Source organism: Cryobacterium sp. M23 (assembly GCF_002929655.1).
Taxonomy (GTDB): Bacteria; Actinomycetota; Actinomycetes; order Actinomycetales; family Microbacteriaceae; genus Cryobacterium; species Cryobacterium sandaracinum.
The window spans coordinates 1-57,671 of record NZ_PJJV01000063.1 but is presented as its reverse complement, the minus strand read 5'-3'; the positions used below and the strand labels follow the sequence as shown (position 1 = coordinate 57,671).

48 protein-coding genes (1 of these 48 running past the window's edge) are annotated in these 57,671 nt (G+C 68.3%); 12 read left to right on the top strand and 36 right to left on the bottom strand.

The window, feature by feature from the left end; all coding sequences use genetic code 11:
- From narI to CXY82_RS06330, 9 genes are all read right to left on the bottom strand, one after another.
- A protein-coding gene (gene narI, locus CXY82_RS06370; protein WP_104170171.1) for a respiratory nitrate reductase subunit gamma crosses the window boundary here: on the bottom strand, positions 1-571 show its 5' portion. The gene continues 203 nt to the left of window position 1, outside the view; 571 of the gene's 774 nt are visible here — the first part of the coding sequence; it begins with the start codon at positions 569-571; its stop codon lies off the left edge, out of view.
- Positions 568-1,260 (bottom strand): nitrate reductase molybdenum cofactor assembly chaperone, encoded by a 693-nt coding sequence (gene narJ / locus CXY82_RS06365; RefSeq protein WP_233199231.1) that lies wholly within the window; start codon positions 1,258-1,260, stop codon positions 568-570. The genes narI and narJ overlap by 4 nt, the downstream gene beginning before the upstream one ends.
- Positions 1,257-2,924 carry a nitrate reductase subunit beta gene (narH, locus tag CXY82_RS06360; protein ID WP_104170170.1) on the bottom strand — a complete coding sequence of 556 codons (1,668 nt, stop codon included), beginning with the start codon at positions 2,922-2,924 and terminating at the stop codon, positions 1,257-1,259. Before narH ends, narJ begins: the two co-directional genes overlap by 4 nt.
- Positions 2,925-6,710, bottom strand: coding sequence for a nitrate reductase subunit alpha (locus CXY82_RS06355; protein ID WP_104170185.1), 3,786 nt, complete (start codon positions 6,708-6,710; stop codon positions 2,925-2,927). It lies immediately after the preceding gene.
- 79 nt (positions 6,711-6,789) lie between these two features.
- On the bottom strand, positions 6,790-7,500 hold the full coding sequence (locus CXY82_RS06350; protein ID WP_104170169.1) for a metalloregulator ArsR/SmtB family transcription factor: 711 nt from the start codon (positions 7,498-7,500) through the stop codon (positions 6,790-6,792).
- A complete protein-coding gene (locus CXY82_RS06345) occupies positions 7,497-9,470 on the bottom strand; it encodes a cation-translocating P-type ATPase (RefSeq protein WP_104170168.1) in 1,974 nt (657 codons plus the stop codon). Before CXY82_RS06345 ends, CXY82_RS06350 begins: the two co-directional genes overlap by 4 nt.
- Positions 9,471-9,491: 21 nt before the next feature.
- A complete protein-coding gene (locus CXY82_RS06340; protein WP_104170167.1) occupies positions 9,492-9,761 on the bottom strand; it encodes a heavy-metal-associated domain-containing protein in 270 nt (89 codons plus the stop codon).
- A gap of 45 nt (positions 9,762-9,806) precedes the next feature.
- Complete coding sequence (locus CXY82_RS06335) at positions 9,807-10,487, bottom strand: Crp/Fnr family transcriptional regulator (RefSeq protein WP_104170184.1); 681 nt, start codon at positions 10,485-10,487, stop codon at positions 9,807-9,809.
- 62 nt (positions 10,488-10,549) lie between these two features.
- Positions 10,550-11,320 carry a metalloregulator ArsR/SmtB family transcription factor gene (locus CXY82_RS06330; RefSeq protein ID WP_158252135.1) on the bottom strand — a complete coding sequence of 257 codons (771 nt, stop codon included), beginning with the start codon at positions 11,318-11,320 and terminating at the stop codon, positions 10,550-10,552.
- Positions 11,321-11,394: 74 nt separating this feature from the next.
- Here CXY82_RS06330 and CXY82_RS06325 point away from each other — a divergent pair, with 74 nt between their 5' ends.
- The gene (locus tag CXY82_RS06325) at positions 11,395-12,555 is read left to right on the top strand and encodes a TIGR04053 family radical SAM/SPASM domain-containing protein (protein WP_104170165.1); all 1,161 of its coding nucleotides are present in this window, start codon (positions 11,395-11,397) and stop codon (positions 12,553-12,555) included.
- A gap of 102 nt (positions 12,556-12,657) precedes the next feature.
- On the opposite strand, the gene CXY82_RS06320 is transcribed toward CXY82_RS06325, so the two are convergent.
- From CXY82_RS06320 to CXY82_RS06255, 14 genes are all read right to left on the bottom strand, one after another.
- Complete coding sequence (locus CXY82_RS06320) at positions 12,658-12,906, bottom strand: hypothetical protein (protein WP_104170164.1); 249 nt, start codon at positions 12,904-12,906, stop codon at positions 12,658-12,660.
- Positions 12,906-13,805 (bottom strand): slipin family protein, encoded by a 900-nt coding sequence (locus CXY82_RS06315; RefSeq protein WP_104170163.1) that lies wholly within the window; start codon positions 13,803-13,805, stop codon positions 12,906-12,908. Before CXY82_RS06315 ends, CXY82_RS06320 begins: the two co-directional genes overlap by 1 nt.
- Positions 13,805-14,620, bottom strand: a complete 816-nt coding sequence (locus tag CXY82_RS06310; protein ID WP_174843648.1) for a hypothetical protein — start codon at positions 14,618-14,620, stop codon at positions 13,805-13,807. Before CXY82_RS06310 ends, CXY82_RS06315 begins: the two co-directional genes overlap by 1 nt.
- Positions 14,620-16,983 carry a nitric-oxide reductase large subunit gene (locus CXY82_RS06305; protein WP_104170162.1) on the bottom strand — a complete coding sequence of 788 codons (2,364 nt, stop codon included), beginning with the start codon at positions 16,981-16,983 and terminating at the stop codon, positions 14,620-14,622. Before CXY82_RS06305 ends, CXY82_RS06310 begins: the two co-directional genes overlap by 1 nt.
- Before the next feature lie 341 nt (positions 16,984-17,324).
- Complete coding sequence (locus CXY82_RS06300; protein WP_104170161.1) at positions 17,325-19,940, bottom strand: multicopper oxidase domain-containing protein; 2,616 nt, start codon at positions 19,938-19,940, stop codon at positions 17,325-17,327.
- Positions 19,937-21,043 carry a hypothetical protein gene (locus tag CXY82_RS06295; RefSeq protein ID WP_104170160.1) on the bottom strand — a complete coding sequence of 369 codons (1,107 nt, stop codon included), beginning with the start codon at positions 21,041-21,043 and terminating at the stop codon, positions 19,937-19,939. The genes CXY82_RS06300 and CXY82_RS06295 overlap by 4 nt, the downstream gene beginning before the upstream one ends.
- Before the next feature lie 22 nt (positions 21,044-21,065).
- On the bottom strand, positions 21,066-21,356 hold the full coding sequence (locus CXY82_RS06290) for a DUF2249 domain-containing protein (RefSeq protein WP_104101381.1): 291 nt from the start codon (positions 21,354-21,356) through the stop codon (positions 21,066-21,068).
- A gap of 117 nt (positions 21,357-21,473) precedes the next feature.
- On the bottom strand, positions 21,474-21,923 hold the full coding sequence (locus CXY82_RS06285; RefSeq protein ID WP_104101383.1) for a molybdenum cofactor biosynthesis protein MoaE: 450 nt from the start codon (positions 21,921-21,923) through the stop codon (positions 21,474-21,476).
- Positions 21,924-22,249: 326 nt separating this feature from the next.
- Entirely contained in the window at positions 22,250-23,527 is a 1,278-nt protein-coding gene (locus tag CXY82_RS06280) for a serine hydrolase (protein ID WP_158252134.1), read from the bottom strand.
- Positions 23,528-23,564: 37 nt separating this feature from the next.
- Positions 23,565-24,014, bottom strand: a complete 450-nt coding sequence (locus tag CXY82_RS17900) for a hypothetical protein (RefSeq protein ID WP_233199230.1) — start codon at positions 24,012-24,014, stop codon at positions 23,565-23,567.
- A gap of 318 nt (positions 24,015-24,332) precedes the next feature.
- Entirely contained in the window at positions 24,333-25,022 is a 690-nt protein-coding gene (locus CXY82_RS06270) for a CoA transferase subunit B (RefSeq protein WP_104170158.1), read from the bottom strand.
- A 2-nt stretch (positions 25,023-25,024) separates the two neighbouring features.
- Complete coding sequence (locus CXY82_RS06265; protein WP_104170157.1) at positions 25,025-25,852, bottom strand: CoA transferase subunit A; 828 nt, start codon at positions 25,850-25,852, stop codon at positions 25,025-25,027.
- Between the two features lie 17 nt (positions 25,853-25,869).
- Positions 25,870-26,199, bottom strand: a complete 330-nt coding sequence (locus CXY82_RS06260; RefSeq protein WP_104170156.1) for a carboxymuconolactone decarboxylase family protein — start codon at positions 26,197-26,199, stop codon at positions 25,870-25,872.
- 158 nt (positions 26,200-26,357) lie between these two features.
- A complete protein-coding gene (locus CXY82_RS06255) occupies positions 26,358-26,672 on the bottom strand; it encodes a hypothetical protein (protein WP_104170155.1) in 315 nt (104 codons plus the stop codon).
- A 228-nt stretch (positions 26,673-26,900) separates the two neighbouring features.
- On the opposite strand from CXY82_RS06255, the gene CXY82_RS18535 reads away from it, so the two are divergent.
- Positions 26,901-29,174 carry a 3-hydroxyisobutyryl-CoA hydrolase gene (locus CXY82_RS18535; RefSeq protein WP_370443685.1) on the top strand — a complete coding sequence of 758 codons (2,274 nt, stop codon included), beginning with the start codon at positions 26,901-26,903 and terminating at the stop codon, positions 29,172-29,174.
- Between the two features lie 124 nt (positions 29,175-29,298).
- On the opposite strand, the gene CXY82_RS06245 is transcribed toward CXY82_RS18535, so the two are convergent.
- Entirely contained in the window at positions 29,299-30,447 is a 1,149-nt protein-coding gene (locus tag CXY82_RS06245; protein WP_104170154.1) for an AI-2E family transporter, read from the bottom strand.
- 149 nt (positions 30,448-30,596) lie between these two features.
- On the opposite strand from CXY82_RS06245, the gene CXY82_RS06240 reads away from it, so the two are divergent.
- Positions 30,597-34,001, top strand: a complete 3,405-nt coding sequence (locus CXY82_RS06240) for a DNA polymerase III subunit alpha (protein ID WP_104170153.1) — start codon at positions 30,597-30,599, stop codon at positions 33,999-34,001.
- A 21-nt stretch (positions 34,002-34,022) separates the two neighbouring features.
- Positions 34,023-34,589, top strand: a complete 567-nt coding sequence (locus tag CXY82_RS06235; RefSeq protein WP_104170152.1) for a heme-binding protein — start codon at positions 34,023-34,025, stop codon at positions 34,587-34,589.
- 236 nt (positions 34,590-34,825) lie between these two features.
- Here the strand turns inward: CXY82_RS06235 and CXY82_RS18280 are convergent, their stop codons facing one another.
- The 4 genes from CXY82_RS18280 to pflB form a co-directional block, all read right to left on the bottom strand.
- Positions 34,826-34,954: a hypothetical protein gene (locus CXY82_RS18280; protein ID WP_255408574.1), complete on the bottom strand. Its 129-nt coding sequence runs from the start codon at positions 34,952-34,954 to the stop codon at positions 34,826-34,828.
- Positions 34,955-35,228: 274 nt separating this feature from the next.
- Positions 35,229-36,047, bottom strand: a complete 819-nt coding sequence (locus CXY82_RS06230) for a transglycosylase domain-containing protein (protein ID WP_146069061.1) — start codon at positions 36,045-36,047, stop codon at positions 35,229-35,231.
- 180 nt (positions 36,048-36,227) lie between these two features.
- Positions 36,228-37,085: a pyruvate formate-lyase-activating protein gene (gene pflA, locus CXY82_RS06225; protein WP_104170150.1), complete on the bottom strand. Its 858-nt coding sequence runs from the start codon at positions 37,083-37,085 to the stop codon at positions 36,228-36,230.
- 40 nt (positions 37,086-37,125) lie between these two features.
- Positions 37,126-39,384: a formate C-acetyltransferase gene (gene pflB / locus CXY82_RS06220; protein WP_104170149.1), complete on the bottom strand. Its 2,259-nt coding sequence runs from the start codon at positions 39,382-39,384 to the stop codon at positions 37,126-37,128.
- 226 nt (positions 39,385-39,610) lie between these two features.
- On the opposite strand from pflB, the gene CXY82_RS06215 reads away from it, so the two are divergent.
- From CXY82_RS06215 to CXY82_RS06200, 4 genes are read left to right on the top strand one after another with little or no spacing between them, the layout of a single operon-like run.
- Positions 39,611-40,294, top strand: coding sequence for a GntR family transcriptional regulator (locus CXY82_RS06215; RefSeq protein ID WP_104170148.1), 684 nt, complete (start codon positions 39,611-39,613; stop codon positions 40,292-40,294).
- Positions 40,295-40,335: 41 nt separating this feature from the next.
- Entirely contained in the window at positions 40,336-41,538 is a 1,203-nt protein-coding gene (locus CXY82_RS06210; protein WP_104170147.1) for an MFS transporter, read from the top strand.
- Between the two features lie 25 nt (positions 41,539-41,563).
- Positions 41,564-42,079: a GNAT family N-acetyltransferase gene (locus CXY82_RS06205; protein ID WP_104101418.1), complete on the top strand. Its 516-nt coding sequence runs from the start codon at positions 41,564-41,566 to the stop codon at positions 42,077-42,079.
- 4 nt (positions 42,080-42,083) lie between these two features.
- Entirely contained in the window at positions 42,084-43,511 is a 1,428-nt protein-coding gene (locus CXY82_RS06200) for a phosphotransferase (RefSeq protein ID WP_104170146.1), read from the top strand.
- Between the two features lie 17 nt (positions 43,512-43,528).
- Here CXY82_RS06200 and CXY82_RS06195 read toward each other — a convergent pair whose 3' ends face one another.
- The 4 genes from CXY82_RS06195 to CXY82_RS06180 all read right to left on the bottom strand — a co-directional run bounded on the left by CXY82_RS06195 (position 43,529) and on the right by CXY82_RS06180 (position 48,858).
- On the bottom strand, positions 43,529-45,232 hold the full coding sequence (locus CXY82_RS06195) for an AMP-binding protein (protein WP_104170145.1): 1,704 nt from the start codon (positions 45,230-45,232) through the stop codon (positions 43,529-43,531).
- 139 nt (positions 45,233-45,371) lie between these two features.
- On the bottom strand, positions 45,372-47,519 hold the full coding sequence (malQ, locus tag CXY82_RS06190; RefSeq protein ID WP_104170144.1) for a 4-alpha-glucanotransferase: 2,148 nt from the start codon (positions 47,517-47,519) through the stop codon (positions 45,372-45,374).
- A gap of 53 nt (positions 47,520-47,572) precedes the next feature.
- A complete protein-coding gene (locus CXY82_RS06185) occupies positions 47,573-48,304 on the bottom strand; it encodes a glutamine amidotransferase (protein ID WP_104170143.1) in 732 nt (243 codons plus the stop codon).
- Positions 48,305-48,441: 137 nt separating this feature from the next.
- Positions 48,442-48,858 (bottom strand): VOC family protein, encoded by a 417-nt coding sequence (locus CXY82_RS06180; RefSeq protein ID WP_104170142.1) that lies wholly within the window; start codon positions 48,856-48,858, stop codon positions 48,442-48,444.
- A gap of 96 nt (positions 48,859-48,954) precedes the next feature.
- Here CXY82_RS06180 and CXY82_RS06175 point away from each other — a divergent pair, with 96 nt between their 5' ends.
- From CXY82_RS06175 to CXY82_RS06165, 3 genes are read left to right on the top strand one after another with little or no spacing between them, the layout of a single operon-like run.
- The gene (locus tag CXY82_RS06175) at positions 48,955-49,914 is read left to right on the top strand and encodes a 1-phosphofructokinase family hexose kinase (protein ID WP_199180890.1); all 960 of its coding nucleotides are present in this window, start codon (positions 48,955-48,957) and stop codon (positions 49,912-49,914) included.
- Positions 49,911-50,219, top strand: a complete 309-nt coding sequence (locus tag CXY82_RS06170) for a hypothetical protein (RefSeq protein WP_104170141.1) — start codon at positions 49,911-49,913, stop codon at positions 50,217-50,219. Before CXY82_RS06175 ends, CXY82_RS06170 begins: the two co-directional genes overlap by 4 nt.
- Positions 50,216-50,662, top strand: coding sequence for a hypothetical protein (locus CXY82_RS06165; RefSeq protein ID WP_104170140.1), 447 nt, complete (start codon positions 50,216-50,218; stop codon positions 50,660-50,662). Before CXY82_RS06170 ends, CXY82_RS06165 begins: the two co-directional genes overlap by 4 nt.
- Before the next feature lie 230 nt (positions 50,663-50,892).
- Here the strand turns inward: CXY82_RS06165 and CXY82_RS06160 are convergent, their stop codons facing one another.
- From CXY82_RS06160 to CXY82_RS06145, 4 genes are all read right to left on the bottom strand, one after another.
- On the bottom strand, positions 50,893-51,450 hold the full coding sequence (locus CXY82_RS06160) for a hypothetical protein (protein WP_104170139.1): 558 nt from the start codon (positions 51,448-51,450) through the stop codon (positions 50,893-50,895).
- 72 nt (positions 51,451-51,522) lie between these two features.
- Positions 51,523-54,903, bottom strand: coding sequence for an ATP-binding protein (locus CXY82_RS06155; RefSeq protein ID WP_104170138.1), 3,381 nt, complete (start codon positions 54,901-54,903; stop codon positions 51,523-51,525).
- Positions 54,900-55,601 carry a DUF4194 domain-containing protein gene (locus CXY82_RS06150; RefSeq protein ID WP_104170137.1) on the bottom strand — a complete coding sequence of 234 codons (702 nt, stop codon included), beginning with the start codon at positions 55,599-55,601 and terminating at the stop codon, positions 54,900-54,902. The genes CXY82_RS06155 and CXY82_RS06150 overlap by 4 nt, the downstream gene beginning before the upstream one ends.
- Positions 55,594-57,096, bottom strand: a complete 1,503-nt coding sequence (locus tag CXY82_RS06145; protein WP_104170136.1) for a DUF3375 domain-containing protein — start codon at positions 57,094-57,096, stop codon at positions 55,594-55,596. Before CXY82_RS06145 ends, CXY82_RS06150 begins: the two co-directional genes overlap by 8 nt.
- Before the next feature lie 115 nt (positions 57,097-57,211).
- On the opposite strand from CXY82_RS06145, the gene CXY82_RS06140 reads away from it, so the two are divergent.
- Positions 57,212-57,517, top strand: coding sequence for a hypothetical protein (locus CXY82_RS06140; protein ID WP_104101449.1), 306 nt, complete (start codon positions 57,212-57,214; stop codon positions 57,515-57,517).
- Positions 57,518-57,671: the final 154 nt, after the last annotated feature.

The following is a 57,671-nucleotide window of genomic DNA, read 5'->3' as shown; positions in this document are numbered from 1 at the left end:
AGAGCACGTGCAGTTGGAAGAAGAACGGCACGTCGCTCATCAGCGCCGGGTCCGGCTGAAAGGCGTACAGGCTGCGGATCCACGGCGAGATCGACCCACGGTAGTCGTAGCCGGCGCCGAGCACCTGGTAGAGCACGGTCGCCGTCGTGCCGAAGGCGATGGTGCCGGCGAGGAACAGGTACATGACCTTGTCCATCACGGTCGTGACCAGCTTGACCCGGGCGACCAGGCGGCGACGGATCAGCAGGATGGCGAGGCCGGCGATGGTCAGCACCGCGGCGACGCTGCCCAGCCAGGTGGCCCCGAGGTGGTAGATGTGCTCGGTGACGCCAAAGAACTCGAGCCACGGTTTGGGGATGAAGAGTCCGACAATGTGACCGCCGAAGACCATCAGGATGCCGTAGTGGAACATGGGCGAGCCCCAGCGGAGCCACTTGTTCTCATAGGTCTGGCTCGACCGTGAGGTCCAGCCGAACTGGTCGAACCGGTAGCGCAGAAGGTGACCGACGATGAAGACCCCGGCGGCGGCGTAGGGGAACGCCACCCAAAGCAGAATGTCGAGCGGATTCATACCCGTACTTCCTCGCTGTTCGCGCCGGACGGCGAGAACGGTTTGAGATTGCCCAGGAAGGTCATGCCGACCGTCTCGGTCGGCGGACCCTCGTTCACCAGGTTGAGGTAACGCTGACGCGTCTCCTCGTCGATCTTCGGGAGAGACAGGGAGACCGCCTCCACAATGTGCGCGTAGGGGCTCGGCACGGCCTCGAGTGCCATGCGGAGCACCTCGATCCCGTCGCGGTGCGCGGCGAGCAGTTCCTGGGCGATCGGCGAGTCGCTCCGCGCGGAGAATTCGAGCACCATCGGCAGGTAGTCGGGCAGTTCGTCGGCGGCGACCTCCCAGCCCGCGGCACGGTAGGCCTCGACGAAGCGCACGAGCGCCATGCCGCGGCGACGGGTGTCCCCCGCCGCGTAGTAGCTCAGGTACGGGCAGCACTTGCGCTTGAGGTCGAAAGTGGCCGTGAAGTGGATTTCCAACTCCTGCTGCGTCATCGCATCCGCTTTCGTCAGGAACGCCTCGAAGGCGTGGCGGAGCGGATCCGGCAGCAACGCCACCGACGCGGCGACAGCACCGAAACGGGCCCGTCGCTCCTGGCTGGGGTAATCCAGCAGAATGGATGCCGCCATGTGCGCCATCCGGCCGTCCTCCGCGGACAGAGGCAGCGCCGTGACCTTGCGGGTCGGGAGCTTCGGCAGCCTCACGCGGGACTCCCGGAGGCCTTCGGCGGGAACATGCCCTCCGGCACGCCGCCGCCGGTCCAGTTGAGCAGGTTGACCCGGCCGGGCGTGGTGGGCTTCGTGGGTTCGGAGCCCTTGCCGACCATCTCGTTGTAGTTGTCGACGGTCGCGTTCAGCGGCATCCCGGGGGTCTTGCCATAGGGGCCGGCCGCCGTGGCGACGCTGGGGCCACCCATACCGGGGCCGCCGTCGGTGTCGAGCGAGCAGGCGAGTTCCTCAAGCTCACGCGCCGTCTCGACGTGCGCCTTGGGGATGACGTAGCGATCCTCGTACTTGGCGATGGCCAGCAGGCGGTACATGGCCTCGATCTCGGGACCGGTCATGCCGACCGCTTCCGGGATCGACTCGTCGCGGTCGCGGCCCAGGTTGATGTCGCGCATGTACGACCTCATGGCGGCGAGCTTCCGCAGCGAGGACTCGACGGGAACGACGTCTCCGGCCGAGAACAGTCCGGCGAGGTATTCCACCGGGATGCGGAGCTTGTCGATGGCGGCGAACAGGGTGCGGGCATCCTCACCGTCGTTGTTGGTGGTCGAGATGACGTCGACCACCGGGGACAGCGGGGGGATGTACCAGACCATCGGCATGGTGCGGTACTCCGGATGCAGCGGCAGAGCCACCCTGTACTCGGAGATGAGCTTGTAGATCGGGCTATTCTGGGCCGCGAGGATCCAGTCGTCCTCCATGCCTTCGGCCTTCGCCGCGGCGATGACCTCAGGGTCGAACGGGTCGAGGAAGCAGGCGCGCTGGGCATCCAGCAGGTCGTGCTCGTTCTCGACCGAGGCCTGCGCGAGGACCGCGTCGGCGTCGTAGAGCATCAGGCCGAGGTAGCGCAGCCGGCCGACGCAGGTCTCCGAGCAGATCGTGGGCTTGCCCTGCTCGATCAACGGGTAGCAGAGCGTGCACTTCTCGGCCTTACCCGTCTTGTGGTTGAAGTAGACCTTCTTGTACGGGCAGGCGGAGACGCACATGCGCCAGCCGCGGCATCCGTCTTCGTCGACGAGGACGATACCGTCCTCCTCGCGCTTGTACATGGCGCCCGAGGGGCAGGCCGCGACGCAGGCGGGGTTCAGGCAGTGCTCGCAGATGCGCGGCAGGTAGAACATGAAGGTGTTCTCGAACTCCATCTTCACGTGCTCGCTCATGGTGGCGAGGATGGGGTCGTCTGCCGCCGTCTCCTGCGAGCCGCCGAGGTCGTCGTCCCAGTTGCCGGACCACTTGATGTCCATGTTCTGGCCGGTGAGCAGCGACTTGGGCCGGGCGACGGGGCTTTCCGTGCTCAGCGGAGCCTTGGTCAGCATGTCGTAGTCGTAGGTCCACGGCTCGTAGTAGTCGTCGATGACCGGGAGGTCGGGGTTGTTGAAGATGGTGGCGAGACGCTTGATGCGGCCACCGGAGCGCAGTTTCAGGCGTCCGCGCTTGTTGCGCTGCCAGCCGCCCTTCCACTTGTCCTGGTCTTCGTAGCGGCGCGGGTAGCCGACGCCGGGCTTGGTCTCCACGTTGTTGAACCAGACGTATTCGACGCCGGTGCGGTTGGTCCACACCTGCTTACAGGTGACCGAACAGGTGTGGCACCCGATGCACTTGTCGAGATTCATGATCATCGACATCTGAGCCATTACGCGCATTTAGTACTCAACCTCCTGGCTGCGTCGACGGATCACGGTGACCTCGTCGCGTTGGTTCCCGGTCGGGCCGAGGTAATTGAAGGCGAAGGACAGCTGGGCGTAGCCACCGATCAGGTGACTCGGTTTCAGCAGGATTCGGGTGAGCGAGTTGTTCGTGCCGCCGCGCATGCCACTCGTCTCGGCGATCGGCACGTTGATGGTGCGGTCCTTCGCGTGGTACATGTACACGGTGCCCTCGGGCATCCGGTGCGAGACGACCGCACGGGCCACGACGACGCCGTTGCGGTTGTAGGACTCGATCCATTCGTTGTCACGCACGCCGATCTTATCGGCGTCCTGCGGTGACATCCAGATGGTGGGCCCGCCGCGGGACAGCGACAGCATCATCAGGTTGTCCTGGTACTCGGAGTGAATCGACCACTTGGAGTGCGGGGTGAGGTAGCGCACGGCCACCTCGGCCCGTCCCTTCGAGCCGGTCGCGCCGGTGGACGAGGTCGACCCGACGATGGAATCATCGAACAGGCGGTGCATGTCCAGCGGCGGCCGGAAGATCGGCATGGTCTCCCCCAGCTCGATCATCCAGTCGTGGTCGAGGTAGAAGTGTTGCCTCCCGGTGAGGGTGTGCCAGGGCTTGAGGTGCTCCACGTTGATCGTGAACGCGCTGTAGCGTCGGCCGCCGTGCTCGCTGCCGGACCACTCCGGGGAGGTGAGCACCGGGACCGGGGCACCCTGCACATCCGGGTAGGAGAAGCGACGGCCCTCGTTGTCGCTGGCCAGGTGCGCCAACTTCTGGCCGGTGCGCTCCTCCATCCTGCGGAAGCCTTGCGTACCGAGCCGTCCGTTGGTGGTGCCGGAGAGCGCGAGCACCATTTCGCAGGCCTGGATGGCGGTCTTCAGCTGCGGCCGCCCGGCGGCGGGGCCGCTCTCGACGAGCCCGTTCTTCTTCGCCAGGTAGGCCACCTCGACGTCGGGGTTGAACTTGACGCCCTTGGTCATCATGCCGAGCTTCTCGGTCAGCGGGCCGAGGGCACCGAGCCGGGCGGCGAAGGCCGGGTAGTCGCGTTCGACCACGACCAGTTTGGGCATGGTCACGCCGGGCACCAGCACCTGGTCGTATTCGACGATGCCGTGCGGGGCGCTCATCGCATCCGGGGTGTCGTGCAGCAGCGGAACGGCGACCAGGTCCTTCCGCACCCCGAGGTGCTCCACGGACATCTCAGAGATCTTCTCCGCGAGGATGTGGAAGATGTCGAAGTCGGTCTTCGCCTGCCACGGCGGGGCGATCGCCGGGTTGAACGAGTGGATGAAGGGGTGCATGTCGGTGGTCGACAGGTCGTTCTTCTCGTACCAGGTGGCCGGCGGCAGCACCACGTCGCTGAAGATGGTGGTGCTCGTCATGCGGAAGTCGCTGGTGACCATCAGGTCAAGCTTGCCCTCGGGGGCGGTCTCGTGCCACTTCATGGTCTTCGGGCGCTTCTCGGGCGGCGATTCGGGGGCGCGCACGGCGTTCTTGGTGCCCAGCAGGTGCTTCAGGAAGTACTCGTTGCCCTTGCCGGACGAGCCGATCACGTTGGCCCGCCACACGTCGAGGATGCGCGGGAAGTTCTCCGGCGCATCCGGGTCCTCGATGGCGTACTCGAGGGTGCCGTCGCCGAGGGACTCGACCACGTACTGGGCCGGGTCGACGCCCGCCCGGACCGCGTCGTCGACGAGGTCGAGCGAGTTGCGGTTGAAGGTGGGGTAGCCGGGCATCCAGCCGCGCTTGGTCGACTCGACCAGGCAGTCCGCGGTGGTGCGGCCGGCGAAGGTGCCTGCGCCGAGCGGGCTGGACAGGGTGTCGGCGGCGAGGCCGTCGTAGCGCCACTGGTCGGTGGCGAGGTAGAAGAAGCCCGTGCCGATCATCTGGCGGGGCGGGCGCACCCAGTCCAGGCCGAACGCGTACTGGCCGTAGCCGGTGAGCGGGCGCACCTTCTCCTGGCCGACGTAGTGAGCCCAGCCGCCACCGTTGACGCCCTGGCAGCCGGTCATGGTGGTCAGTGCCAGGAAGGCCCGGTAGATGGTGTCGGAATGGAACCAGTGGTTGGTTCCGGCACCCATCAGGATCATCGAGCGTCCATTGGAGTCTTCGGCGTTCTGCGCGAACTCGCGGCCGATGCGTTCGGCAGCCTGCATCGGCACCGAGGTGATGCCCTCCTGCCAGGCAGGGGTACCGGGTGAGGTGGCGTCGTCGTAGCCGGTGGGCCAGACACCGGGCAGGCCGGGCCGGCCGACGCCGTACTGCGCGAGCAGCAGGTCGAACACGGTGGTGACCAGCTGGCCGGCCACCATCCGCACGGGTACGCCGCGACGGATGATGCCCGCACCGCCCGCGTGCTGCTCTCCGATCTCGTCGGTCTCCGGAGCAACGTCGAACCGGGGCATGTCGATGGCGACGGACGCCTGGTCGTAGTCGGGTGCGTCGGCGATGGACAGGAGCGGGTCGACACCCTCGAGGTCGAGGTTCCATTTGCCGACGTCGGTCTCGGAGAAACGGTGCCCGATCGAACCGTTGGGCACGACGACCTCGCCGTCGTGGCCCAGAAGCACCGGCTTGAACGCGGCGCTGGCGACCGTCGGGGCCAGGCCGGGCAGGGCATCCGCGGTCACGAACTTGCCGGGCACGTACGCGTCGCCGCGCCTGGTGAGGCTGATCAGGTAGGCGGAGTCGCTGTAACGCTTCATGTAGTCGACGAAGCGGGGCGTGCGGCGGTCGACCAGGAATTCCTTGAGCACGACGTGGCCCATGGCCAGCGCGAGCGCGCCGTCGGTGCCGGGGTGCACGGCCAGCCACTCGTCGGCGAACTTGGAGTTGTCGGCGTAGTCGGGCGAGACGGTGATGACCTTCTGGCCCTTGTAGCGGGCCTCGACCATGAAGTGCGCGTCGGGCGTGCGGGTGACCGGCACGTTGGAGCCCCACATGATCAGGTAGGAGGAGTTCCACCAGTCTGCCGATTCCGGCACGTCGGTCTGGTCGCCGAACACCTGCGGGGACGCCACGGGCAGGTCGGCGTACCAGTCGTAGAACGAGAGCATGGTGCCGCCGAGCATGGAGATGAACCGGTTGCCCACCCCCTGCGAGACGATCGACATGGCGGGGATCGGCGAGAAGCCGGCGATGCGGTCGGGGCCGTACTTCTTGATGGTGTGCACGTGGGCGGCGGCGACGATCTCGGACGCCTCGTCCCAGCTGGTGCGCACCAGGCCGCCCTTGCCGCGGGCGCTCTTGTAGGCGCGGGCGCTCTCGGGGTCGCCGGTGACCTCGGCCCAGGCGAGCACCGGGTCGCCGGTGCGGGCCTTCGCCGCACGGAACAGGTCAAGCAGCACGCCGCGCACGTAGGGGTACTTGACCCGGGTCGGCGAGTAGGTGTACCAGCTGAAGGCGGCGCCGCGGGGGCAGCCGCGGGGCTCGTATTCGGGTGAGTCGGGGCCGACGGAGGGATAGTCGGTCTGCTGGGTCTCCCAGGTGATGATGCCGTCCTTGACGTACACCTTCCAGGAGCAGGAGCCGGTGCAGTTCACGCCGTGGGTGGACCGCACCTCTTTGTCGTGGGTCCAGCGGTCGCGGTAGAACGAGTCGGCGTCGCGGCCGCCCGTAAGGAAGACGGATCGCAGGTCGGGTGAGGCCTTGCCTCGGCGCAGGAACCGCCCGAGCTTCAGGATCGTGTCGTCGATGGGGGCGTCGATGCCGGGCTTGGCCGGCCGGGTCTTAGCCGGCTTCGAGAAAGCCGAATTCTTGAGTGTTTTCACAACGTACCCCTTGCACTGCCCGGGGTCACCATGGTCGGCAACCACCCTCAGACTCCAGTCTCAGGGGTGGCGAAATTCGCTACAAGCCGGAAACGCCGTGATAAATGATTGCCGGCTTGGGCTGTTCCTCGGCGGTGGGTTCGGCGCCTGTTTCGACACCTGGGTCGGCGTCGGACCGGTGCAGGTCGAGGGTGCAGGTGTTCAGTTCGACCAGCGGGTGCAGCGCGTCGGCGCTCAGGGGTCCCTCGGTCCTTTCGAGCAGGGTTTTCAGCAGCCCGAAGTGCACCCGGCAGACCTCGGGGTGCGCCTTGACCATCTCGCTGTACGGGCATTCGTGCAGGTGCACTCGGTTGCCGTCGGCACCGTCGATCTCGAGCCGCGCGTCGAAGCCGGACTCGTCGAGGTGGTCGTCGAGGGCGTCCAGTTGCCGCTGCAGCGGCGAGTGGATGACGGCCTCGACCCGCAGCATCCGTCGCACCTGGTCACCGTGGCGACCGGCGGCTTCGGCCTTCGCGGCCCGGATGGAGCCGACGACGTGGTCCGGGCCGGCGGCGGCGCTGTACAACATCCGAGGCCGGCCCTTGGAGTCTTTGTTTTCCGGGTGACAGGTGACGAAACCGTCCCCGATCAGGCGCTGCAGGTGCTCCCGGGCCGTGTTGTGGTGCAGACCGGTGGCCTCGGCCAGGTCGCCCACCGTCATCGTTCCGCGCTGCTGCAGGAAGTACAGAAGCTGAATCCTGCTGAAGGACGCGAGCGTGCGGTAGCTCGACGAGGGGGAGGACGGCGTCACCTCCTAATCATCTCCTTATTTTCTGATTTCTCTGACTTTTCCGGGGACTGGACATGCGATTCGGACGAAATCCGACGCCGTGCTCTGCGTTCCGCGCGCTGCCCGGACCGGCGCAGCAGGCGCATCGCATTCACGATCACGATCAGTACGGATGCCTCATGCACGAGCATGCCGCCGAACATGCTCACGCCGCCGAACAGCACACCGGCCAGCAACAGCGCCACCGTGACCAGCGCGAGGGCCACGTTCTGGTGCATGACGCGCACCGTGCGGCGGGCCAGGTCGATGGCGGCGGGGAGCATCAGCAGGTTGTCACCCATCAGCGCGATGTCGGCGGTCTCGACCGCGACGGCCGAACCGGCCGCCGCCATCGCGATGCCGATGTCCGCCGTGGCCAGGGCCGGGGCGTCGTTGACGCCGTCTCCCACCATCGCCACGACGTGGCCGTCCCGCCGGAGCCCGGTGACGACGTCGAGCTTGTCCTCCGGCAGCAGCGACGACCGGATCTCGTCGATTCCGACGTGGGCACCCACGGCCTGCGCCACGAGCGGCCCGTCGCCGGTGAGCATGACGACCCGAACGATCCCCGCCTTGTGCAGCGCGTCCACCATGTCGGCGGCGTCGGGACGCACCTCGTCGGCCACGGCAAGGACACCGGCGACGACGCCGTCGAGCACGACGATCAGCGGCGTGCGCCCGTGGGCGGCGAGTTTCTCGGCCAGCGTCGTGGCGGCATCCGTGCCCGCTATCCGGTGGGCGCGGAGCAGGGCCGAATTGCCGATCAGCACGGTGCGGCCGGCCACCGCGGCGACGATGCCCTGCCCGGGCACCGACGTGATGTGTTCCGGCAGGCCGGTCACCTGGGCGCCCTGCGCGGCTTCGCGTGCGGCCTCCCGCGCGGCGGCCTGCACGATCGCTCCGGCCAGCGGATGCTCGGAGCCGGCCTCCGCCCGTGAAGCCCAGTCGAGCACCTCGGCACGGGTCAGAGCGGGGTTCAGCACCACGACATCCGTCAGGACCGGACGGCCCCGGGTGAGGGTGCCCGTCTTGTCGACCGCGACGACCGTGATCTTCGCGGCGGTCTCGAGGAACTCGCCGCCCTTGATCAGGATTCCGAGCTGCGCGGCGCGGCCGATCCCGGCAACGATCGCGACCGGGATGGAGATGACCAGGGCGCCGGGACACCCGATCACGAGCAGGGTCAGCGCCAGGAACACGTCGCCGGTCACCACGCCGACGATGATCGCGAGCACCAGGATGCCGGGGGTGTACCAGGCCGAGAACCGGTCCATGAAGACCTGGGTCGGGGCCGTGGCCTCCTGGGCCTCCTCGACCCGGTGCACGATGTGGGCCAGGGTGGTAGCCGCGCCGACCTCGGTGGCCAGCACCTGCAAGAAGCCGCCGGTCGAGACCGTGCCGGCGAAGACGCGGTCGCCGGCGCGCTTCTCGGCCGGGGAGGACTCGCCCGTGATGGAGGCCTCGTCGATCGTGCCCGTGCCCTGCTGCACGGTGCCGTCGACGGGCACCCGCGCGCCGTTCTTGACCAGGACGGTCTCCCCGGTCCGCACGGACCCGGCCAGGACCTCGAGCTGCTCGCCGTTCCGCAGCACGAGGGCGACGTCCGGGGCCAGGGCCACGAGCGCGGTCAGGGCGGAGCGGGTGCGGTTGAGGGTGGCCGTTTCGAGGGCATGCCCGATCGCGAACAGGAAGGTCACGGCGGCGGCCTCCCAGTATTCGCCGAGCACGATGGCGCCGACGGAGGCGACCGTGACAAGCAGGTCGATGCCCACGACCCGGGCGAGCAGTGCGCGCCCGGCGGTCCGCATGATCGGGAACCCGGCCACGACCGCGGCCGCCACCATCGCCGCGTCGGAGACAAGCGGCGGCACCGGCAGGAGGCCGAGCAGCCAGGCGGCGCCGATCAACGCGCCGGAAATGAGGGGAATCAGGTGGCGGCGCACGATGGTCATGTCACTCCCCCTGTCCGCCGGTCAGAACGCGGCCAGGTGGGCGGTGTAGCCGGCCTTGCCGACGGCGGCGATGAGGGCATCCGTGCTGACGACGGCCGGGTCGTGGTCGATCTCGATCCGGGCGGTGGCGAAGAACACGGTCACGGCGCTGACTCCGGCGAGGCGGCCGATCTGCTTCTCGATCTTGGCGACGCAGGACGGGCAGGAAAAGCCGTCGGCCCGCAGGATGGTGTGGACGGTGGCCGGGGTGGATGTCGGGGTGGATGTCGGGGTGGGGATGATTGTCGTCATGACTGCGACGTTACGAACTCGAGACGGCGGCGACCATGACGGCCGTCACTTTGCCGCAATCAGGCCGGAACGGTCGAGCACGGCGGTCCACCGCCGTCCGGAATCGATCAGCCCGTCCCGGCGCAGGCCGCTCATGGCGCGGGACACCGACTCGGCGCTCGTGCCGGTCATGGCGGCCAGGTCGGCGCGGGTCAGAGGCAGCTGGATCAGGGTGGTACCGGCGCCGTCCCCCGGCACGCCGAAGGTGTCGGCGAGGCGCAGCAGGGTCGCTGCCACCCGCGTTGTGACGGTAACGGAGGCCTGCTCGGCCTCCCTCGACCGGGCCCGGTGAAGACGGTCGACGACGACGTCCAGCACGCGCAGCGCCACCGGCGGATGCGCGAGCAACATCTGCCGGAAGGCGCCGGATTCGAGGCGCAGGGCGCAGGTGGTCACGAGGGCAACGGCCGTCTCGGGGTACCGGCCCGCGTCCAGCGCGGTCAGGCTGCCCAGCACTGCTCCCGGGCCGAGGAAGTCGAGGCTCGTGGACTGCCCGGTCGAGGTCGATCGGAACACCTTCGCCTGGCCGGCCGCGAGCACGAACACGTGCTCGGACGGCTCGCCGGCGGTGAACAGCGTGTCTCCGGGACCCCAGGAGAGCGACAGCATCCGTTCGGCCAGGTTGGCGAGCTCGCCGGCCGACAGGTCCTGGAAGATCGGGATCTGACCGAGAATGGTGTTTCGCATGGCGGAGGAGCACGGATGCGGCCGCGCGCAGGTGCTGCGCAGCGGTGTGCGCCGGGCCACGCTCACGGCTTCGTCGCCGGGATCTCGAGGTGGGCGAGGCAGACGCCCGGGCGGGCGAACGGCTCGAGGGTGACGCCGACTCCGGGTGAGTGCAGGCGCTCGAGGGCGCCCTCCATCAGGCCGCGGTGCACCGCGCACACGACGTCGCTGTGGTCCTTGGCCACATCGAGGAACGGGCAGCGGTGCAGCTCGATCACGACGTCGACCGGGGCGGCGGCGGCGCCGCCGAAAGCGAAGTCATCGGCAGCACCGGCAGCACCGGCAGCACCGGCATCCCCGGCAGCACCGAGGCGCGGCTCGAAGCCGACCTCGTCGAGGATCTGAACGATACGCCCGACCGATGCTGGGGGGACCGCCCCCGGCTGCGTGTCGGAGAGTCCGGCATCCGTCTCGGCCATCTCCCTGCCCCAGCGCCGCCCGGCCTCCGCGGCCGCGGCCGCGCCCGAGGGAACGTCCCTGCCCAGGCCGCCGGCCAGGAGACCGGCGAGAAGCCGGTAGGACTCGGCGGGGACCTCGGCGGCGGGTGACGTGGCGCGAAAGAAAAGCCGGGGCCGCCCGGGACGCACGCGCGCCTCGACGGTCTCGGCGACCAGGCCCACCTCGACCAACCGGTCGAGATGGGACCGAACCGTGTTCGCGTGCAGCCCCACCGCTTGGGCGATGGCCGGCACATCCAGCGCCGCGTCGGCATCGCGCAGGAGCTCGAGAATGGCGACCCGACTGATGCCGGAAAGCACGCGGTGGGTGCGGGCGTCAAGGGGTTGGATAGGCACCCGATTAGTTTTCCCTATATCTATGGTAAAAACAACTGAGGGCCGAAATTCGGCGCTGAGCAAGGACTTGCCCCATGACCGACACGCACGTGCGCCCCATCCGGGTGCTGCACCACGACACCGCCGAACGGCCCTTCATCGTCATCTGGGAGGTGACGCGCGCCTGTCAACTAGTCTGCACCCACTGCCGGGCCGACGCCATCCGCACGCGCAACCCGTTCGAGCTGAGCACGGACCAGGGTCGCAAATTGTTGGACGACCTCGCCGCCTTCGGCACACCACGCCCGCTGGTCGTGCTCACCGGCGGGGACCCGTTCGAGCGCCCCGACTTGCCGGAGCTCGTCGCCCACGGCACCAGCCTCGGCCTGAGCATGGCCCTCTCCCCCTCGGTCACCCCGCGCCTCACCCGTGAGGTCCTGGTCGAGCTCCACGACGCCGGGGCCAAGGCGGTCTCACTCTCGCTGGACGGCGCCTCAGCGGCCACCCACGACGCCTTCCGCGGCGTCGACGGCGTCTACGACGACACCATGATCGCCGCCCGAATGGTGCGCGAGGTCGGCTACCGACTGCAGATCAACACGACCGTCACCCGCGACACCGTGCACGAGCTGCCCGGCATCCTGAAGACCGTCCTCGATCTCGGCACCACCCTGTGGAGTGTCTTCTTCCTCGTGCCCACCGGCCGCGGCAAGCTCCTGAACGCCCTGACCGCGGCCGAGGAGGAGGAGGTGCTGCACTGGCTGCACGACGTCTCCGACCTGGTCGCCGTCAAGACCACCGAGGCACCCCACTACCGACGCATCGCGCTTCAGCGGGCCGGCGTGGACGACGGGGTCGACCTCGACACCGCGTTCCCAGTCGGCCCGCTGAGAGCCTCGCTGCGGGAGGCCACGGAGCGGTTGCTCACCGGTGACGAGCCGAGGCGGCGGCGTCCGCGGGCCCCCCTCGACGTCAATTCCGGGCGCGGGTTCGCCTTCGTCGACCATGTCGGTCTCGTTTATCCCAGCGGGTTCCTGCCCGTGTCCGTGGGGTCGGTGCACAAGCAGTCCTTCTCCAAGATCTACCGGGAGGCGCAGCTACTCCAGGAGCTGCGCACCCCGGATCTCTTCGGCGGCCGGTGTGGTCACTGCGAATTTCGCACGGTCTGCGGCGGCTCCCGCTCGCACGCCTACGCGGTGACCGGGGACCCGCTCGCCGAGGACCCCAGCTGCGGATACCAGCCCACTACCGACTGAGCAGCCCACAGCGCTGAGCGGTTTACAGCATCTCACCGCACGCAGAAGCGCCCGGCCGATTACTCGGCCGGGCGCTTCTGCGTGCGGGTGGTGCGCGGCAGGTCAGTCCAGGTGGTGCCCGCCCTTGACCCAGCGCAGGGCGCCGAGGATCCCGATGGCCACGCCGAACATCCCGACGATCATGCCCACGAAGAGCCAGACGAAGAGCGGCTCCAGGGCGCCGACCGTCTGGTCGACTCCGACGATCGTGCCGCCGAGGAACCCGGCGATGGGTGCGAAGATGCCGGCGAAGACTCCGATCAGCATCAGACGGATGCTGAGGGCGCGGTCGCGTGAATCGGTGTCGGCCATTAGGAAGAAACCTCCGTTGTCTGTGCTGCGGCAGCCGCGACGGCGGTCGCAACGGCGGCGGCGAAGGCCGCGGCGGCCCCCGCCGGGTCCGGCAGGGGAACCGTGTCCGCACCGGGGGGTGCGGCGCTCGGCTGGGCCACCTGCTGGGTGACCTTGCCGTTGAGGAACGGACCGAGAATGTCCATCGGAAGCGGGAAGACCACGGTCGATTTCTGGTCGGCGCCCAGCTCGAGCAGGGTCTGCAGGTAGCGCAGCTGAAGCGACGCGGGATTGCGGCTCAGGATTTCCGCCGCCTGGCCCAGCTCCTCCGACGCCTGCAGTTCACCGTGGGCGTTGATGATCTTCGCCCGGCGATCCCGCTCGGCTTCGGCTTCACGGGCCATGGCACGCTGCATCGCCTGCGGAATCTCGACATCCTTGATTTCGACGACCTTCACCTGCACGCCCCAGGGTTCGGTTTGCGCGTTGATGTTGCGGGCGAGGTCTTCGTTCAGGTCGGCCCGGTGGGCGAGCAGGGTGTCGAGGTCGGCGCGGCCCACGACCGAGCGCAGCGTTGTTTGCGACATCTGGGAGGTGGCGATGGCGTGGTTCTCGACCGCCATCACCGACCGGACCGGGTCGGTGACCTGGAATAGGACGACGGCGTTGACCCGGGCCGGAACGTTGTCCTTGGTGATGACGTCCTGCGGCGGGATCGTGAGGGTCACGATCCGGAGGTCGACCCGCACCATCTTGTCCAGTCCGGGGAACACCATCTGCACACCCGGGTCCCGCACCGGGCCCAGCCGGCCGAATCGGAACACCACGCCCCGCTCGTATTCCTGCAGCACCTTGAAGGAAGCTGCCAGCCAGACGAGCAGCAGCGCCACCACGATCAGGGCCGCGATCTGCCAGGCCATCACGAGTTGCCCCTCCGGTTCCAGCCCACGGCGGGGCCGGAACGACCCGGGTCGGCCTCCGTCTCCAGTTCAGCCCAACGGGCTGAGAATGAGGCGCTCACTGTGTTTCCTTTCATCGTTTCCGGATCGGCGTCGGTTTGCTCCGACGCCCGGGCGCTCGCGTACGGTTCGATTTGAACCGGCCGCGGGCCCGTTTTTCTGATGCTGCCGTAGCCGCTGCGCCGCTGCGCCTCGACCGCCGCCGTGGCGGCGCGGGCCGCGACGCTTTCGTCGAGCCCTACGACCTTGAGATGCTCGGGAAAGCGAGCGGGCGTGCGACGCAGGTGCGACCACAACGGCCAACTGCCGGCGGCGATGACGGCCGAGGCCGACCCAAGGATCAGCAATTCCACGCCCGTGCGGTTCTGGAACATGGACGCAAGCGGCCAGATGAGCCCGAGCACGACGACGGAGCAGGCGATCCCGCGATGGAACCGTTCTGCCTCCGAACTGGGCCAGGGGTCGATGTTTCGCGCGAGCTGCCGGCCCGCATCCGAGGTGGTGCAGGTGTCCTTGACCGGGCAGGGGTTGCAGACCGTGGGGCTGGCCTGGTATCGCGTCACCCGGTTATCCGGATCGAAGGAGATCGGCCAGAGCCATTGGTCCTCCGAACACTTCCAGGCATCGTGGTCTTCGTGGTAGTCGAACCCGCCGGACCGCATGGCGGTGGATTTCGTCGCGGTGCGTCTCGCCAGGAGGTCCAGCACGTGTGCCACGGCCAGCAGGAAGCCGCCGTAGACAAGCGCGAACCAGACCTCCGGATTGATGGACGCCATCACACGCCGCCGCCCGGGCGGTCCCCACCGATCTCCCCGGTGCCGGTGGAGCGGTAGTCCGAGGAATATCCGGATGTCGGCTCCGCGCCGCCGGTGACCGTCGCGCCGGTGGGGACCGCCTCGACGAACAAAGCCTCCATCGGCACGTCGTGGGTGGTTGCCTTGATGCGGTAGCGAACCCCGAGCCAGGTGATCCAGACGAACGGCATCACGCCTCCGACGATGAAGACGATGTCACCGGGCATCCGCAGCCATTCGAGAACGGCGTTGCCGGGCTCGTTGATGAAGTTGAGGCTGCGGGCTTCGAAGTAGCCGTCGTTGATGGAGTGCCAGAGCTGAATGACGCCGAGCGGCAGCAGCGTTGCGAACGTCATCCAGGCCAGACCGATGTTGAGGCACCAGAACGAGATCTTGGCGAGCTTGTCCGGCCAGCGCTCGGCCGGGATCAGGTAGCGCAGGGCGAAGAGCGACAGACCGACGCCCATCATTCCGTACACGCCCATCATCGCCGCGTGGGCGTGGTTGGCCGTCAGCGCGGTACCGATCTCGTAGTACGAGACGATCGGCAGGTTGATCAGGAATCCGAAGACGCCGGCACCCAGGAAGTTCCAGAAGCCGACCGCGACAAGGAACATCACGGCCCAGCGGTGCGGGAACGGAGCCGAACTGCGCGACTCCTGCCGGGCACCGAGTTGGAGGAAGCTCCAGGCCTCGATCGTCAGGAAGGTCAACGGGATGACTTCCAGGGCGGAGAAGAAGGCTCCCAGCGCCATGTGCTCGACGGGGGTTCCGGAGAAGTACAGGTGGTGCATGGTGCCGAGGATGCCACCGGCGGAATACAGGATGACGTCGAGCAGGATGATCTGCATCGCGATCTTGCGGTGCACGACCCCGAGCATGACGAAGATGTAGGCCACCATCACGGTCGTGAACAGTTCCAGGAAGTCCTCAACCCAGAGGTGCACCACCCAGAAGCGCCAGAACTCGGCGACGCTCAGGTGAACCTCGGTGCCGGCGAGCATTCCGACGGCGTAGAACGCGGGGATCGCGAGACCGGCGTAGAAGAAGAGCCACGGCAGGTTGAAGCGGTGCTCAGACTTCAGACGCGCCCGGATGCCGCGGTAGATGATCGCGATCCACAGGAAGAGTCCGACGACGAGCATGCCCTGCCACACCCTGGGCAGGTCGATGTACTCCCACTGCATGTCCCAGAACGGCGAGCCCTTCGCGGCCTCGACGCCGAAGATGCTCAAGGCTTCACCCACGAACGATCCGACGATGACCAGGGCGAGGGCGCCGAGCAAGCCGTAGGCCAACCAGTGCTGACGTTTGGGTTCACGCCCGGAGATATACGGGGCGAGGAAGATGCCTGCGGCCAGGAACGAGGTGGCCGTCCACAACAGCGAGAGCTGCACATGCCAGGTTCGGGCGAGGTTGAACGGCAGCAGCTGAGCCAGGTCGACTCCGAAGAAGCTCGACAGGTCGACCCGGTAGTGCTCGATGGCGGCACCCAGGAAGGCCTGGGCCAGGAACATCAAAGCCACCACGAAGAAGAACCAGGCCGTGGCGGTCTGGGCGGGTGTCACCGCCACCTCCCCCGGCTGTCGGAAGGACAGTGCCGGGGTTTCTTCCCCGTGCTGCCAGCCCATCCTCTTGCTCCACCGGCCGTAGAGGCCGAAGAGGGCGCCGAGGGCAACCATCAGGGCCACGAGCGAGAGACCGCTCCACACGATGATGTCGGCGGTCGGAACGTTGTCCACGAGCGGCTCGGCCGGCCAGTTGTTCGTGTACGAGTAGTTGTGACCGGGCCGCTCAGCAGAGGCTGCCCAGGACGTCCAGGCGAAGAAGGCGGTCAGGTCGTGGATGTCCGCCGAGTCCGTGATGGCATTCGGGATCAGGCCGTATTGGGTGGTCGGGGAACCGAAGAAATCGGCGTAGTGCTGCTTGAGCGTGTCGAAGGCCTCGATCTGCAGATCGGTGAATTCGAGGTCGCCGGTGGCCTTGTCGTAGCGGTTGGTCCGCATCATCTCGACGAGGGCACCCTGTGGGTCCTGCACACCGGACGCGGTCAGGGCCTCGAGCACCTCGGTCGAGGAGCGCCGCAGGTAGTCGGCCGTGTAGTCCGGTCCGAGGTAGCCGCCGTGACCCAGGATCGAGCCATACTGCTGCAGGCCGCGCCGCACGAAGGTCTGCTGGCCCGCGGTGATGTCGGCCGTCGTGAAGACAACCTCACCCTGCGAGTCGACGACCTGCTTGGGCTGGGGCATCGAGTCCGTATAGGTCCTCAAGGCCAGGAAGCCCATCACGGCGAACCCGAAGACCATTACCAGGGCTACGCCCTGCAACCATCCTTTGGAAACCATCAACTCCGATCGCAGTTTTCCTGCACCGGCTCTCAATCGGACCACGGTGGGCCCCTTTCCATGTTGCGTGATTCAAGGGCGCGGAAGCAGGTGCTGCCAGCTGTCACGGTTCCTCCCCCGGATAGGTCACGCGGGGTGGTTGAAAGCTACCACAGGATTAAAAGTATGAGTGACATTTCTAATCGCTTTACCGGACTCGCAGTCACGATATTCCACAATAAAAACCCTGTCCAACGGTGTAATACCCTCACACAGCAGACTGAGGCGACGGGCCGCCCATTTCTTCCACCCGACCGGCGACACGCCGCACACAATCATTTTTGGGGAAACTCGGACAAAGATCACGGACTGACCAGGACGACGCCGCGGGCGCCTTTCTCGGCATCAGACATGATGTGGCTGACGAAGGGGTAGCTGCCGGCCTCCGGGAAGGTCAACTCGACGAAGCCACCCTGGGCCACGGCCAGGTCGAGCACCTGGGAGCCGCCCGTGCCGGTGCTGCCGCCATCACGCAGCAGGTAGTCGCCCTCCGTGAAAACGGTGTCGAACTGGCCGCCCACGACGTGGAAGGAGCTGCCCACGTTGGGGCCGGCGTCCAGCACCCAGATGCGCACCTTCTCGCCGACCTTCGCCGTCAGCGGGCGGGCACCGTACTGGTTGGCGATGCCGTTGAAGACCACCAGGTCGGGGAACTGCGCCGCCACCTTGTCGGCGTCGGCCTCCCCGCCCTGCGCACCGAGGTAGAGCTCGGACTGCACCAGGACGTATTCCCGATCGACCGCTGAAAGCCCGGGTGGATCAATGATCACGGCGCCGAACATGCCGTTCGCCATATGCACCGACATGGGCATCGTGCCGCAGTGATAGAGCCAGATCCCCGAGCGGGTCGCGGTGAAACGATAGGTCAGGCTCTCCCCCGGATTGATGCTGCGCATGGGCCGATCGGGCGCGAGGGCACCCGCGTGGAAGTCGATGGAGTGCTCGATCGACCCGTCGTTGACGAAGGTGATGTCGAAGACGTCGCCGACCTTGCCGTGCAGGGTCGGACCGGGGGCTGTGCCGTTGAACGTCCACAGGGTCTGGGTGACGCCGGGAGACACCTCGGTCTCCACGTCTTCCACCCGCATGGTCAACGTGTGCACGGTCTCCGCCTCCGCCGCCCCCAGCGCCGGGTCGCGGGCGACGAAATCGGCGTCGGGCTCACGCATCAAATCGAGATCGTCTGCCGCGCTGGACGCGCCGCCGGCGGACGCAGAGCCGTGGTCCATCGCTGGGGAGTCGTCGCCGGACTGAGGCTCGGCTCCGACGGCCACGACCGTGAGCACCATGCCCAGGACCTTGTGGCCGGCGATGGAGCACCAGCCCTCAACGTCGGCGCCCACGATGCCGGCGTCGACCTGCCGGCTGGTGCCCGGGGCGACGGAACCGGAGACCACGCCGGTGGCGAGCACGAGGTTGTGCACCATCTCGTCGTCGTTGGTCAGGTTGATCACCAGGGTGTCGCCGACGGGCACCTCGATTGTGTCCGGGCTGAAGCGCGTGTTCTTCATGACGACGTCGACCGTGGTCGTGTGGCCGGTCGACACCCTGTCGACGGATGCCCCGCCGCTGGCGATTCCGGCGGCGGCCGGGTCCATGGCGATCCCCAGGGTCACGGCCAGGAGCAGGACGCCGACGGCCGTGACGGTCGCGCCGGTGCGGCTGGGCTGCGCCGCGGCGACCGGTGGAGCCGGCCGGGCCGGCGGAGCCGTCGCATCCGTCGCCCGGCGCAGCCGGCGGTTCTGCCGCAGCGCCCGCGGCATCAGGACCAGAAAGGAGGCGAGCGTGCCGACGACGAGCAGCGAGACCGTGACCTTCACCAGGCTGGGCACCGGCAGCAGATAGAGGACCAGGCCGACGTTGACGACGATGACCCGGAACAGGGCGCCACGATCGAGCAGGGCGGCCGTGGCCTTCGAGACCGAGGGTCCGCCGCCGAGCACGACCGGCACCAGGTAGCTGAGGGCTCCGAGCAGGATCTGCGCGGCGAAACCGACCGCGAACACGGGCACGAGCTGCCCGAGCCGGTCGGTCGCGGCTACCCAGCTCGGTGCGAACGTCACGATCAGGCCGAACCCGAGCACGCAGGCGAAGAACCAGGTGAGGGCGGCACCGATGCTCCAACCGGCGAAGGTGACGGCCGGGGACTGCCTGGCCAGGCGCACGGCCTCAACCAGCACCAGGCCGAGGCCGACCAGGTAGAGCAGAACACCCGCGGCGGCGACCAGGCGCTGGTCGATCAGCAGGCCGATCCCGAGCACAGCGAGACCGGCCAGGAACAGAGGCAGGGTTCCGCGGGCGGAGGCGCGCGTCGTCTGCACCCGGGCGTGCAGCACAGTCGGCCAGAGCAGGGCCACCGTGCTAATCACGGTCAGGCCGACCCAGCCGAGCAGGTTGAACCCGACATGGGCGATGTACATCCGCTCCGCGGACTCACCATCGATATCGGTTCGGGCCATCAGCACGCCCAGGGTCACACCGATGGCCAGGGCGATTCCGGCCGCAATGTAGTAGCGCACGAGCGGTGCGAACCGTCCCGGCAGCGCTCCCCGCGACTGCCGGAACAGCAGCAGGGCGTGGGCGAGGGCATTCGTGCCGACCAGGATGCCGCCGGCAAGCACGACCGGCCACCAGCCGCCGACGATGCCGGTGATCACGAGCACCGCTCCGAGGGTGTGCGCGCCGAGCCTCGCCCCGAGCGAGACGCGGCCGCCGGGGGCCGGATGCCGGAGCAGGGTGTCGGCGAAGTGCTGGCTCCAGACCAGGATCGCGGTGCTCACGGCGCCCAGGAACAGGAGGTGCACCATGAGCCACGGCGCGACCGGGATGAAGCGGTGGATGAGCACGGCGATGAGAGTGAGAAGGAGCCACGCCGGAGTCAGGAGCCCGGTGATGAGGTGCCACAGTCGACGGTTCATGGTGTGACTTTCAGTTTGGTGTTTGGCTGGCGCCGCGGCACGCCGCGCACCACCGAGATCACGGCCAGCAGCACGAACAGGAGCACGGCCACGATGTTGGCCACGCCGCCCCACTGCACCAGTGCCGGCAGGTCGCGCGCGTCACCGAGAAGGATGCGCACCAGCAGGGAGACGTGCAGCAGCAGCACCGGCAGGTAGAGCACCGGCCGGTACGGCAGCGGCCGGCGCAGCACGGCCGGCAGGATGGTCGGGGCGTGCGCCATGATCATCGACATCACGAACCCGAGGAAGACGGCGTGCAGCACGGCGTCATAGCCGGGACCGGAGAAGCTCGAGCCGACGATGATCCAGCTGACGCCCACCACGAGCAGCCAGCCGTAGCCGGCCAGCAGGCACGCGGCCATGTACCGTGGCAGGCCGGTGCTGCGGATGAGCCGGGTCGCCACGTCGTGCCGGAACAGCCAGGCGACGAGACCGAGCAGCCCGAGCCCGAGAACGGGGTAGCCCACCCGGGGCCAGACGAGAGCGACGACCGTGCCGAGGGTCAGGAACAGGCCGGCGGCCAGCATCCGCATTTCGGCGCGGTGGTCGACGGAGGGCGAGATGCGCGCGAGTTCGAGCCGCTCACCGGCGATCGTGAGCACCAGGTAGAGCGTCATCGCGGGCACCAGGACAGGCACGGGCACGCCGCCGAGCCACAGCACGGTGGCCGTGAGACCGAGCAGGGCACCGAGCGCCTGCACCGCGGCGGACGTCGACGGCTGCCGGAGCCAGATCGCCCGGTAGATGGCCAGCAACACGGCCGACCCGGCCACAAGGGCAAGCTGGCCGACCACCAAGGGAAGCGGCGACACGAGTGACAGGCCGCCGAGGCCCAGCAGCCCCGGCGACAGGTAGGCCCAGTTCCGGCGCACGGCGACGGCCCGCTCGAGCACGACGACGGTTCCCACGAACCCGAAGACCATCAGGGGTCCGTGCACATCCGCCAGGCGCGCGGTCACGACCGGCGCCGGGAAACCCAGCAGGAGCAGCGCACCGTCGAGCCCGGCCAGCAGAGAGAGGCCGCCGAGCAGCAGAAACGCCAGTCGCCCGTTGCCGTGCACGGTGGTGTCGAATCCCGGGAGACTAGGCGGCGCGGGTGAAGCGGATGCGCCAGGCGTCCGGGCCACGCTCCACGTACGACACGGTGAACGCTCCCGGGCGTGCCTGCTCGAGCTGCGCCAGCAGGGGCAGCGGGTCGTGCGGGGCGATCAGGTCAAGCGAGAAGCCGAGCTGGATGGCCTCCAGGGCGCCGAAAATGGCCGCGTGGCGAACCGCGTGCGGGATGGTGCGACCGTCGAGCACGATGGTCTCGGCGTCGTCATGGTTGCAGTTGCAGGTGTGTGCGCTGCTCAGGGTGATGGGTTCGGCGGTCATAGGATGAATCCTCCTCGGTGGAACGACCGAGCCGGCCGCTAATAAACAGGATACACGTCCGGTTAATTATTCCGGAATCAGACCAGGTCGGATCACGTCAGGTCACGTCGGGTCCGGTCAGGTCAGGCCCACCCAGGCGGTGGACCCGTCGACCTCGTACTGCTTCTTCCAGATCGGCACCTCGAGCTTGACGGTCTCCACCAGGCGTTCGCAGGCCTCGAATGCGACGGCGCGGTGGGCGCTGGCCGCGGCCGCGACCAGGGCCAGGTCGCCCACGTCGAGGTGGCCGATGCGGTGGCTGACCGACAGGTTCACCTGCGGGTACTCGCGGGAGTACCGGGCGACGATCTCGGACAGGATGCGGCCGGCATCCGGATGCGCGCTGTAATCGAGGCCGGTCACCTGCCCGGCGGCGTCGGGGTCGTGGTCGCGCACCTGGCCGATGAAGGTCACGACGGCCCCGCAGGATCCGGTCGACACGGCCGCAACGTGCGCGGCCAGGTCGAGCGGCGCCGTGGCCACCTGGTTGACGGCACCCTCGCCAGGGTTCGCGTCGTTCTCATTCACGCCGCTTCGGTCAGTCGTTCCTGCTGAATTCACACATTCAGATTACGCGCGGAAGCGGAACGAGAAACGTACTCCACTGTTCCCGGAGCATCAAGGGCTGAAAAATCTGAGGCCGAGGCCCGCTGAGCAGCCTCGGAGTCTTGTTCGGCCCCTCTCGCGGGTCGTATTCTCGTGGTGGCTGCCAGGGGTCTCGAGCTGATCCACCGCACACGCTGCGTGGCCTGCCTGTCCACGGGCTCTTGCGACCTCGACCGAGGGTCATCCCCGTTCCGCGGCGCGCGGCGGGCACGGCGAGCGACACCACCGAAGGGTTACGGCCCACTCAGCTAACCGACGATCTCTGCCACAGTCGGGCAGGCCGCCTCGGCAGCCAGTTCGGCTCGGGTCTGCGCAACCGTCCAGGGCAGCGCAACCGACGGTTCGTTCCCGCGCCCAGCCGGCGCCTCGGCGATGATGGCGGCCAGCTGACGGGCCAGTGTCAGGGCGAACTGGTCACCCGCGCTCGAGTTGTTCAGCATGACCACCACGGTCATGGTCTGGTCCGGATCCGCCAGGGTCGCCGAGATGAATCCGGGGATCGATCCGGTGCGCCCGCGGAGGGGCCCGACCTGCTCCGCGCCGAGGCCGTAGCGCTGCCACGACGGCGTCGTCACGTCTTCGTTCACGGTGTCCCACTGGGCGTTCGCCGACGACTCGGACAAGAGACCACCCGCGGCGAGAGCGCCTGCCCAGGTCCTCATGTCGGCCAGCGTCGAAACGACACCGCCCGCCACGCCGCTCATCGAATTGGAGAGCAGGGTGTTGTCGGTGATGGCCGTGCACACCGGACCGTCGGCGCCCACCGCGGCAGCGTAGCCGTGCGAGTGTGGTGTGGGGAGGTCCACATCGCCGGCGTGAGGATATGAGGTGTCGTGCAGTCCGAGCGGATGGAAGATGTGCTCATCGTAGAGCGCCGACCACTGCCGGCCCGTGGCCCGCTCGAGCGCCATCCCGAGCAGCACGATTCCGGTGTTCGAGGGACCCCACACGCTGCCCGGAGCACCGGTTCGGGGCGTGGCCAGCCCCTGGGAGACGAGTTCCATCGCCGGCCAGGTGCGCAGGGGGTTGTGCACGAACTCCCCGGCCAGAACGGGACTGTAGGACCCAAGCCCCGAAGTGCCCTGGCAGAGCTGGCCGAGCGTCACGCCCGCCACACCGACGAGGCGGGGCAGGTAGGTGGAGACCGGGTCGTCGAGCGTCACGGTTCCCTCGTCGACCAACCGGAGCAGCACCGTGCAGGTCATGGCCGTGGTGTTGGTGCCGATGCGGAAGTGCATCCCGCTGGTCATCGGGGCGGAACCGCCGATTTCCGTCGTGCCGTGCGCGACGGTCCATTCGCCGGCGGCGGACCAGACCCCGACCAGAGCGCCGGAGGAACCCGATAGCGCCATCGCCTCGCCCACGGCCGCGTCCAGCTGCCCGGCGATGTCCGCCGCGATCGGCGTGCTGTTCTGGTCGACGCTGTTCCGGCCTGCGGTGCAGCCGCTCAGCACGACGGCTGCGGCGACGCCGAGTGCGAGCAGCGCACGACGACGGGTGGTGGGCTTGGTGATGGCATCCCCCAATGCTCTCCACCAGTTTGCCCCATCGGGGCTCGGGCGCCTAACCCGTGCGCGAGACAGGCTCCCTACACCCGCTCGAAGATGGCGGCGAGTCCCTGGCCGCCGCCGATGCGCGCCCATGTGACCAGCCGCACCAGTGGGTCAGCCCGACCTCGGCCGCCCGTGCCGGGGTAGTCACGATGCACGCGGCCGCGGCGTCGTTCTGGCCGCTGGCGTTTCCGGCGTTGACGGTGGCGTCGGCGTCCGTCCCTAGCAGGATCGGGCGGAGACCGGCCAGAGCCGTCAGGCTGCTGTCGGCTCGCGGAGTCTCGTCGGCGGAGACCACGACGGGGCCCGTGCGGCCCGGCACCGTGACCGGCACGATTTCGTCGTCGAACCGGCCATCGGCCACGGCGACGGATGCCCGCGCCTGCGACCGGAGAGCCAGGTCGTCCTGTTCGGTGCGGCCCATGCCGTACTCGCGGCGCAGGTTCTCGTCGGTTTCGAGCATGCCGCCGGGTACCGGGTGGCGGCGCCCGCCGGCGGTCTCGCGCCGCGGCTGAGCGCGTCCCGGAGCAGGATTCCGGCGCCGCCGCCGACCGTCACGAGCAGGCCGGCGTTCAGTGCGGCGACGCGCGCCACGGAGGCGGCCTCCGCGGTGGGATAGCCCTGGCCGAGGATCACGTCGTCGACCACGGCCCCGTTGATTCCGGTGCGTTCGATCAGCGCCGTGATCACGGCCGCGTCAGGTCGGCCGGCGCGACCGCCCTGAAGACGCCGCCGAACCGGCCGATCGGGGTGCGTAGCGGTTCGCAGATGACGACGTCTCTCACGACGCGGCCACCGTGTTCGGAGCGGAGAGGAGCGTGTGGATGACGGTCGGCGTCCCCGGCACGAGCAGCGGCACCTCGGTGGCGGCCTGCACCTCGGCCACGGTGAGTCCCGGCGCGATCTCGCGCAGCAGAAGACCCTCCGGCGTCACGTCGATCACGGCCAGGTCGGTGATGATGCGGGTCACGACGCGCTTGCCGGTCAGCGGCAGGCCGCACTCGTTCACAATCTTGAAGTCGCCGTTCTTCGCGGTGTGCTCCATCACGACGATCACGGTGTCGGCGCCGTGCACGAGGTCCATCGCACCGCCCATACCCTTGATCATCTTGCCGGGCACGGCCCAGTTGGCGATGTCGCCGGTGGCGGAGACCTGCATCGCGCCAAGCACGGCCACATCGATCATTCCACCGCGGATCATGCCGAAGCTCTGTGCGGAGTCGAAGTAGCTGGCACCGGGGTTGACCGTGATGGTCTCCTTGCCGGCGTTGATCAGCTTCGGGTCCTCCTCGCCCTCCCACGGGTACGGTCCCACCCCGAGCACCCCGTTCTCGGAATGCAGGATGACGTTCACCCCCTCCGGCAGGAAGTTGGGGATCAGCGTGGGCAGCCCGATCCCGAGGTTGACATAGCTGTCGGGGGTGAGCTCCTGCGCGGCGCGCGCGGCCATTTCATTGCGGGTCAACGGCATGATCAGCTGTCCTTTGCGACGGATGCGACGGATGCGACGGATACGACGGATGCGACGGGCCGCGGCCGGGTGGTGGTCTTCTCGATCGGCAGGTCGGCGGCCTCGGCGCCGGAGAGCGCCACGATGCGGTGCACGTAGATACCGGCGAGGTGGATGGCATCCGGATCGAGCTCCCCCGGCTCGACCAGCTCGTCGACCTCGGCGATGGTGATGCGACCGGCCATGCCGGCGACCGGGTTGAAATTGCGGGCCGACTTCTCGAACACGAGGTTGCCGTGCCGGTCGCCCTTCGCCGCGCGAACGAGGGCGAAGTCGGTGACGATGGCCTCCTCGAGCACGTACTCCTTCTCCCCGCCGCGGAGCGACGCGAAGGTGCGGGTCTCCTTGGGCGGCGACGACACCGTCACCGACCCATCCGGCCCGTAGCGCCAGGGCAGCCCGCCCTCGGCGACCATGGTGCCGACGCCGCTGGCGGTGTAGAAGGCGGGGATTCCGCTGCCGCCGGCCCGGAGCCGCTCGGCCAGGGTGCCCTGCGGGGTCAGTTCCACCTCGATGTCACCGCCGAGATAGCGGCGGGCGAAGTCCTTGTTCTCGCCGATGTAGGAGGCGATCACCCGGCTGATCCGCCCTTCCCGCAGCAGTTCGCCGAGCCCCCAGCCGTCGACGCCGCAGTTGTTGGATGCGACCCGGAGGTCGGTGGTGCCCTGGGCCAGGAGCGCCCGGATCAGCAGGATCGGGACGCCGACCAGGCCGAAGCCGCCGACGGCGAGGGAGGCCCCATCCGGGATGTCGGCGACGGCAGCCGCGGCGGAAGAGTACGTCTTGTCCATGGAGTGGTCCTTCAGCTTCAGTTCGTGGTGCCGATGTCGATCGTCTTGAAGGTATCGCGTGCCACCGCCAGAGCGGAATTCGCCGCCGGCACCCCCGCGTAGATCGCGGTGTGCAGGATGGCCTCGATGATCTCCGCGCGGGTCAGCCCATGGGTCAGGGCCGCGCGCACGTGCATGCCCGGTTCATGTTCGTGGCCGCCGGTCACCAGGCAGGCCAGGGTCAGGAAGCTGCGGGTGCGCCGATCGAGGCCGGGCCTGGTCCAGATCTCCCCCCAGGCATAGCGGGTGATGAAGTCCTGGAAATCTGCCGTCTCCGGGGTGCTGCAGGGCCAGTTCGAGTCCGACAGCGCCGCCGAACGACACCCCGGCGTAGTGGAAGGCTCCCCCGCCGACCGAGTCGACCAGGGTGATCACCGCGTCGGCGACCTCAGCGACGGTGAACGGTTGCCGGGCGGCGGGGCTGAGGCCGGTGCCGGTGTGACCGTGCCGCGGACAATGGGCTGGGTCATAGTGAGGTCTCCTTGCTCGCGGTGGATTCGAGGTACCGGGCGAGCACCCGGTCGATTCCGGCGTCCGTCTGCCTGAGGCTGAGGTCGTCATCGAACGCGGACCAGGCCCGCGATCGGAGCTCCTCGGGATGTCCCCCGGCGGTGATCAGGGCGGAGAGCACCACCCGCAGCGGGCGGTTGGTGCGGTAGCACTCCTCCGACGCGCGCTGCACGAGGGCGAACGCGGCGGCCTTGCCGAGGGCCTCCGCGAGCAGGGTGGTCACCCGTTCGCTGAACACCAGGCCGTCGGTGAGGTCGAGGTTGCTGCGCATCCGTTCCGGGTCCACGTCGAGCCGGGCCGCCAGCGAGGCCGCGCCCGCGACGTCAACGCGAATGTGCTCACGATCAAACTCGCCATGGCCATCGCCCGGGCCGGCGCGCCGCGGGGACCGTCACCGACGCCGAATTCGACGCCAACAAGGCGGAGCAGCTCGCCCGCTTCTGAGTCGCTGCGGAGTCGCTTCCGAACGATCTGAGTCCGTGCCGGTAGCGTGGAGTCCATGCTCGAGCTCATGGATGACCGGCCGGACATTCTGCTGCGCCGCGACGGGCGGCTCGCCCAGATCATCCTGAACCGCCCGGCGGCCCTGAACGCCCTGACCCACGCGATGATCCGACGGATGTCCGCGGTGCTGACCGACTGGGCCGTCGACGGTCAGGTCGAGACCGTTCTGCTGACCGGTAGCGGCGGCCGGGGCCTCTGCGCCGGGGGCGACATCGTGGCGATCTACCGCAGTGCGGACGCCGGCGCGGACGATCGAGCGGACGCTGACGCCGAGGCCGCCCGGTTCTTCGCCGACGAGTACCATCTGAACGCGCAGATCCACCGGTTCGCCAAACCGTACCTGGCCGTGATGGACGGCGTCGTTCTCGGCGGCGGGGTCGGCGTCTCCGGCCATGCGAACACCCGGATCGTGACCGAGCGCACGCGGCTGGGGATGCCGGAGACCGCGATCGGCTTCGTACCCGACGTCGGCGGAAGCTGGCTGTTGTCCCATGCCCCCGGTGAGCTCGGCACCCACCTCGCCCTGACCGCCGCCCTGGTCTCCGGGTCCGACGCCATCGCACTGGGCCTGGCCGACCACTTCGTGCCGAGCGACCGGCTCCCTGCCCTGGCCCGCACCCTGGCCGAGACCGACGCGGCCGAGGCGGTGCGCGCCCTGGCCGAGACTCCCCCGCCCTCCGTCCTCCTCGCCCAGCGGCACTGGATCGACGAGTGCTACGCGTCCGATGACGTGGGCGAGATCGTCGCCGCCCTGCGGCGTTCCCCGGTGGAAGCCGCCCGCGACGCCGCCGCCCTCATCCTCACGAGGTCGCCGACCGCACTCGCGGTCACCCTGGCCTCGCTGCGCCGGGCCCGGCGGCTCCCGAGCCTCGACGAGGCGCTCGATCAGGAGTACCGGGTGACGCTCCGTTTCCTGCAGCGGAGCGAGCTGCAGGAGGGCATCCGGGCCCAGGTGATCGACAAGGACCGCAGCCCCCGGTGGTCGCCGGCCGGCCTCGGCGAGGTGACGGAGGCATCCGTCGCCGCGTTCTTCGCGCCGCTCGGCGAGCAGGAGCTGGGGCTCGGAGTGGGGCTCGAGCTGGGGCTCGGAATGGGGCTCGGGCTGGGCGAGGTGCCCTACGTCGACGCCGACCTGATCTTCGTCACCGATCTGCTCACCCCGGGTGAGCGCGCGCGGCTGGCCGCGGCGCGATCGTTCTATCAGGCCGAGGTGCGCCCTCTCGCCGTGGACTACTGGAACCGCGCCGCGTTCCCGTTCGAGCTGCTGCCCCGCCTCGCCGCGCAGAACCTCGCCGCGACCGGTGCTGCCGCGACCAGCCATCTGCTCACGGGGCTGCTGCAGATGGAGCTGACCCGGGCCGACACCTCGATCTCCACGTTCTACGGCGTGCACCACGAGCTGTTCGCCGCCGCCATCGACGAGCTCGGCTCACCCGAGCAGCGGGAACGTCTGCTGCCGGGCCTCCTGGCCTTGGATAAGATCGGGGCCTTCGCCCTGACGGAACCGGAACACGGCTCCGACATCTCCCGCATGATGGAGACCACGGCCACCCGCAGCGGCGACGAGTGGGTGCTCAACGGCACCAAACGCTGGATCGGCAACGGCGCCATGGCCGACTACGTGCTGGTCTGGGCCCGGGACACCGCGGACGGGCAGATCAAGGGATTCATCGTCGAGACGGAGCGGCCCGGGTTCACGGCCACCCCGATCGAGAACAAGATCGCGGTGCGGATCGTGCAGAACGCCGACATCACCCTCACGGAGGTGCGGATCCCGTACACGAACTGGCTGCCGGGCAGCCGGAGCTTTCAGGACACGAACGTGCTGCTCCGGAACTCGCGGATCTGGGTGTCGTGGCAGGCGGTCGGCCAGCAGCTCGCCGCCTTCGACGTGGCCCGCGCCTATGCATTGGAGCGGCGCCAGTTCGGCATGCCCATCGCATCCTTCCAGCTGGTGCAGGAGCAGCTCTCCCGCATGATCGGCAACGCCACCCTGTCGCTGTCGCTGATGGTGCAGATGGCGCGACTGCAGGAGAGCGGGCGGCTCACGATGGACCAGGCGGCCCTCGCGAAGGCGACCTGCACGACCCGGATGCGCGAAACGGTGGCCCTGGGCCGCGGTCTGCTCGGCGGCAACGGCATCAGCACCCGGTACGAGATGGCCAAGATCTTCGCCGACGCCGAGGCGATCTACTCCTACGAGGGCAGCTACGAGATCAACGCGCTGTTGGTCGGCCGGGCCGTGACCGGCATCTCCGCCTTCAGCTGATCACCGCTCGCCCGAACGAATTCGACGGAGATTCTGCCCGAATCGGCCCTGAAAACTCCGAAAAGGCAGTTGTGAACGAGAATCTCCGTCGAATTGGTTCAACACCGAACCTGGCGCGCATCGGCTAGGGTTTCGCGCCGGCCGCCCCGAGCGGCGGGGCAGGCGGGGCAGGCGGGGCCGATTCAACCGGCGCGACCGGCGGCACCGGAACCGGCGTTACCGGAACCGGCGGCGTGGGAGCGTTCCAGGCCTTGATGACGGCCCAGCCCACGGCGGCGATCGGCACCGAGATGACCGCGCCGACGATGCCGCCCAGGATCGTGCCGGCCGTCAGTGCCAGCAGGATCACCAGGCCGTGCAGGCGCAGTGACTTGCCGAGCACCACCGGGGACAGGAAGTTGCCCTCGAGCTGGTTGACTGCGACCACGATCGCGACCACGATGATGGCGGTGGTCAGGTCGTTCGTGACGAGGGCCACCAGTGCGGCCAGGATGCCGGCGGCCGTCGCCCCGACGATGGGGATGAAGGCGCCGACGAAGACGATGACGGCGAGCGGCAGCGCCAGCGGAACCTGCAGGATCCACAGTCCGATCCCGATGAACAGGGCGTCGACGAACGCGACGATCGCCGTGCCGCGCACGTAGTTGCCGAATACCTCGACGCTGCTCACGCCGACGCGTACGGCCCGCTCGTGCCGCTTGCCCGCGAGCGGCTGGATGAGGAAGCTCCAAATGCGGGGGCCGTCCTTCAGGAAATAGAAGAGCACGACGAGGCCGAGCACCACGCCGGCCACGATCTCGGCGGCCACGGAGACCCCGACCAGGGCCCCGGACCCGAACTGGCTGCTGGTGGCGAAGTCGATGACCGACTCGCGCACCGAATCGATCTGAGCGGAATCGATCGGCAGCGTGCCGCTGGTGAGCAGTTCCTGCATGCTGTCGAGCCCCTCGCTGGCCGAGGTGAAGAGGGTGTCCCACTCGCCACGGATGCCGAACACCACGAGGGTGACGACGCCACCGAAGACCGCGACGCTCAAGATCAGGGTGATCGCCGCGGCAAGGGATTCGTTCGCCCCGCGGGCCAGCAGGAACCGCATGAAGGGGCGCAGCGCCGACGCCACGATCAGGGCGATCAGGAGCGGGGTGAAGACCAGCTTGAGCTGCGTGATCCCGTAGATGGCCACCACCAGCAGCGCGAGGACCAGCAGGGCCTGACCGGAGCGGATGGCGGCACGGCCGAGATAGTCCGTCCAGGACGAAGTGGGCGTGGTCATGGAGATCTCCAAACGAGGCGAACGACGGCTGAGCCACCTAGCCTAGCCAGACTGCCGGTAGCGCGTGTCGGCCGTGTGACGTACACTCCCTACATCGAACATTTGTTCTATCTATCACCCGTCGACCTGCCCGCCAGAGGAGTACACACATGTTCGCACACCTCCACGTCGCGAGCGCCTACTCCACGCACTTCGGGGTCACTCTCCCCCAGGCGCTGGTGGAGCAGACGCAGGCGCAGAACGGCTCCTTCCTGGCCCTCACCGACCGGGACGGTCTCTACGGCGCGGTCAAGCACGTGCGCGCCTGCGCGGCCGCGGGCATCCGGCCGGGGCTGGGCGCCGACCTCGCGGTGCACGACGACGACGGGCATCCGTTGGGCCGGATCGTGGTGCTCGCCCATGGTGATATGAACGGTCGTGGCTATGCGGCCCTCTGCCGCGCGGTCAGCGCCGCCCACAACAGCGCCGCGCACAGCGCGTCGGGGCGCCCCAGCATCGCCCGCTCGCACCTCGCCGAGCTGGCCGGACTGCGCTGCCTCACCGTGCTGCTCGGCCCTACCTCCGATGTGGGCCAATCGGTCGAGCGCCGCGACACCGACGCGGCCGGGGCCTGCCTCACCGCGTGGCTGCGCGCCCTGCCGCCGCAGTCGGTGGTGGGTGAAATCGTCTGCCATCTGGCGGCGCCGGGGACTCCCGGCAGCGTGACGCCGGCCACCCGCATGCTCGCCCTCTTCGAGCACGCCGCGCTGCCCGCCGTGCTCACCAACGCCGTGCGCTACGGCACCCCCGACGAGGCCGTCACCGCCGACCTGGCCGACGCGGCCCGCACCCTGACGGCGCTGGCGAACCTGGAGCAGCTGCAGACCAACGGCCAGGCCTGGCTGAAACCCGAAGTCGCCATGAGGCAGGTGGCGCGCATGGTCGTCGACGCCGGGCTGCACGACGACGGCGCCGTCGACCGACTGTTCCGCGACACCGAGCAGCTTGCCGAGCGGTGCAGCCTCGACCCGGACTCCGACATCGGCCTGGGTCGCCCGCGCATGCCGGAGGCACGCATCATCGGCGTCAGCGGCGACCCGCTGACCGAGCTGCACGCCCGGGCCCGGGCCGGCATCGACGACCGCTACCCCGTCACGTCGCCGGCGGGCCGGTCGCTGGCGGATGCTGCGCACGCACGTCTCGTGCACGAGCTGAAGACGGTGGAGCACCTCGGTTTCGCCGGCTACTTCCTCACCGTCGCCCGGGTGGCGGACATCATCCGGGAGATGGGCATCCGCATCCAGGCGCGCGGGTCCGGGGTGGGCTCGGTGCTCAACTACGCCCTGCACACCTCCTCCGTCGAGCCCATCTCCAACGGGCTGCTCTGGGAGCGGTTCCTCTCCCCCGAGCGGCAGACCCTGCCCGACATCGACCTCGACGTCGAGTCCGCCAGAAGGCACGACGTCTATCGCACGCTCTTCGACACCTTCGGCAGCGATCGGGTGTCGCTGATGTCCATGACGAACGCCTACCGCGGCCGCGGGGCCGTGCGCGACGCCGGCCTGGCCCTCGGCATGAATCACGAGCAGGTGGCCGCGGTGGCCAAGCAGATGTGGCGCTTCAACGCGCGCGACTTCCGCCGCGCCCTGGCCGAGAAGCCCGAGCTCGAGCCGTTGGCCGCCGAGGTGCGCGCCTCCTCGCAGCTCGACCTGCTGGTCGACCTGACCGCCAAACTCGACCGGCTTCCCCGGCACATCTCCGTGCACCCCTGCGGCGTCATCCTCTCCGACGCCTCCCTGCTCGACCGCACCCCGGTGCAGGCATCCGGCATGGGGCTGCCCATGTCCCAGTTCGACAAGCACGACATGGACCCGATGGGCCTGATCAAGCTGGACATCCTCGGTGTGCGCATGCAGTCGGCCATGGCCCACGCCGTCGAGGAACATCACCGATTGTCGGGCGAGACCATTGACCTCGACCGAATCCCACTGAACGACCCGGACACCTTCGAACTGATCCGCTCCACTCGCACCCTCGGCATCTTCCAGATCGAATCTCCCGGCCAGATGGAGCTGGTCGGCAAGCTGCAGCCCGAGGTGTTCAACGACCTCACCGTGGAGATCTCCCTGTTCCGGCCCGGGCCGATGCAGAACAACATGCCCCTGAAATACCTTCAGGCCCGGCATGGGGAGGTGATGCCCGACTACATCCACCCTCGGTTCGAGCCGTTCCTCCGAGAGACGCAGGGTGTGGTGATCTTCCACGAGCAGGTGATGCGCCTGTTCGACGAACTCACCGGCTGCGGGCTCGGCCGAGCGGATGTCTTCCGCCGCCACCTTGGCAAACCGGAGCAGCTTCCCCGGATCGAGGAGTACGTGCGGATGCGTGCCCTCGAGCGCGGGTTCACCCCCGCCGTGATCGACCGCGCCTGGACGGTGCTCGCCGGGTTCGGCAGTTTCGGTTTCGCCAAGGCGCACGGGGCGGCGTTCGCCCTGCCCACCTACCAGTCCGCCTGGCTCAAGACCCACCACCCCGCGGTGTTCCTGGCCGGACTCCTCACCCACGCCCCCGGTATGTGGCCGAAAGACCTGATCGTGGCCGAGGCTCGGCTGCTCGGCGTGCCGGTACTGGGCCTGGACGTGCAACACAGCGCCCTCGACTACCGGGTGGAGCAGATCGACGGCGAGCAGTCCGACGGCGGCCGGCGCGGCATCCGTCTCGCCCTGCCGGAACTCTCCGGCTGCACGGCCGCCGAACGCGCCCGCATCGTGCGCCACCAGCCGTTCACCTCGCTGCAGGACTTCCGGGACCGGGTGCGCCCGCGGCGCAGCACGTTCGAGGCGCTCGCCCGGGTGGGAGCGCTCGACAGCTTCATCGGGTACGACCGCACCCGTCGGCACGAGCTGCTCGCCCACATCCAGTCTCTCCGCGGCATAGCGGTCACCATCCACGACGACCAGCTCGCCTTCGACGTGCCTCTGCCGGTGCTCGAATACGAGGGGTCCCGGTTCAACGCGGTGACCTCGCTCGAGCTGCGCGGCCGCAGCCAGACCGACCTCGAACTCAGGGATCTGGGCCTGGCGGTGTCCGGGCACCAGATGGCCCGGTTCTACCCGCTGTTCACGGAGCTGGGCGTTACGCCGGCCTCCGAGCTGATCAACCTGCCCGGCGGCACCGAGGTGCTCCTGGCCGGGGTGCGCCGAGCCACGAACACGCCGCCGATGCGAAACGGGCGCCGGGTGGTCTTCGTCAGCCTCGACGACGGCACCGGACCGGTCTCGAACGTCGTGTTCTTCCACGACGCCCAGGAGCGCATCGGCGGCCCGGTGTTCCACACCGGCCAGCTGCTGGTGCGCGGCCGCACCCGTCGGTCCGGCGCGAAGGGCGTCTCCGTCACGGGCGAGAACCTGTGGGATCTCACGGATGTCGCCCGCCGGGTCAAGCTGCGTCACGCGGGCGAGGCGGCCGCCCGGAACGCCGACCGCGCCCACGACCTGGCCGACGAACTGGCCGAGGACCTGGCGGCCATGGCGACCACGAATGTGCACCATCTATGGCCCCGACGCACCGCCTGACCCGCGCCTACACTGTTGTCCATGACCGAGAAACAGCGCTACGACGTGCTTCGTCAGTACGCCGACTTCGAACTGCGTCACTATCCCCGCACCGTGCTGGTGCAGGTGGAGGTGGCCGGGCACTTCTCCGCGGCCGGCAACCGCGGCTTCGGGCCGCTCTTCCAATACATCAGCGGCAACAACCAGACCTCGACACGCCTCGCGATGACCGCGCCCGTGATCCAGGAGACCACGACCCCGCAGAGCCACACCGTCAGCTTCGTCCTCCCCGACGGGATGCCGCCCGCGGAGGTGCCCGTGCCCCGCAACGCGCAGGTCAGCACGAAGGAGGTCCCCGAGCGCACGGTCGCCGCCCGCCGCTTCAGCGGCGGCTGGAGCGAGGAAAGGTTCGCGCAGAACGGCACCCTCCTCGTCGACGCGGTGCGCCGCGAGGGTCTCCTGCTCGCAGGCCGACCCTATTTCGCCCGCTTCGACCCACCCTGGAAGCCGAGCTTCCTCAGGCACAACGAAGCGCTCGTCGCCGTCACCGTCACCGGTTCCGGTTCCGTCACCGGTTCCGGTTCCGGTTCCGGTTCCGGAATTTCCTAGTCGTCGGAATTGTCCGTCGAGCTGCCAGGCCTCCCCGGTGACGCTGACGACGGCGGCGACGGTCGCCACCTTCGAGCTGGCCCCGACCATCCAGGTGTCCTTGCCTCCGTCCGTGGTACCGGTCTTGCCGATCAGAGGCACCCGGGGCGTGGTGGCACCCCATGACTGCTGAGCCGTGTTGTCGGTCATCACCCGACGCGTCGCGTAGACCATGCCTGCGAAGGCACCGGCCATGGTCAGCGGAGCCACCTCATTCGTTCGATCACGGCCGCCGCGGTCTGCACGAGCGGGCTGCCGTCGGCGCGATGCACTCCGAAAGCCTCGGCCGTCTGACGGATGCCGCACAGGTCCAGTTTCTTCGCCATCCCGATGAAGCCCGTATTGATCGAGCCGAGGGTGGACTCGAGCGCGCTGTAGTTTCCGCCGCTCTCCCCGGCGTCGTTTCTCGGGTTCCAGTTCTGAAAAACATAGTTCTGCGGCCCCCGACAACTGTCGTTGAACGTGCCCCAGTTGGCCTTCCGCGCCGAGTCGACGCGCTCGTCCGGCCGGTGGCCCGTCTTCAGCCATTCCGCCAGGGTGAAGGCCTGTAGGTCGACCCCGGCTGGAACCCGCTCGAACCACCCTCGGCATAGTCGGTGTCTAGTTGACCCCGTTGTAGGCGGCGCTGGTGGCCTGCACGCTCGTGATGACGCTGCCCACGTCCTTGCCGGGGTACTCCATCGGCACATTGGCCGCCAGGGTCGCTTCCGCCGCCAACTGGAGGTCGAGGTCCAGGATGGTGTACACGGCGTAGCCGCCGCGCCGGGAGTTCTGCAGGCGCTTCCCGTCGTCCTCCCCGAACGCCGGGTCGTTCCGGAGCAGGTGCGTCACGTAGTCGCAGAAGTAGGCGCTGCCCCCGGCGGTCTGGCAGCCGGTGCTCGGCTCCTGGATGGCCGGTTGAACCGGTGTGGCCACGGCAGCCTGGAATTCCGCTGCGGTGATCTTCTCGTGCTCGACCATCTCGCGCAGGATGTAGTCCCGGCGTGCCTTGTTGACTGCGTAGCCGTTGGTCTCACTGCCGGAATTGTCGAGGCGAAACTTGGCCGGGTTGTTCACGATCGCCACCAGGCTTGCGGCCTGCGGCAGGGTGAGCTCTGTGGCCGTCGTGCCGAAGTAGTAGTTCGCCGCGGCCTCGATGCCGTAGACGGTGCCGCCGAAACCGGTGATGTTGAGGTACTGGCGCAGGATGTCGTTCTGGGGGAATTTCTTCTCCGCCGCGATTGCGAGGCGCATTTCCTTGATCTCGCGGGCGGGGGTGGTGGCGTAGATGTTGCTCTTCTGGGAGAGCGGTTCGATGTCCAGGTAGCCCGGCAGACTCTCGAACACGGTGATCGCATTGGTGGCACCGAGACCAGAGAGCGCGATCACCGGGGTGATGGCCGCGGTGACGAGCAGCCCGGCCACGGCACTCAAAACCACGAGGCCCAGCCCCTCCGATGAGCAGAAATGCGAGTCCGCCACCGAGCCCGCAAATGCCGATCAGTCGAGCCACTCCGGCTTTTCTGCGGTTGGCAGGAGGCATCCTCTGGCTTACTGCGCAGAAAAGGCGTGGCACCGGTAGAGATGCCACGCCTCGTCTGGTTCGAGTGTGATTCGCGTCTAGAAGACCGTCAGGCCCCGCGCCTCGAACTGGGCCCTCACCCGCACCAGCAGTGCCTCATCCGGAGGATGAGAGCCGTGCAGCGGGTATGGAATGTTCAGCCGGTCCCATTTGTCCTCCCCCATCTGGTGGAAGGGCAGAACCTCAACGCGCTGCACGTTCGGCCAGCGCGACACGATCTCGGCGACGGCGTCGACGTTGTCGACGGCGTCGGTCAGACCCGGGACGAGAACGAAACGCGCCCAGACGGGAATGTTCCGCTCGCTCAGGCGGTCACCGAATGCGATCGTCGGAGCGAGGTCTCGGCCGGTCACCTCTTTGTACGTCTCGGGGATGCCGGACTTGACGTCGAGCAGCACGAGGTCGAGGTTGTCCAGCAGCGTGTCCGACGCGCTCTTGCCCAGGAACCCGGAGGTGTCCAGGGTGGTGTGCACGCCGAGCTTGTGGCACTCCTCGAAGAGGCGAGTCACAAAGGCAGGCTGCATGAGTGGTTCGCCACCGGAGATGGTCAACCCTCCGCCGGTCGAGTCGAAGACGCCCTTATAGCGCTTGACTCTGGCGACGAGGTCGTCCAGCGTGGTGAGCAACCCATCCTTCATCTTCCAGGTGTCCGGGTTGTGGCAGTACTGGCAGCGCAGCAGACACCCGGAAAGGAAAAGTGTCATTCGCGTGCCGGGACCGTCAACGGCGGTGACCAGTTCCCACGAGTGGACGCTGGCGACCGATCCGTTGTGAATCGCCTCCATTTCGAGGTGGTGGAGTTCAGCCAGTTCGGCTTGTTCACTACGCACGGATGAACCGTCCACCAGGGCGATCGCCGCGCCGGCGCTGGGCAGACCGAGGTTTACTGCTGGCATTGTCTCGTCCTACTCAGCGTCGCCGCGTTGATATCAGTGATCAGTGCGAGTGGAACGTGCGGCTGATGACATCCATCTGCTGCTCGCGGGTCAGGCGGACGAAGTTCACCGCGTAGCCGGACACGCGAATCGTCAGCTGCGGGTAGTTCTCCGGGTGCGCCATGGCGTCTTCGAGAGTGTCGCGGTTGAGCACGTTCACGTTGATGTGGTAACCGGTTGCCGACGTGAACGCGTCGATGAGGCCGACCAGGCTGGTGATCTGCTCTTCCTTGGTGTGGCCGAGACCACTGGGAACCACCGTGTTGGTCAGCGAGATGCCGTCCTGCGCTTCACTGTAGGGGAGCTTGGCGACGCTGAGCGCCGACGCGAGCATCCCGTGGGTGTCGCGGCCGTTCATCGGGTTGGCACCCGGAGCGAACGACTCACCCTTGCGGCGACCATCCGGCGTGTTGCCGGTGGCCTTGCCGTAGACCACGTTGGACGTGATCGTCAGGATCGACTGGGTGTGGATGGCGTCGCGGTAGGTCGGGTGCTTGCGGATCATTTTCATGAACCGCTCCATCACGTCGACGGCGATGGTGTCGACGCGGTCGTCATCGTTGCCGAACTGGGGGAACTCGCCCTCGATCGTGTAGTCGACGACCAGGCCGGTCTCGTCGCGCACCGGGCGGACCGTGGCGTACTTGATGGCCGACAGGGAGTCGGCGACCACACTCAGGCCGGCGATTCCGCAAGCCATCGTGCGGATGATCTCCTTGTCGTGCAGCGCCATTTCGAGACGCTCGTAGGCATACTTGTCGTGCATGTAGTGAATACAGTTCAAAGCCGTGACGTAGGTCTCGGCGAGCCACTCGAGCGTTTCCAGGTAGGCCGGGAAGACGGTGTCGTAGGAAAGCACCTCGTCGGCGTTCGGCGTGGTGGCCGGGGCAACCTGCTTGCCGGACACCTCGTCTTTTCCACCGTTGATCGAGTACAGCAGCGCCTTGACGGCGTTGACGCGTGCACCGAAGAACTGCATCTGCTTGCCGACGCGCATGGGCGAGACGCAGCAGGCGATCGCGGCGTCGTCACCCATCTCGGCGCGGATGATCTCGTCGGACTCGAACTGGATGGCCGAGGTGTCGATCGACACCTGCGCACAGAAACGCTTGAAGCCCTCGGGCAGAGCGTCGCTCCAGAGAACGGTGAGGTTCGGCTCGGGCGCTGCGCCGATGTTGTAGAGCGTCTGCAGGAAACGGAACGTGGTCTTGGTGACGAGCGGGCGGCCGTCTTCACCGATGCCGGCGAGCGACTCGGTGACCCAGGTCGGGTCGCCAGCGAAGATCTCGTCGTATTCGGGGGTGCGCAGGAAGCGCACGATGCGCAGCTTGATGACGAGGTCGTCGATCAGCTCCTGGGCGCCCTCTTCGGTCAGGGTGCCGGCGACGAGTTCGCGCTCGATGTAGGTGTCGAGGAAGGCCGCGTTGCGGCCGAACGACATTGCAGCACCGTTCTGTTCCTTGACGGCGCCGAGGTAGGCGAAGTAGAGCCACTGCACGGCTTCGCGCGCGGTGGTGGCCGGCTTGGAGATGTCGGAGCCGTAGGAGGCCGCCATCTGGATGAGTTCCTTGAGGGCCCGGATCTGCTCCGAGTTTTCCTCACGGGCGCGAATGATGTCCTCGGTCGAGGGCTCCATATCGAGCTCGGCGCGGTCGTTCTTCTTGCCCGTGATCAGGGCATCGACGCCGTAGAGGGCGACACGGCGGTAGTCGCCGATGATACGGCCACGGCCGTAGGCGTCGGGCAGTCCGGTGATCAGGTGGCTGTTTCGTGCACGACGGACCCCGGGAGGGTAGACGTCGAAGACGGCGGTGTTGTGGGTCTTGCGGTAATCGGTGAAGACTTTTTCAAGTTCGGGAGACACGGGGTAGCCGTAGGTCTCGAGCGAGGTGGCAACCATGCGCCACCCGCCGAAAGGCATAATGGCACGCTTGAGCGGAGCATCCGTCTGCAGTCCGACGATTACCTCGTTTGCCTGGTCGATGTAGCCCGGAGCGTGGGCCGTAATGGACGACGGCGTGGTGGCGTCGACGTCGTAGACGCCTTTACGGCGTTCCTCGGGGAACATCTCGGTCAGCTTGGCCCAGATCCCCGTGGTGCGTGCGGTCGCTCCGACAAGGAAGCTCGAGTCGCCTAGGTAGGGGGTGTAATTGCGCTGGATGAAGTCGCGCAGATCGATCGAATCCTGCCAGGGGCCGGAGGCGAAGTCAGTCCGACCGGCATCATCCGTTCCGCTGCGAACACCTTCAGTGATTGTCATGTAGATTGCTCTCCTCGTGGGATCGAGACACCCTCTGCGAAAGTGTCTCTCCCGCAGTCGGGCCGAGAGAGCAGGACCACGAGGCTCCGGCTAATGCAACGATGCACCGTGTGACTTGCCCTCTTTTCCAACACTACTCGCGTCAGACCCACCCGAACGCGAAATTTATAAGATTGCATCCATTGATGCATTTATAGATAGGTGCATGAGTGACTAGGGTTGAGGCATGAGCTTCCTCCCGATGTCCCGCGGAGCCGCCAGGCCCCCCGCCGCGGCCCCCTCCGCCGTCGACCGGATCTACACGACCGTCGCCGACGCCATCATCTCCGGCACCTTGGCCGCAAGCTCGCTGATCACCGAGGGCGAAATTGCCGAGGCCCTCTCCACCAGCCGCACCCCCGTGCGGGAGGCCTTCCTCAAACTCCAGGCCCACGGGCTCCTGACGCTCTTCCCCAAGAAGGGCGCGGTCGTCACAGCCCTGGGCGACACGGAGACGGCCGAGCTGCTGCAGGTGCGCGTCATGCTGGAGAACACGGCGGTGACCCTGCTCAGCGAGCGGCCGGACGACATCCCGGGCGTCGACGCCGAGCTGCAGGACCTTATTCGGGTCCAGTCCGACGCCGCCCTGGCCGGCGACCTGCTCACGTTCGCCCGCGCCGACCACCGGTTCCATGCCCGCATCGTCGACGAGACGCATAACCGGGTCATCGACGGGATCTACACCCGGCTCGGCCCCAGGCTTGAGCGCCTCGTGCACCGGGCAGCCCTGCGCGACCCGCGCAACCTCGACCGTCTGGTGGCCGAACACCGAATCCTTGCCCACCACCTGCGCGGCGGCGACACCCTCGCCTACGAGGTCGCTCTGCGCCAGCACGTCGAAGACGGTCATCACGCGCAGCTGGCGCCCTGACCGTCCCCCACCTTCCCGCACCAGCTTTTCAGAAAAGACCCATGACTTTCCGCCGTACCGTTCCCGCCTGGCAGCTCGCCGCTCCTGCCCTGTTCGTCATGGCCTGGGGTGGGAACCACTTCACGCCCCTCCTGCACATGTACGAATCGCTCGGCCACTATTCCGTCGTCATGGCCGACCTCTTCCTCGGCTTCTACGTGGTGGGCCTGGTCCCCGGGCTGCTGCTCGCCGGCGCACTCTCAGACCGCTACGGGCGCAAACCCTTGACCCTGGCAGGCGTCGTCCTGGGAATTCTCGCCAGCATCCTGCTGGGTCTGGGATTCTCAAGCGGGATCATGCTCTCCGCCGGGCGCCTGCTGGCGGGGCTGAGCGTCGCCGTGGCGATGGCGGTGGGAACCGCGTGGCTCAAGGAACTGTCCAGCCCGCCGTTCGACAACCAGGCCGGCCGCACGGCAGGGACACGGCGGCCTTCACTCACCCTCACGGTCGGGTTCGGGCTCGGGGCCGGGGTGGCCGGAGTGCTCGCGCAGTGGGGGCCGATGCCGACCCTCTCCCCCTATGTCGTGCACATCGTGCTCAGCCTGCTTGTGCTCCCCCGCCTGCTGAGGGCCCCGGAGACCGTGCCGCGCTACCGGGCACACCGGCCCTTCTGGCAGGACCTGGCGGTTCCGCTGGCCGGACACCGCCGCTTCGTGCGCGTGATCATTCCGTCAGCTCCCTGGGTCTTCGGCGCCGCCGGCATCGCCTACGCGATCATGCCCACTCTGGTCCAGGACCAACTCGGCAGCCTCAACCTCGCCTACGCGACCCTGCTCACGGTCGTGACCCTCGGCACCGGCGCGCTCGTGCAACCGCAGGTGGCTCGGATCAACCGGGTCACCGATGGGCGTGCACTCATGGTCGGGATGTCCGTGATGCTGCTGGGAGTGGGTCTCAGCGTGGCCACGGCGATCGTGCTGTCCCCGGTGCTCGCGTTCCTCACGGCCGTCGTGCTCGGCGCCGCCTACGGTGTGAGCATCGTGGCCGGGCTCGTGGAGATCCAGAAGATCTCCACGGCGGCCGACCTGGCGGGCATCACCGGGGTCTACTACAGCCTCACCTACATCGGCTTCCTGCTGCCGGTCGCCTTCGCCTGGCTCAATGCCGTGGCCGGTTACCCGGTGCTTCTGAGCATTCTGTTCGTGGTCTGCGCGCTCTGCCTGGCCCTGGTGGCGAACGGGATGCGCCGGCGCGTCACCGAGTAGGCGGCACCTGGATTATCGTCATCCCATGCCCTATTCGCTCCGCCATCTCCTTCCCGCCGACGCCGCACCGGTGCTCGGACTCAACAACGCCGCTGTGCCTGCCGTCAACGCCCATGACGAGGCGAGCCTCTCCGCCCTGCTCGCGGCCAGCAGCCACGCCCTCGCGGTCGTGCACGACGACGCGCCGGGAGAGGTGCTCGGCTTCGCCGTGCTGTTCGGGGTCGACGCCGACTACGCGAGCGAGAACTACCGATGGTTCTCCGCCCGGTCGGAGTCCTTCCTCTACGTGGACCGCATCGTGGTGTCGGACCAGGCCCGCAACCAGGGTCTCGGCGCCCTGCTCTACACCGCGATTTTCGCGGCGGCCCGCGCGGCCGAGGTCGGCCAGGTCTTCTGCGAAGTGAACATCGCACCTCCGAACCCTCGGTCGCTGGCGTTCCACTCCCGGCTCGGCTTCGAGCCGATCGGCGAGCAGTCGACGAAGGGTGGCACCGTCGTGGTGTCCCTGCTGTCGGCTCCCGTCGGCGCGGGCGTACGCTGAGTCCATGACTGTCGACGGTCGCGCAATCCCACTCCCGGATTACCTCAACCACTGGGTGGCGACGCAGCGATGGTTCGCCGACAAGGGCCGTGTGCCGAGACTGGTCAGCATCGGGCGCTGGGTGCTTCCGTGCGAGGAAGCCGAGGTGGACATCCGCACTGAGCTCGTCTTCGATGCCGCAGCCCCGACCCGCACCCTTTACCAGTTGCCCCTGACCCAGCGGACCACTCCCCTCCCCGCAGGCGGGCAGGGCCTCATCGTCACCCTCGCCGACGGCAGCGCGGTCTACGACGGCACCGCCGACCCGGCCTACGGGCGCGCTCTGCTGGGTTTCATCCTGCGCCAGGCCTCCTCACCTGAGCCCGAAAACCTCGGCGCGCGGGCTCGCGGCGAACTCCACTCGAGCGCAGATCCCGCCGAACGGCCGGCCCGGGTTGTCGCCGGCCGCCTGCTGCGCGGAGAACAGTCGAACACCTCGATCATCCTGGACTGCATCGACGCCGCCGGGCGCCCGGCTCGTCCCGTCATCTGCAAGGTGTTCCGGATGCTGCATCCCGGCGAGAATCCGGACGTGTCCGTGCAATCGGCCCTGGCCCGGGCCGGCTCACACTTCGTGCCGGAACCGGTGGGCTGCGTGGTCGGCGAGTGGACCGAGCCGGAGCAACCGCGGGTCACCCTCACGGGCCATCTCGTCTTCGCCCAGGAGTTCCTGCCGGGCGCCCCGGATGCCTGGCGGGCCGCCCTGGCCTCTGCCGGGGCCGGGGAGGACTTCAGCGAACAGGCGCGGGCGCTGGGCGTGGCGACGGCAGCCGTGCACGCCGACCTGGCCGCCGTGATGCCCACTCACGACGCCACCCCCGCGGTCATCGCCGCCGAACTCGGCCGCATGCGCGAGCGCTACCGCAGCGCCGCCGCCGAGGTGCCCGCCCTGACCGGCTACGATACGGCCGTCGAGGCGATCTTCGAGCGGGCGGAGAGGGCTTGCTGGCCCCGGCTGCAGCGCATCCACGGCGATTTCCACCTCGGCCAGGCCCTCGAGGTCCCCGGCCGCGGCTGGGTGCTGGTGGATTTCGAGGGCGAACCGCTGCGCCCCCTCGTCGATCGCACCCAGCCGGATGTGCCGTTGAAGGACATCGCCGGGATGCTGCGGTCCTTCTCCTATGTGGCCGGCACGGTGGAGCGGTCCTCGCCCGGCGACCAGACGGCGTCGGCCGAAGCGTGGGCCGCGGCGTGCCAGCACGCGTTCCTCGACGGCTACACGCTGCGATCCGGCCAGAGCCTGGCCGGTCAGGAGCCCCTGCTCGACGCGTTCGAGCTGGACAAGGCCCTCTACGAGGCCGTCTACGAGACCCGCAACCGACCCTCCTGGCTGCCGATCCCGCTCGCGGCCATCCGCGGCCTCGTCCTGGAGGTCTCCGCCGGATTGCCGTGAGCGGCCGGAACGGCCGGTCAGCGCTTGAGCTCGGGGAATTGGTCGTCGCGCCACTCACCGGGGAGCCGGGTGTTCTCGGCGGCCGCGGCATCCTCGCGCATGCGCAGTTCCACCCGGCGGATCTTACCGGAACTGGTCTTGGGCAGCTCGTAGAACTCGACCCGCCGCACCCGCATGTACGGGGGCAGACCGGTGCGGGCGTGGCGCAGCACCGAGAGCGCCGTTTCGCCGTTGGACTCCCAGCCCGCCGCCAGGGCGATGTAGGCCTTGGCGATGTTCAGCCGGGTGTCGTCGGGCGCGGGCACGACGGCCGCCTCGGCCACGGCCGGGTGCTCCAGCAGCACGCTCTCGACCTCGAACGGGGAGACCTTGTAGTCGGAGGACTTGAAGATGTCGTCGGTGCGGCCGATGAACGTGATGTAGCCTTCGGCGTCGCGGCTGGCGACATCACCGGTGTGGAAGTAACCGTCCCGCACGGCCTCCCGCGTGCGTTCGGGATCCCCGTGGTAGCCGGCCATCAGGTTGACCGCGGTGCGGGACAGGTCGAGGCAGATCTCGCCCTCGTCGCTCTCCTCACCGGTGATGGGGTCGAGCAGCGTGATCGCGACGCCCGGCAGGGGCATCCCCATCGAACCGGCCAGAAGTGCGGAACCCGGGGCGTTGCCCACGATCGCCGTGGTCTCGGTCTGGCCGTAGCCATCCCGGATGGTGAGTCCCCAGGAACGCTGGATCTGGTGGATGACCTCCGGGTTGAGCGGCTCGCCGGCCGAGAGGATCTCGCGCAGGCCTATCGGCTTGGCGCCGACGTCGGATTGGATCAGCATGCGCCACACGGTCGGCGGGGCGCAGAAGGTGGTCACTTTCGCGCGGTGCAGCTGGTCGGCGAGGGCGAACGGGTCGAATCGGGCGTAGTTGTAGACGAAGACGGTGGCCTCGGCGATCCACGGGGCGAAGAAGCTGCTCCAGGCGTGCTTACCCCAGCCGGGCGAGCTGATGGCCAGGTGCACGTCGTCCGGGCAAAGTCCGATCCAGTACATGGTGGTCAGGTGCCCCACGGGATAGGACGTCTGGGTGTGCACCACCATCTTCGGCTTGCTGGTGGTGCCCGAGGTGAAGTAGATCAGGGACGCGTCGTCGGAGGACACGACCACGGCGGGCTTCTCGGCCGCGACGAGCGCGGCATCCGCGTAGTCGGCCCAGCCGGGGGTGGCCGCACCGACGCAGACGCGCGAGAAGTCGCCGGGCACCGCGTCGAACTTGGCGGCGTCGCCGGCGTTGGCGATGACGTGCTGCACACCGCCGCGCAGAACCCGGTCGGCCAGGTCGCCGGTCGCAAGCACAGTGGACGTGGGCAGGATGACCGCGCCCACTTTCATGATGGCGAGCATCAGCTCCCAGAGCTCGACCTGGTTGCCCAGCATCAGCATGACGTGGTCGCCGTGCCCGACGCCCCGGGAGATCAGCCAGGTGGCCACCTGGTCGGAGCGCGCCGACATCTCACTGAAGGTCACCGTCAGTTCGCGGCCATCCTCCTCCACGATCCACAGGGCGGTCTTGTCGTTGCCCGCGGCGATGACGTCGAACCAGTCGACAGCCCAGTTGAAGTTCGCCCCCACATCCGGCCACTCGAACTCGGCCTGGGCGCGCGCATGATCGTCTCGCAGCTGCAGAAGGTGGTCGCGCGCGCCTCGAAAGGCGGTGGTGCTCTGGGGGGTGGTCATCCGACCCATCTTCCTCGGTTCAAATGCCCGAAACGGAATACGACACCCGGCCGCGGGGCCGGCAGGTCCCGCAGGTCCCGCAGCTCGGCGCCGTTCGGGCCGAGCAGCGCGAAGATCTTCCTCGGCGTGATGAAGCGCTTCAGGGAATGGCGCGGATCGCGTCCACCAGGGCGGCGAAGCGGGCGTTGCCGGGCAGGTCGTCGATGAGCACGGACTTTCCGTCGGGGCCGGCCAGCGGGATGCGCCAGTTCGGGTACTCGTTCGAGGTCCCGGGCTGGTTCTGGGTCCGGCGCTCACCGACCGCATCCACCAGAGCCACGCCAAGGAGCGACGAGGGCGTCAGCGCGGTGTACGCGTAGAGCGCCTCAACCGTCTCCTGCACGGTCGGGGCTGGCTCGGTGCCGAGCGGCGGCAGCAGGCCGCGTTCGCGAAGCGCGGCCAGCATGGCGGACTGCTCGGCAAGGTCCGCGGTGCGCTCTTCCTCGACCGATCGCCCGAGCAGACCGAGCGACTCGCGCAGGGCCACGTGGTCGCCGGCGAGATAGCCGGCCGTCGGAGGCAGATCGTGGGTGTTCACACTGGTCAGGCAGGCCTGGCGGTACCGTTCGGGGGCCAGCGGCACGCCGTTGACTCGTTCGAACCAGAGGATCGAGGTTCCGAAGATGCCGCGTTCGGCGAGGTAGTCGCGCACCCAGGGCTCGAAGACGCCGAGGTCTTCGCCGATCACCACCGCGCCGGCGCGCTGGGCCTCGAGGGCCAGGATGCCGATGAGTGCCTCGTGGTCGTAGTGCACGTAGGTGCCCTCTCCCGGTCCGGCGCCGACCGGGATCCACCACAGGCGGAACAGACCCAGAATGTGATCCACCCGGATGCCGCCGGCGTGGTGCAGGATGCTGCGGAGCATGTCCCGGTAGGCGACGTAGCCCGACTCGGCCAGCCGGCCGGGGTGCCACGGCGGCTGCGACCAGTTCTGGCCCTGCTGGTTGAACATGTCCGGCGGGGCGCCCACGGTCATGCCCGGGGCGAGAACGCCCTGCAGGGTCCAGGCGTCGGACCCGGTGAACTGCACCCCGACCGCGAGGTCGTGCACGATGCCGATGGCCATTCCGGCATCCGTCGCCGCGCGTTGAGCGGTCTCCAACTGCTGGTCGCAGAGCCACTGGAGCCAGCTGTGGAATTCAATGCGGTCCGCGAGCTGCTCCCGGTGCTCGGCGGCGAAGGGACCGCGGGGGCCGCGCGGCTCGATCGACCATTCCGGTGCATCCGCCGGGAACAGCTCGGCCAGGGCGCACCAGAGCGCGAAGTCGACCAGACCCTGACCCTGCTCGGCGCAGAATTCCTCGAACCGGTGAACACGGGAGGGGCTCGGCCGCACCTCGTGCACGGCTTCCAGCGCGGTCAGTTTGGCGGCGTAGGCGCAGTCGCGGTCGAGGTGGTCCGCCTCCAGGTTGGCCGAGTGCTGCCGGTCAGCGAGGGACTCGACAACGGCTCGTGCCGCCGGGGCGAGGTAGGCGTATTCGGGCACGTCCTCGACCCGGATGTACAGCGGGTGGAAAAAGCGCCGGCTCGACGGCAGGTAGGGGGAGGGCTCGACCGGCGGGGCAGGCTCGGACGCGTGCAGCGGATTGACCAGGACGAAGTCGGCTCCGTACTGGGAGCCGGAGATGGCGGCCAGGTCGGCAAGGTCGGCGAAGTCGCCGATCCCCCAGCTCCGGGAGGAGCGCACCGAGTAGAGCTGGGCCATCAGACCCCAGTCGCGATGCCCGGTCAGGTTGCGGGTGGTCTCGAGCCGGGGCGGGGTCACGACGAGGCCGCAGCGCGCCGTGTGGTCTCCGCTCTCTGCGTGCAGGGTATGCCAGCCCAGAGGCAGGCCGGCCGGAATCTGGAACATCGCCCGGCTCGTCGGCCGACCGTCGACGGTGCGGGGTTTCTCCCAGAGCCCCGTCTGCAACACCTCGTGCCGGGTGCCGTCCTCGGCGACGATCCAGACGAGGGCCGTCGAACCTGCGCCGGCGTGCACGGGCACCTCGGCCTCGCCGCCCTCGCGGAGCACCACGACGGGAGGCAGGAGCCGGCGCCAGGGCGCGAGGCTCTGCTCGGTCAGGGCCGCATCAACCTCGGCGGGCGTGCCGGCGGGAACGCCGAGGGCACCCAGGACCTCACGCAGGGTGCCGACGTCGACCGCCCGTGAAGCACCGTCCCAGCCCGTGAAAGAGGTGTCAACCCCGAGTGATCGTGCCAGTTCCAGCAGCGCCGCCGCAGCACGGTCGGTTGGTTCGAGTTCCATGGGACCACTCTAGATCCGGACCGGTCCCGGACCCGCGCCGGACCCCGCCGGCTCTACCTGCCGAAGCGCAGGACGAAGGCCTTCATCAGGTTGGCCGGCTCGGTGACGATGGATGCGTCGATCGCCGCGATGACGTCGTCCAGGGCGTCGGGATCGAAGTAGCCGTACTCGCGGTAGATGCGGATGCGGGTCAGGATGCCGGCGTTGGTCAGTTCCGGATGGAATTGCGTCGCGTAGACGTTGTTGCCGACCCGGAACGCCTGCACGGGACAGTTCTGCCCGGTCGCCAGCAGGACGGCGCCGGGCGGCAGCTCTGAACAGGCCTCTTTGTGCCCGACGAAGGCCTGGAAGGTGGGCACGAGCGCGGCGAACAGCTGGTCGGCTGCGCCTGCCTCGGTGAGGGAGATCCAGGTCGGCCCGGCCTCCTCGGACCAGGTGCGGTCGAGCCTGCCGCTCAGATGACTGGTGAGCAGTCCGACGCCGTAGCAGGCACCGAGGAAGGGGAAGTCCCGGGCCAGCACCTGGTCGAGGAGGGCGGCCAAATCGGCCTCGACGCGGCGTTGCACGGACGACTTGACCTCGGCGGAATCGCTCGCGTTGAAGGGGCTGCCGCCCACGATGATGCCCGAGTATCCGTTCAGGTCGATCGGCGGCATCGGCGCAGCCTCGAGCCGCACCCGGTGGAGCTGGTCGGGTTCCAGATCGCCGGCCGCGAGGAAGCCGGCGTACTCGTCATCGGCGGCTTCGTCCTCAGAACGGGTGGCGAGCAGCAGGAAGGGCTTCACAGCATCATCGTAGTGGCGGGCCTCGGTAGACGCGGCTCCGGCTTCGACCTGGCTGTGAGCGCGTCGAAGACCTGGTCTCCCCCTGCACCAGGAGCTGCTGCATCTGCGCGGCGTCGAATGCGAACCCCACCACCGACCTATGCGGGTGCGCCGGCGATGTTGACCATCCAGCTCACGCCGAATTTATCGACGCACATGCCGAAGCTGTCGCCCCACGGCGACGGCTCGAGCGGCATGACGACGGTGCCCCCGGCCGCGAGCTTGTCCCAGTAGCCGCGCAGCACCGGTTCGTCGTCGCCGCTGAGCGACACGGAATAGTTGGTGCCCGGACGGTATTCCATCCGGTTCGGAGTGTCGGAAGCCATCAGCACCAGGCCGTCGTCGGTGGTCAGCATGGCGTGCATGATCTTGTTCTGCTCAGCCTTGTCGTCGCTCGCCTCGAACTCGGCGAACGTGCTCAGCGTCAGCTCGCCGCCGAACACCGTCCGGTAGAACTCCATCGCTTCCCGGGTCGTATCCCGGAACCCCAGGTAGGGATTGAGTTGGGTCGTCATGGTGGAGCCTCTTTCTATCATGGGGCGAATGCTCCGATTATCGGCCCAACCCCGCGCCAGCACGAGGCGTGCGGGGAAGTCTTCTACGCTGGGACCATGGACTCCCCCAGGGCCGCCCTGCTGCGGCCGATTCTCACCCTCACCATCAACCCCGCTCTCGACGTGAGCACGTCAACCGAGCACGTGGTCAGCGAGCACAAGATGCGCTGCGGCCGGTCCCGCCTCGACCCGGGCGGCGGCGGCGTGAACGTGGCTCGGGTAGTGCAACGTCTCGGCGGGCAGGCCCTGGCCGTGTACACCGCGGGCGGCCCCACCGGGGAGGCCTTCCGCCGGCTGATCGAAGCCGAACGCATCCCGACCATCGCGGTGCCGATCCACGGCAGCACCCGCGAGAGCTTCACCGTCGACGAGTCGGGCACCGGCAAGCAGTTCCGTTTCGTGCTGGAAGGCCCCGAGCTCAGTGAAACCGAGTGGCGGGCCTGTCTCGCGGTCGTCGGAGAGTCGATTCCGGTCGGCGGCTATGTGGTCGCCAGCGGCAGCCTGCCGCCGGGAGTCCCGGATGATTTCTACGCCCGGGTCACCCGTCTGACGCACGGGCGCGACGCCCGCTGCATCGTGGACACGTCCGGTCCCGCGCTCGCGGCCGCGCTCGACGAGGGGGTCTACCTGGTCAAACCGAGCGGGCGTGAGCTGGGAGAGCTCGTCGGCGCAACCCTCGACACCGAACAGAGCAAGATCGACGCGGCCGCCGAGCTCGTCGCCCGCGGGTCCGCGGAAGTCGTCGCGCTGACGCTCGGCGGAGCGGGAGCCGTGCTCGCCTCGGCGAGCGGGATCATCCGTCTGGGGGTGCCGCAGGTCACAGTGCAGAGCACCGTCGGGGCCGGCGACAGCTTTCTCGGTGCGTTCGTGCTGCGGATCGCGCAGGGGTTCCCGGTGGACCGGGCGTTCCGGGCCGCCGTCGCCGCCGGCAGCGCCACCGCGATGACACCGGCCACGGAACTCTGCCACCGGGTCGATGTGGAACGCCTGGAGGCCGAACTGGTGGCACTCGCGTGAAGCTCACCGACATTGACCCGCCCAGCCGCAGCTTTTCCCGGTGGCTCACCGACGAAGAGGTGGGGCAGGTGCTCGCCTCCAGCCGCGGCTGGAGGCTTGCGCCGGACGGCGGCGTGATGGCCGGCAAGATTCGCAAGACCCGGATCGCGCCGTCTCTGACCGCGCTCGGCGCCACCGCGGCCGCCGAGCGGTGGATCAGCCGCGCGGCGGTGCCCGGCAGGGACGGCAGCGGCCCGACGCACATCATGTGGGGTATCTTCAACGCCCGAACGGACGCCGAGATCGCGGCTAAAGTCGATTCATGACCGCTGACGCTGCCACCGGCACCCGCACCCCCCGCACCTCGATCCCCCGCTTGATCGGCCGATTGGCTCTGGGAGCGTTCCTGCTCTTCGCCGGGATCAGCCACCTCGCCTGGAACCGTGAGGCGTTCCTCGCCCAGGTGCCCACCTGGTTGCCGCTTGAGGGTGATTTCGTCGTGGTTGCGTCGGGCCTGGTCGAGATCGCTCTGGGCCTGTCCCTGCTGCTGCTGGCCAGGCGCAAGGTGCAGGTGGGTTGGGTCGTGGCCCTGTTCTTCCTGGCAATCTTCCCCGGCAACATCTCCCAGTTCGTCACGGCCACCGATTCGCTCGGCCTGGATTCGGACCTGTCCCGTGGCATCCGCCTGCTCTTCCAGCCGGTGCTCGTGGCGTGGGCGCTGTGGTCGACCGGTGCGTGGCGCGCCTGGCGGGCACGCCGTGCAGCGTAAGTGATACCCCATGGGGTATGTTGGGCGGACGAGTTCAACGAAAGGGTTCAACGGATGTGCCGTCAAGTTACGTGTAAGAAGTGTGGAAAAACGACCTGGGCCGGGTGCGGCCAGCACGTCGACCAGGTGATGCGAGGCGTTCCGGGTGCACAGCGGTGCCGCGGACACGAGAAAGACGCCCCGACCCCCGGCTTCTTCGCGCGGCTCTTCTCCCGCAGCTGAGTCCGGAGTCAGTAGTCGCTGGCGGACAGGTCGGTCGCGGCGTCGTGCTTGAGCTTCAAAAGGGCGAGGTCGATGTGCAGAAACACCTCGGTGCGGGCCTCCCGCCGGGCCTCGTAATCGGGGTCATGCCAGTCGATGTTCAGCCTGATCAGGCGTGACGACACCGCGTCACTGACCTCGTCGCTGGCGGCCCGCTGGGCCCGCCGCACGAGACGCGCGACCTTGTCGTCGTCGGCGGCCACGGCCTCGAGGGCCTCGGCGAGCTTCTCGTGCACGCGTCGGCGCAGTTTGAGCTGAATGATGTCGCGGCGCTGGTCTTCCGTGAGATCGGAGGTCCACCGTGACCTGGTCAGCTCTGTGCGCAGGTCCTTGACCCGGCGGGCGTACTGCTCGTTCTGCCGGGTGAGCAGGTGCAGCTCGTGCCGGGCGGTCGCCGCGTAGCGTTCCGGATCGTAGTCGGTGTGATCACCGAGAGCGCCCACGATGATGTCGTTCTTCACCGCCATCCGGACGGCGGAAAGCGCGATCTTGAGCCCCTCGTCGACGATCACCTTAATTGCGGCCACGCCACAAAATCTTACTGTGCGGGCCTGCCGAAATCAGGGCTCCCCCTGTCGCGGTAGGGCCCTGCGCGGAGCTTAACGCGAGCGCACCGGCGACGAGAGCGGCGTGATGTAGGAGAACCCGGTGCTGTTGTTCTTGGTCATCGAGAGCACCAGCTCCATGTGCGGCTCAAGCGCGGTGACCTTGTCGAGCGGGGAACCGATGATGAGCTGGAAGCCCAGCCCCTTCCACGCCGACACGGCACGGCCGGCGAACTCGGAGTCCGATTTCACGAAGCCCTCATCGAGGAAGACCGGCGCGAAACGCGGGCGGGTGCGACTCTCGTCGCCGAGCTGGAACCGCAGGGCGGCTCCCACGACGAACGCCACCAGTTCCTGGGACTCGCCACCGCTCTTGCCGCCGAGCGACGAGTAGGTGCTGACTTCCACGCCCTCCGGGGTGGTGCGCACGGCGGTGATCTCCACGTGCCGACGCACGTCGAGCAGCAGATCGCGCTGGGATTCCTGGCGCGGACCGTCGGCGGACTTGCGGATCAGGTTCATGAACGCCTGCAACCGGGTGAACCGGCTTTCGGTCTGCTCGTCGGTGAAGGCATCCGTGGATCCGGAGGACAGCACCTTGAGTTCCGTGCGAAAGGCGGTGGCGTCGTCGCGGTGGAGGCGACGCAACGCGATCTTGAGGCGGTCGCGCCCGGCTCCGAACGGCAGTGTGGTGAGGATCTCGTTGATGGGACGGAGACGATCTTCGATTTCCTCGATGGAGGAGGTGAATGCCCCGACCAGGGGAACCAGGTCCTGGCCGCTCCAGAGCGCGAGGCGGCGCTTCCACTCCTGGCGCCGATCGTGCAAGCCGAGTGTGTAGACGGCGTCAAGGATGTCCCGGTAGCTCGGGTAGGAATCGAGCGAGACGCCGATGTTCGGGTCGGGCCAGCGGCTCTGAAAGGTCTCGAAGATGCCGATCAGGGTGTTGCGGGCGCCCGCGGCGCTGTCCCGGTCCTGGCTGGACTGCTCGGTGAGGCGCTCGCGCAGCCGCCTGATGGCCCCGTCGAACGCGTCGAGGTCGTGCTGGTCGGCGACAGCCGCGAACTGGGCGTCGAGGTGGGTGGCGTGCTCCTCCGACAGGGACAGCGCGGCCTCCGGGTCACCGTCGATGCGGTCGAGGCGGCTGCTCACCGCATCCTGCCGGTCCACGAAGCGGCCCTGCTCGGCGACGAGGGCCTGCAGGGCAACCTCCGTGGCGTGCTTCAGCTTCTGGGCTGTTTCCAGTTCGGCGGCCAGACGCTCTTCCTCGTCTTTCAGGACGCGCAGCACGTCACTGTCGGCGAGCACGCGCTCGCGCTCGGCCACCTTGTCAGTGATGCGGACATCCGCGGCTTGCACGTCGATGGCCGGCCAGGCCGCGTCGACGACGAACTGGTGTGCGGCCCTGCGGGCCCGGAGGTCGGCGAGACTCGCCCCATGCGCAAAGGCTTCACGCGCCAGGCTGTCGGCCTCCAGCCGCAGGCGGGCCAGCTCCTCGTCGATGTCGTGCAGGCGGGTGCGGCTGGAGAAGCCGATGATCGACTTCTGGTCGCTGTTCCAGCCATGGGCGCCGCGGGAACCGTTGCGGGTCTGCCCACTCGGGGTGACCCTCGGGCCGTCCCCGACGAGGTCGGCGGCCGTGGCGACGCACTCCGCGTCGAGGTTCGCGGCCTGTACCCGGTCCCGCACCCAGCCACTGAAGGGCGAGTCCTTGAAGACGAGCTTTCCCGACACGAAGCGCGGGTCACCGTCGATCTGCTCGTGCGAGCGCAGCGGCACCCCGTCGAAGTGGATGCGCACGGGGATGCGGAGCGGGTCGATGGCCAGGCTGAGCGCGCGCAGACGAGTCTCGTCGACGAGCAGGACGCGCACGACGGAGGCCAAGGTGACCTCGGCCGCCTGGCGCCAGGCGTCCTCGCCGGGGGCCAGATCGATCAGTTCGGCGAGGAAGGGCAGCTCCTCGGCGGGGATGCCCGACGCCTCGGCGATCAGCAGGCGTGCGCTGTGCAGGTGCTGGGGAACCAGACTCGCCCGCCCGGACAGGAATTGGTGCTCCTGCCCCAGGGTGCGGAGGTTCTCCTCGACCGGATAGGCCGTGCGTTGCAGCGCGCTTCTCTTGTTCTCGAGGTCGGTCTCGGCAGTGGGAAAGCCGGACAGGAACCCGTCGGCCGCGGCGCGGGCCCGATCGAAGTCGTCGCCGGAGTCGATGGAGAGGCCGAGAGGCCGGATGCGCTCGTCGAACTTGGAGCGCTCGGCGGCCACGTCGTCGCGTTTGTCGGTGAGCTGGCCAAGCTCGTTCTGCAGGCTGACGAGCACGTCGCCGCCGTTGTCACGCTGCTGGCGCTGCAGGTCGGCGACGCGCGCTTTCAACGCGGTCTCGGCATCGCGGGCCGTCGTGGAGCGAAGCTGGGTGTCGCGCCGCTGCACCCGGTTGACGTCGGCGGCTTCCTCGAGCAGGCTCTGCTCCGTGCGGAGCTGCCACAGCACGAACGGCGTGTCGCCGGAGCGGTGCACGCCGAAGGTGTCGATCAGGTCGGCCTTATCGGTCGCCGTCTCGTAGACGCGGTGCAGGACGGGCAGGCGTTCCAGCACCTTGGCCTTCTGCGCCTCGGCGACCATGGCGCCGTAGGACCGTTCGAGGTCTTCGAAGTGGGCGACGGCCTTGTCGGCGGCCGCGTAGGTGGACGGTTCCTCAAGCACCATCGACTTGTAGAGCCCGTCGACCGTCTTGACCTGCTGGCCGGCCTGGATGCGTGCGAGCAGCCGGAGCGCCTTGCCGCCCTCGCCGTTGGCGCCGATGCCCAGGCGGGTGTACAGGGTCTGGGCGAACGCCGCATAGGTGTCGAAGACATCCAGTCCGGGGAACCGGGATTTGAGGGCGCGCTTGTCGAACCGGGACTCGGTCACCTCGGCCAGGTCGCGCAGGTCGAGGTATCCGTCGATCGTGGCCATCTTCATGGTGATGTCGGCGAACCGGGTGCCGCCACGGGGCACGAAGTAGGCCCGCAACACGGTGAAACGGCGCTGGTTGTCGTCGATGAAGGTCATCGACACGGCACCCCAGGTGGACTCGTGGGCACCGCGGAGCACCTGGTCCTGCAACTCCCCCGTGCCGGCCTCCCGGTTGGCGTCGGTCTTGCCCTTGAGGTAGGTCATCAGGCTGCGCTGGTCGGCGCTGCGCGCCCGCCCGGAACCGGCGTCGTTGGAGGCGCCGTTGAAGGGGGTGTCCGACGGCATCATCAGGGCGAGGTAGGCGTCGAGCAGGCTGCTCTTGCCGGTTCCGGACGCGCCGGACACCAGGGTGGCGCTGGGCGCGAAAGCAACCTCGTGGTGGCCCTGAAAGCCGCCCCAGTTCACCATCTGGAACGACTCGGCGCGCCACTGCGTGGTGCCTTCGGTGAGGCCGTCGACATAGAAGAGCGGGGAATCGTTCATGACAGGGCCTCCGGCAGGGCTTCGGACAGGAGAGGCAGATCGTCAAGATCGGTGGCTTCCGGGCCGGGATCAGCGTTCTGGGTGACCAGCCACTCCAGCAGTTCGCTCAGCCGTTCCACCGGCAGCAGCACCTCGATCACGGCGGAGATGCGGAATCGGTCGGGGTCGCTGGTCTTCAGCAGCACCCGCGCCTTCGCGAGGCTGTCGACGGCGGCCGTGGCCTTTCGGGCGTCGCCCCAGCGGTCGGTGGCGTGTTCGGGCCGGAAATGGCCGACGTTCTCCACCAGGTTGTCGCGGTCCACGATAACGATGTCGTGGCCGTTGGCACGCTCGCTGCGGAACCGCTGCCGCAGCAGCACGAGCAGAATGGTCTCCTCCCGCGTGTAGGACACGTCGTGCAGCAGGGTCGGGAACCGGTCTCCGCCCTCGGCGACCGCCTGCCGTTTGAATGCCACCTCGTAGTGCAGGTCGACATGCAGATCGAGGAACATGTCGTTCAGGCGCGATTTGAGCAGGCTCTGGGAGCGCAGCAGCGTCTGCCATTCGGCCGGCTGCAGCGCGGCGGAGATGTAGCGGTGCTTCAGCAGCAGCACCAGGGTGCGACGCTGCTCCACGGTGAGTCCGCCCTCGTCGCCCTCGAAGAGGGAAAAGCTGGGCGAATCGATGTCGGGGTGCTCGGCGGTGGGCTCGTCAGTCATTGTCGGATCCGTAGTTCAGGGCGGACAGCGCCGCAGTTTCGTCGTCGCTGAGCATGATTCGGGGCACCTCGAAGCTGCGGGTGGAGCCGTCGGGTCGCACGGTTTCGAAGCGTTCGAGCGTCTGGGACCGGCTGACCGCATCGATCTGGGTGGCGATCTGAAGCATCCCCAGGATCTCGACCGGGCGGCGCAGGGTGACGTCGAGATCGTTGAAGGCGTCACCGACGGATGCGGCGTCGCCTTGGTTGAAGGCCGTCACGATCGCGTCGCGCAGCTCCCCCAGCAGCGGGCCGCCCTGCGTGCGCATCTCGTCGAGACTCGGTGGCGGCGGGGCATCGTCGGAGACATCCTGCAGCTCGGGCGGCGCGCGGTGGGCGCCCGGGTCGTAGAAGCGTTCGCGGAGGTGCGGGGCGTCGAGGGTTCCCGGCATGAGTTCGGCGGTGACCGTGGAGCGGGGCCCGGCGGTCTGCATCCAGGTCGCGAGTTCCTTGTTGATCTCGCGCAGCAGGCGTTCGAGTTCGCGGTCCTTGACCACGTCGTGGTTGACGATGTGCTCGCGCAGGGTGGTCGTCAGCCCGTTGCGTTGGGTGAGCACGTCGTCGATGCCCTTGCGGATCAGGCGCACGGTGCCCATGAAGCTGCGGCGGTCGGTGGCGCTGAGCTCGAGGGCGAACGGATGCAGCAGGATCGTCTCCAGGTCGTCCCCCAGCTCCCGCAGCAGGTCGTCGTTGCGCAGCAGGGTGAAGGCCCCCTCGAAGGCGCGACCTTCCGGGGTCGAGGTCATCAGGGCATCCGTTTTCGCGAGGTACTCGTCGAGTACCTCGCTGATCGGGCGTTCCTCACCGCGGAAATCGTTGACGATCTGCCGGTGCATGGCGGCGACGGATTCCTCGACGCGTTTGAAATCGCTGGGCAGCTGGCCGATCAGGTCGACCAGGTCGGCGTAGCCCTCACGCATCTGCTCGTTCGAGACGGGCGCGATCTCGCCGCCGGCTGCGAGGCGGTCGCGCTCGGCGGCGTTCTCGGCGATCGCCCGGTCGAGGCGACGAATGCGCTCCTCCCGATCAGGGTTGGCCTGCGTGGCGCGGTGATGCACCGTGTCGACGATCGTGGTGAGACGGGATTCGCTGATCAAAGCCCGATCGCGGGACAGGCTCTCGACCAGGAGCAGCGCCTCGAGTGCGTGCGAGGTGAGCGAGTAGTGTTCTTCGTCGCCCTCCCCCGTTTCGCGGAAGAGCCACTGGTCGTTCATCCACTGCACGCAGAGAGCCCGACCGGTCTTGCCCGGCACATCGCTGCCGACCGAGCGCAGGTCGGCAAGGTAGGCGTCGACCTGAATGTGCAGCAGATCGGCCCGCACGCTGCGCCGGTCGCGGCTGAAGGAGGACTTGAACACGAAGAGCACGAACGGCGCCCACTTCCGGTCCAGCAGGCGCAGGGTGGGTTTGTCGAAGGCTTCGCGCACCCGCGCCAGTTCACCCGCAAGCTCGCTCATATAGAAGTTCCTTCCCGGGCCTCCTCAAGGGTAACGGTCCTCGCGTGCGGGCCGACACGCGGGCAGGCGCTCGTGGCGCGTGTGAGACTGTCAGGACAAGCTGAAGGAGCGACACGTGACCGACCCGCGCGCGAACATGGAGGGCAACAACCTGCTCAATCTCGGTGCGCCCCACCTGGACTGGTCGAAGACGCCCGGCCGGGTGCCGGGTTTCTGGGTGTCGGTCGTCAGCGTCGTCCTCGCGGTGCTGCTGCCGTTTCCCGCGCTGTTCGTTGCCCTGATCGGGCTTTCCCTTTCACTGCGGGCTTTCAGTGTGATCCCGGCCGGCGCCCGAGGGCGAGGGCTGGTGCTCGCGTCGCTGGCCCTGTCGGGAGTCGCGATTCTGGCTGTCGTCGTGCGGCTGGTTCTGGTCTTCGTCTAGCCGTCGTGTTCCAGCCGTCGTGTTCCAGCCGTCGTGTTCCTCTCCGCGTCCTGAACGAATTCGACGGAGATTCTGGCTCTCCTGCTTCATCCGTGGGTGTTGCGGAGCGCCTTAACGGCCGCACGCCGCTTCCTGTCTAGGTTTCTGACTGTCT

Coding starts and splice junctions, on each gene's coding strand:
- narH (WP_104170170.1), bottom strand. CDS start 2,924: ATGCGCGTAATGGCTCAGATGTCGATGATCATGAATCTCGACAAGTGC.
- CXY82_RS06345 (WP_104170168.1), bottom strand. CDS start 9,470: ATGACCATCGTGCGCCGCCACCTGATTCCCCTCATTTCCGGCGCGTTG.
- CXY82_RS06340 (WP_104170167.1), bottom strand. CDS start 9,761: ATGACGACAATCATCCCCACCCCGACATCCACCCCGACATCCACCCCG.
- CXY82_RS06335 (WP_104170184.1), bottom strand. CDS start 10,487: ATGCGAAACACCATTCTCGGTCAGATCCCGATCTTCCAGGACCTGTCG.
- CXY82_RS06325 (WP_104170165.1), top strand. CDS start 11,395: ATGACCGACACGCACGTGCGCCCCATCCGGGTGCTGCACCACGACACC.
- CXY82_RS06320 (WP_104170164.1), bottom strand. CDS start 12,906: ATGGCCGACACCGATTCACGCGACCGCGCCCTCAGCATCCGTCTGATG.
- CXY82_RS06315 (WP_104170163.1), bottom strand. CDS start 13,805: ATGGCCTGGCAGATCGCGGCCCTGATCGTGGTGGCGCTGCTGCTCGTC.
- CXY82_RS06310 (WP_174843648.1), bottom strand. CDS start 14,620: ATGGCGTCCATCAATCCGGAGGTCTGGTTCGCGCTTGTCTACGGCGGC.
- CXY82_RS06305 (WP_104170162.1), bottom strand. CDS start 16,983: ATGGTTTCCAAAGGATGGTTGCAGGGCGTAGCCCTGGTAATGGTCTTC.
- CXY82_RS06300 (WP_104170161.1), bottom strand. CDS start 19,940: ATGAACCGTCGACTGTGGCACCTCATCACCGGGCTCCTGACTCCGGCG.
- CXY82_RS06290 (WP_104101381.1), bottom strand. CDS start 21,356: ATGACCGCCGAACCCATCACCCTGAGCAGCGCACACACCTGCAACTGC.
- CXY82_RS17900 (WP_233199230.1), bottom strand. CDS start 24,014: ATGCTCGAAACCGACGAGAACCTGCGCCGCGAGTACGGCATGGGCCGC.
- CXY82_RS06270 (WP_104170158.1), bottom strand. CDS start 25,022: ATGCCGTTGACCCGCAATGAAATGGCCGCGCGCGCCGCGCAGGAGCTC.
- CXY82_RS06265 (WP_104170157.1), bottom strand. CDS start 25,852: ATGGACAAGACGTACTCTTCCGCCGCGGCTGCCGTCGCCGACATCCCG.
- CXY82_RS06255 (WP_104170155.1), bottom strand. CDS start 26,672: ATGCGCAGCAACCTCGACCTCACCGACGGCCTGGTGTTCAGCGAACGG.
- CXY82_RS18535 (WP_370443685.1), top strand. CDS start 26,901: ATGCTCGAGCTCATGGATGACCGGCCGGACATTCTGCTGCGCCGCGAC.
- CXY82_RS06245 (WP_104170154.1), bottom strand. CDS start 30,447: ATGACCACGCCCACTTCGTCCTGGACGGACTATCTCGGCCGTGCCGCC.
- CXY82_RS06240 (WP_104170153.1), top strand. CDS start 30,597: ATGTTCGCACACCTCCACGTCGCGAGCGCCTACTCCACGCACTTCGGG.
- CXY82_RS06235 (WP_104170152.1), top strand. CDS start 34,023: ATGACCGAGAAACAGCGCTACGACGTGCTTCGTCAGTACGCCGACTTC.
- CXY82_RS18280 (WP_255408574.1), bottom strand. CDS start 34,954: ATGGCGAAGAAACTGGACCTGTGCGGCATCCGTCAGACGGCCGAGGCT.
- pflA (WP_104170150.1), bottom strand. CDS start 37,085: ATGCCAGCAGTAAACCTCGGTCTGCCCAGCGCCGGCGCGGCGATCGCC.
- pflB (WP_104170149.1), bottom strand. CDS start 39,384: ATGACAATCACTGAAGGTGTTCGCAGCGGAACGGATGATGCCGGTCGG.
- CXY82_RS06215 (WP_104170148.1), top strand. CDS start 39,611: ATGAGCTTCCTCCCGATGTCCCGCGGAGCCGCCAGGCCCCCCGCCGCG.
- CXY82_RS06210 (WP_104170147.1), top strand. CDS start 40,336: ATGACTTTCCGCCGTACCGTTCCCGCCTGGCAGCTCGCCGCTCCTGCC.
- CXY82_RS06205 (WP_104101418.1), top strand. CDS start 41,564: ATGCCCTATTCGCTCCGCCATCTCCTTCCCGCCGACGCCGCACCGGTG.
- CXY82_RS06200 (WP_104170146.1), top strand. CDS start 42,084: ATGACTGTCGACGGTCGCGCAATCCCACTCCCGGATTACCTCAACCAC.
- CXY82_RS06195 (WP_104170145.1), bottom strand. CDS start 45,232: ATGACCACCCCCCAGAGCACCACCGCCTTTCGAGGCGCGCGCGACCAC.
- malQ (WP_104170144.1), bottom strand. CDS start 47,519: ATGGAACTCGAACCAACCGACCGTGCTGCGGCGGCGCTGCTGGAACTG.
- CXY82_RS06180 (WP_104170142.1), bottom strand. CDS start 48,858: ATGACGACCCAACTCAATCCCTACCTGGGGTTCCGGGATACGACCCGG.
- CXY82_RS06175 (WP_199180890.1), top strand. CDS start 48,955: ATGGACTCCCCCAGGGCCGCCCTGCTGCGGCCGATTCTCACCCTCACC.
- CXY82_RS06165 (WP_104170140.1), top strand. CDS start 50,216: ATGACCGCTGACGCTGCCACCGGCACCCGCACCCCCCGCACCTCGATC.
- CXY82_RS06155 (WP_104170138.1), bottom strand. CDS start 54,903: ATGAACGATTCCCCGCTCTTCTATGTCGACGGCCTCACCGAAGGCACC.
- CXY82_RS06150 (WP_104170137.1), bottom strand. CDS start 55,601: ATGACTGACGAGCCCACCGCCGAGCACCCCGACATCGATTCGCCCAGC.
- CXY82_RS06145 (WP_104170136.1), bottom strand. CDS start 57,096: ATGAGCGAGCTTGCGGGTGAACTGGCGCGGGTGCGCGAAGCCTTCGAC.